This window comes from Litoreibacter ascidiaceicola (assembly GCF_900129235.1).
In the GTDB taxonomy this organism is placed as follows: Bacteria; Pseudomonadota; Alphaproteobacteria; order Rhodobacterales; family Rhodobacteraceae; genus Litoreibacter; species Litoreibacter ascidiaceicola.
Map to the genome: position 1 here is coordinate 1 of NZ_FQUV01000013.1, position 55,739 is coordinate 55,739.

Below are 55,739 nucleotides of genomic sequence, written 5' to 3' on the forward strand. Positions count from 1 at the left end.
TCAATTCGCTATCATGTTTGACGAACGCTTCAATGCGTGACCGTATCTGAAACCCGCATGGACCGGACCAGATACACAGAGTTCAGGACACTCCCAAGGCCGCCGATGCCCAACTCCAGAATCTTTGCATTGTCCACAGCCATCTGAACACCACGGCGCACGTCTTTGTTGTCATAAGGCGCGTCAAGCTGATTGAACCGCACTGCCAATGTGCTGGCGGTGACTACCTCGCTCGACGTCCAGCCGATGCCGTCGAAGACCGAAACAAAGTCACTGTCGGTCCGGTAGGTCAGGTCGATCTCGTCGCTTTCCGCCGAGGCGGCCCATGCGGATTGATCGGTGCCAAGGTCGATGAATTCGATCCGGTCAAGCCAGCCGCCATCGCGCCAATAGTCATGGTCGGGGTTGCGAACCAGAACAGCCCCGGTTCCGACATCGTAGCTTTCTGGCAGATAGGCACCTGTCCCGATCGGGTTCTCGACCGGATCGCTGCCGCCGACAAAGCTGCGGTGCACAACGGCTGCAGGGTAATCAGACAGCGCGGCCATTATGCTGATGTCTGACGAGTTGAGGTTCAATTGAACCGTGTTGTCATCGACTGCAACAACCGCACCGTCGCGCAGCATCTTGGTTTCCTCGTCCTGAAGCGCCGCGACACGGGACGCCATTGAGTTGCCTTCCACCGTGCCGTCCGCCCAAAGTTCAAAGTTGTGCAACACGTCTTCGGCGGTGAAATCGTCGCCATTGTTCCACTTGACGCCTTTGCGCAAGTTCAACGTGTACTGCGTTGCCGTCTCGTTCGCTTCCCAGGATTCGACCAAAGAGCCGGTCACACTGCCGTCACGGTTGAACAGGGTCAGGTAATCCAGCCAGCCGCGGCAGAAGTTGGAATATTCGGTCCAGTCCCAGAGCCGCGGTTCCTTCATCGCCTTGGTTTCCAGGTTCACACGCAACGTGCCACCCTTTGTTGGTGCAGCCTGCGCTGGGGTTGGCATGGTCAGTCCGATCAGCCCGTAGGCGGCCGTCGCGGAAACGCCAAGCATCGTCGCGCGCGACAGGAATTCGCGCCGCGACAATTTTCCTTCTTCGACCTCTTTTGCGTACATCAGCGCGGTTGGGTGCAGTGTCTTCGTTTCCATCAAGTCTCTCCCTTATGTGTTGCCCGGCATTCATGCCGAGGCAGCGATTTATTTGTACTGGACAAGCCTGTCTAATTCGTAGAGAAACTAATGGACATAACTGTCCAATACGCAAGTTTATTAATGCTGGGCACAGGGATTGCTGGGAGAAAACAGATGAAATCGCATTATCGTGCCGTGGTCATCGGGGGCGGTGTTGTCGGCGCTTCGGTGTTGTATCACCTCGCAAAATTCGGCTGGAAGGATGTCTGCCTGATTGAACGCAACATCCTGACTGCAGGGTCAAGCTGGCACGCGGCGGGCGGTTTCCATGCACTGAACGCGGACCCGAATATCGCATCCTTGCAGGCCTATACCATCGACCTGTTGTCCGAAATCGAGCGCGAATCGGGGCAATCTGTTGGCATGCACATGACTGGTGGCATGACCCTTGCGGGTACGCCGGATCGCTGGGAATGGCTGCAATCGGCGTATCGCACGTTCCAGTCCATCGGCATTGACGACGTGCGCCTGATTACGCCGCAAGAAGCGGGCGAGTTGAACCCATTAATGTCCACCCACGGCATTCTGGGCGGCATGTGGGCCGACCGCGAAGGCTATGTCGACACCACCGGCACCGTACATGCCTATGCAGGCGCCGCCAAAAAACATGGTGCGGAGGTGATCGAGCACAACCGTGTACTGGAGCTGATCCAGACCGCCGAAGGCTGGGATGTGGTTACGGAAAAAGGCACCATCCACACTGAAAACGTTATCAACGCAGCGGGCCTCTGGGCCAAACAGGTGGGGCGCATGGCGGGGATCGAATTGCCAGTCTCGCCGCTGAACCACCACTACCTGATCTCTGACACGATCCCCGAGTTAGAGGCGTTGGATAAAGAGGTGCCGCTGACCGTCGATCTGGAAGGCTTTACTTATACGCGGCAGGACCAGAAAGGCATGCTTCTGGGTATTTACGAGATCGACCACGAACACTGGATGATGGATGGCGCGCCGTGGGAGTACGGCTTTGAGTTGCAACAGGAAGACACTGACCGGATCGAGCGCGAGCTTACCCTTGGTTTTGAGCGCTATCCCGCGCTGCAAAACGTCGGCGTCAAGACATGGGTCAACGGTGCGTTTACATTTGCCCCCGATGGCAATCCGCTGGTGGGGCCGGTGCGCGGCAAGCCCGGCTATTGGTGCGCTTGCGGCGTGATGGCCGGCTTCCTTCAGGGCGGTGGCGTCGGCAAGAGCCTTGCGGAATGGATCATCCACGGTGAGCCGGAGGCCGACGTGTTCGGCATGGACGTGGCGCGCTTCGGCGATTACGCGGGTAACAAGCGGTTCATCAAGGAAACCACCGGCCAGTTCTATACCCGCCGCTTTGTGATGACCTACCCCAACGAACAGCTGCCCGCAGGCCGTCCGCTGAAAAAGGCAGCGGCCTATTCCGACATGACCGCGGCGGGATGCCAGTGGGGCGCAAGCTGGGGGCTGGAAGTGCCGCTCTACTTTGCACCGGACCCGGAGTTCACCGAAACGCCCACCCTAAAAAGGTCAAATGCGTTCAATCTGGTGGCGGGCGAAAGCAAGGCGGTGCGCGAGGCGGTGGGCCTACTCGACATTTCCGGCTTCTCGCGCTTCGAAGTGTCGGGATCGGGGGCCGAAGGCTGGCTTGACCGGATCATGGCGTCGAAATTGCCCGAACCGGGTCGCGCCAAACTGGCCCCTATGCTGAGCCCCGAAGGCAAGCTGAAAGGTGATTTGACCGTGTTCAACTGGGGCGATGGCACGTGGTGGATCATGGGCAGTTACTACCTGCGCGAATGGCACATGCGTTGGTTCACCGATCACATGGACGACCACGTCATCCTGCGCGACATTGCGGATGCAACCGTGGGGTTCAGCCTGTCCGGCCCTAATAGCCTGAAAGTGCTTGAGAAACTGACCGACGGTCCGATCGCAGATTTGCCTTTCATGGGCTGCGGTACTTTCGATGTCGGGATGATCCGGGCAAAGGTCGGGCGGTTGTCGGTCTCGGGCGAGTTGGGGTACGAGATCCACTGCTCTGCCGCCGAACACATCACCCTGCGCGAAACGCTTTTGACTGCGGGGGCCGATCTGGGGATGAAGGAGATTGGTTTCAACGCGATGCTAAGCCTGCGCCTTGAAAAAAGCTTTGGCATCTGGAACGCGGAATTCACTCAAGGGTACACACCCAGCGAGACCGGCATGGATCGCTGGATCGACTGGGACAAGGATTTTGTCGGCAAGAAAGCGGCCTTGGCCGAAAGGGAGGGCAACGGACCGGAGCGGACCGTTGTCACCCTTGAAATTGACGCAACCGATGCCGATGCCAGCGGGTTTGAGCCGATCTGGAAGGGTGGTAATTTGGCCGGGTTCGTGACCTCGGGCGGTTATGGGCACTCGGTCGGGAAATCTCTGGCCATGGCCATGATCGACAAGGGTGCGGCCGAGGTCGGCACGGAACTGAGCGTGCATATCGTCGGTGCGGAATGTGCGGCGCGGGTGATTGAGCCGTCCCCCTACGATCCCGAGGGCAAGGCTATGCGAGGTATATCATGACAATCGAAAACAACGCGCCCGAACGTATCCGGCGCAGGCGCGGCAGGGGCGACGGAACGCCGCCTGCATCCAAACGCAGCCCCAATTACCGCCAGTTGCGCAACCCGTTTCCGGTCATGTCTGTCTTTTCCGACGACGAGGCCGCAAACATGAACGAAACCGCGCTGACCATGCTCGAAGAGCTGGGGATGCGGGTGCTTTTGCCCGAGGCGATCAAGATCTATGCCGCCGCCGGTGCGCGCGTCGAGGGTGACATGGTCTATCTGGGCCGCGAGATCGTGGAGGCCGCCATTGCCAGTGCCCCACGGTCCATTCATTGCCAAGCAGGTGCGCGCGAACGGGACGTTGTGCTGGAGCTGGGCGCACTCGCCTTTCAGCCGGGGGCGGGCGCGCCACATGCCACCGATCTCAAACGCGGGCGTCGACCCGGATCGGCTCAGGACTTTACCGAATATACCCGCATCACGCATCACTACGACGTGTTCCAGATGATGTCGCCGTCGGTCGAGCCTCAGGACGTGCCGACCAATCTACGGCATTATTTTACCCTGCTGACACAGGCGGAGCGGACGGATAAGTTTCCGTTTCTGTTTGCGCGTGGAACACCGCAGACGCTGGACAACTTCGAGATGCTGCGCATCGCGCGGGGCCTGTCGGAGGAAGAGTTCCGTACCGGCGCTCACGCCTACACGATCATCAACACCAATTCGCCGCGCACACTGGACATTCCAATGGCGCAAGGGCTGATCGACTTTGCCCGCCATGGGCAGATGTGCATCGTCACGCCGTTCACGCTGATGGGGGCGATGGCGCCAATCACCGTCGCAGGCGCAATCACCCTGTCCCATGCCGAATGCATGGCCGCGATCACGCTTACGCAATTGGTCAACCCCGGCGCGCCGGTGTGTTATGGCACTTTCACCTCGAACGTGGATATGAAATCGGGTGCGCCTGCTTTTGGCACACCGGGGCATTTTCAGGCGTCATTGGCGGCGGGTCAGATGGCGCGGATGCTGGGGCTTCCATGGCGGTCGGCGGCAGGGTCCGCGTCGAACATCAACGACGTCCAGGCTGCCAACGAAAACCAGATGGGGCTGTGGGGGTGTCTGCTTGGTGGTGCAACCGTTATCATTCACTCGGCGGGCTGGCTCGAAGGGGGGCTGACGGTGTCCTACGAAAAGATCGTCACGGATGTCGAAGTGCTGAACATGGTGGCTGAGCTTTGCGCAGGCAAAAAGGCTGGCACCGACGAGATCGGCTTTGCCAACGCGCTGTCGCAGGTGGCCCCCTCTGGTCATTTCTTTGCCGCACCGCAGACGATGGACCGCTACAACACGGAGTTTTATGAACCCCTTGTGCACGATTACGCAAACTTCGGCACGTGGACGGAGCGTGGCGCGCGCGATGCCAATGCGCGGGCGACTGACGTTTGGGAAGCCATCCTGTCCAAACCAGACCAGATGATGACTTCACCCGACCGGCTCGAGACGCTGCGCGCGTTCATTGAAAAGCGAACCGCAGAGGGCGGCGCGCCGCCGGAGAGTTGACATGACAGCACGTATCACACCGCTTCTGCACCGCGATGACCCGGATAAAGATCCGCTTGTCGGCCATGTGAAAGTCACGCGTGAGGACTGGCTCAACGTGGCGCGCGATGTGCTGGTCAGCGACGGCGTGGCCGAGGTCAAGGTGCTGGCCCTCGGCACCCGCCTCGACGTGTCCCGGTCCAGCTTCTACGGCTATTTCAAGAGCCGCAAACACCTGCTCGAAGTACTGCTGGACGATTGGGAGAACCGCAACACCCGCACGATACTGGAGAATACGCAATTACCCGCCGCCTCCATCACCGAAAGCGTCTGCAACTTCTTTCGCTGCTTTCTCGATCCTGACCTCTTTGATCGCGGGCTTGATTTTGCGGTCCGGGAATGGTCGCGCCGGGAAGGCAGGGTACGCCAGCGTATCGACGCCGCCGATGCCACGCGGCTGCGCGGTATCAGCGCGATGTACGAGCGACACGGATATTCCGACTATGACGCCGACACCCGCGCGCGCATTCTCTACTTCATGCAGCTTGGATATCACGCCCTCGAAGTGCTTGAACCAATAGACGCGCGGATGGCCCGAATCGAAGGCTACCTGCGCGGCTTTACCGGGGTTGAGCCGGACATTGACACCGTCACCGCGTTTCGCAGCTTTGTCGACGGCCTGAACCTGAAATGACCCGCTATTCCGCCTTCACCGTCTTTCGCGAAGGGTTGCGCGGGCAGAAAGGCTGGGACAAGGCGTGGCGTTCGCCCGTGCCGAAACCCGCATATGATGTAGTGATCATTGGCGCGGGCGGACACGGACTAGCAACGGCATATTATCTGGCCAAGAACCACGGCATTAAGGACGTCGCCGTGATTGAAAAAGGCTGGCTGGGCGGCGGCAACACGGGGCGCAATACGACCGTGATCCGGTCCAACTATTTCTATCCTGAAAGTGCGGCGCTATACGACTTTTCGGTAAGACTGTACGAAAACCTGTCGCGCGAATTGAACTACAATGTGATGTTTTCCCAACGCGGTATGGTGGTCACCGCCCATTCAGAGCCCGAGATGGAGATGGCCGCGCGGCAGGTCAACGCAATGCGCCTGAACGGCGTGGATGCCGAGTTTCTGGACCGCGATCAGGTGCGCAAGCTGGCGCCTCTTCTAAACTATGGCCCCGATATGCGCTACCCGATCCACGGCGGGGTGTTTCAGCCGCGCGCGGGCACCGGACGTCACGATGCGGTCGCCTGGGGCTTCGCGCGGGCGGCAGATGCGCAGGGTGTGGACATCATCCAGAATTGCCAGGTTCTGGAGCTACTGACCGAAGGCGGGCGTTGCGTCGGTGTGAGAACTTCTCAGGGCGAGATCCGGGCCAGTGCCATCGGGGCCACCGTTGCGGGTCATTCCTCGGTAATCGCGGACATGGCGCAGGTTGATCTCCCGATAACCTCTTATGCCTTGCAGGCCTTCGTGTCGGAACCGCTGAAACCAGTTCTTGATACGGTCGTACTTTGCCCCCCTTTCGGCACGTATATCAGCCAATCGGACAAGGGCGGGCTGGTCATCGGCGGCGGGCTGGACCGCGTCCCGTCCTACGGGCAGCGCGGCAATCTGCCGATGCAGGAGGCGGTGCTGGCGGGGCTGGTCGAGATGATGCCTGCGCTCGCCTCGGTCAAACTGCTGCGGCACTGGGCGGGAATCGTGGACGTGACGCCCGACAGCTCGCCCATCATCGGGCCGTCGGGGCTGGAGGGGCTGTACCTCAATTGCGGCTGGGGCACCGGCGGGTTCAAGGCGATCCCTGCGGGCGGCTACCTTTTTGCGCATCTTCTGGCGACAGGGCATCACCACGACCTCAGCCGCCCCTTTGACCCCGTCCGGTTCACGACGGGACACCTTATCGACGAGGGTGCCGCCTCCGGCATCGCGCATTAGGAACGGCCCATGCAGATTTTTCCATGCCCCTTTTGCGGCCCCCGAAACGAGACCGAATTTCACTTCGCAGGCGAGCTTGGCAAGGTCCGGCCCGACACTGGCAAAGAGGTCAACGCGCGTGACTGGGCTACCTATCTCTATGCGCAGCGCAACGAAAAAGGGCTGGTCAGGGAAGTCTGGTTGCATCTGACTTGTTCGGAGCTGTTCGTGATGGAACGCGATAGCTTGACCATGGATGTGCGGGCAAGCAAGTCTCTGCGGGGGGACGCGTTATGACTTCGCATCGCACGGACCGCGCAGGATTGATCGACCGCACACAGCCCCGCAATTTCACCTTCGACGGCAAGGCCTATCGCGGCTTTGAGGGCGATACGCTGGCCTCCGCACTGCTGGCAAACGGCGTGCGGGTCATGGGCCGTAGTTTCAAATACCACCGCCCGCGCGGGCCGTGGGGTGCCTGGGTCGATGATCCCAACGCCATCATGACCGTCACGCTGGACGGACGCAGCTTTCCCAACTGTCCCGCGGCCACGACGCCGCTGGTGGAGGACATGCAGGCCCGCGCGGTCAACGCCTGGCCCTCGGCGGCCTTTGATATCAAAGCCGGGCTCGATCTGTTCCACCGCTGGCTGGGGGCGGGATTTTACTACAAGACGTTCATGTGGCCCGACTGGCACCTGTTCGAGCCGATGATCCGCAAGATGGCGGGTCTGGGCGATATCAGCCGGGACGCGCCAAAGAATTACACTGCTGATCAGGTGCATGACCATTGCGAGGTGCTGGTGATCGGCGGCGGTGCCGCAGGTCTTGCATGCGCGCGCGCGGCTGCCGAGGCGGGGCGCGGCGTTGTTCTGGTGGATGACCATCCCATATTCGGCGGTGGCCTGCACCAGAGCGTGCAGATTGAGGACCGCACACCGTCCGAATGGATCGCGGATCAGCTTGCCGCCATCATGGGTGCAGGCGGGCGCGTGCTGCCCACAACAACAGCTTTTGGCGTCTACGATCATGGTTTGGTGGGCTTGGCCGAGTACGGCGCATTTGGCACGGCCCCGCACCTGCACCGGATGCGTGCGGACCGGATCGTACTGGCCACCGGCGCGCTTGACCGGCCAGTCACCTTTGCGGGCAATGATCGCCCCGGCGTGATGGCGGTCGATGCAGCTTGTGAATATCTGGCGCGCTACGGTGTCCTGGTGGGGCGCAGGATTGCGCTGGCCTCCAACAACTCCCTGGCTGATGCGGCCGAAGCGATGCTCACGCAGGCCGGTGCCAAGATAACCCGTATTTCACCGCAAGACGGGGCGATACGGGCCTTGGGCGGCAAACAACTGAAAGGGCTGGCGCAGGGATTGCGTCGCCATGAAGTCGATACGGTGCTGGCATCCGGTGGGCTGACGCCGCTAGTGCATCTATGGCGCCACGCGGGCGGGAAGCTCGACTGGTGCGCGGCGCGCCAGGCGTTCTTGCCGGGCGCGGCACCCGACGGCATGGTCGCCATCGGTGCGGCAAACGGGACATTCGATCTGGATCAGGCACTGTCCGAAGCGCGGGCCATCGGTGCGGGCAATGCATCCGATGCCGCCGCAAGGACATATTCACTTACCCCACTCTGGCCCGAACCGGGGGACAAGGGGCGGCAATGGATCGACTTCCAGCATGATGTGACCCTCAAGGATGTCGAACTGGCGGCGCGGGAAAATTACGTGTCTGTCGAACACCTCAAACGCTATACCACGCTTGGCATGGCCTCTGATCAGGGCAAGACGTCGAACATGGCGGGGCTGGCGGCGATGGCCGCCATTCAGGACCGTCCCTTGCCAGAGGTGGGCACCACTACCTTCCGCCCGCCCTTCGTGCCGGTCCCGTTCGAAATGTATCATGGGCATCACGGCAAACAGCTGTGGCACCCCCTCAAACGCTTGGCGCTGGAACCGCAGCATCGCGCCGCAGGGGCTGCATTGGGTGAATACGGCGGCTGGCTGCGCCCCGGCTGGTATGGGACGGGAAATAGGGGCGATCTGATCCGCCGCGAGGTGCTGAGCGCGCGCAACGCCGCGGGCATCTTTGATGCCTCGCCATTGGGTAAGATCGAAGTGATGGGCCCTGATGCGGAGGATTTCGTCAATTTCATTTACTACAACACCATCCGCACCCTGAAACCCGGCAACATCCGCTATGGGTTCATGCTGACCGAAGGCGGAATCGTCATGGATGACGGGGTCATCGCGCGGCTTACTGAAAACCGCTTCGTGATCTCCTGCTCGTCTGGCCACGTCGATAGTGTGCGTGAGCATCTTGAGGCCTGGCGGCAGGATGGCAATAATCCTGACCGTATCTTCATCCACGACCTGACACAGCAATGGTCGACCGTGACCATCACGGGCCCCAAAGCGCGCGACATTCTTGCAAAGCTGCCGCTGGGTCTGGACCTCTCTGCGCAGGCATTCCCGCACATGACGGTTCAGGAAACGCAGCGGGAAGAGACCCCGATCCGCATCGCGCGTGTCAGTTTCACCGGCGATATCAGTTATGAGATCTCCATCAGGTCCTCGAGGGCAAGCGATCTGTGGGATAAGGTCGTGGCCGCAGGCGAGCCGCATGGTGCCACACCGATCGGGATCGAGGCGCTGTCGATCCTGCGTGCTGAAAAGGGTTACATCATGGTGGGCAAGGACACCGATGGTGAGACCATGCCCCACGATTTGGGCATCACAATCCCGCGCCTGAAGAAAAAGCCCGCCTACATTGGTGATCGAAGCCTGCATTCCGATAAGGCCAACCTGCCCGACCGCAAGGCATTGGTGGGGCTTGCCGTCGGCGATGGCGACAAGGTGCTGCCCACGGGTGCGCACATTGTCGACGGAACGCTTTCGCGTTCACTCGGCTATGTGACGTCCAGCTACGACAGTCCGACGCTGGGCCATCCTGTTGCCTTGGGGTTATTGGAAAACGGTAGCGCGAGGACAGGCGAGATCGTCAGCGTCTGGCACATGGGCGAAACGCGGCAGGCCACTGTGTGCGCAGCGTGCTTTTTCGACCCTGAGGGTGAGCGGCTGCATGCGTGATGACAGCAAAAAATGGGATGCACCCGGCGCTCCTACGACACTTGAGATGTCAGACGGCCTCACGATCACGCCTGTCCAATTGGCGCGGCAAACGCTGCTCTCGGGCGTCGATGTTCTTGGCCGGACACAGCATCCGATCGCGGCCTGGTCCGGTGTTGTGACCGCACAAACCTACGCCCTTTCCTTGCGCCGCGATCGCGTGTTGTTGGTGAACGGTCCAGCTCTCGCGGACGGATGGCACGGGGATATCGCCCAAGCTGTCTCGGACGTGAGCGATTGCTATTCTGTCTTCGACATTCGAGGAGACCGCGCATTTTCCGTCCTGAAACGCGGTGCGGAACTGCGCCTTGATGTTCCGTCCAAATCCGTTGCGAGACTTCTGTTCGGGCTCGGCGTCTTTCTCTACCGGTTCGAGGCGACAGATACGTTTCGCGTCCACGTGTTCCGTGGCCAAGCCGAAACATTTTTCAAAAGCCTGAAATTTGCATTCCCGTCCCTCTAACGGGACTTTTACATTCGTCTGGTCAGGGCACACCTAAAACCAACTTACGGCCCGCCAGACGGATCGTTTTACAAGCTTTTTTCAGAGCAAAGGAAGATGCTGCAAGTTGGCTGACGGCCTCGATTCAGATTAGGCGGATCACTTCAAGTTTGCGGACAAAATTTCTCTTCCGTCTGAAAGCTCTGATCAACGGCCACGCGATGACAAGTAAGGTGGCTATCGCCAGCGTCTCCGAGATGGGTCGAGTCAACAGCTCTGTCGCGTCCCCTCGGCTGATGAGCAACGCACGGCGCACGCTTTGTTCAACCATAGAGCAATACCCCCGCTATGACGCACTGCCTCCTATTAACCGACTTTGAAAGGCATTGCGTGAATGGCCGCTGAGTCCTTTGACCTGTAAACTGGCTGTTTGAGAATTGCTGCGCGGATGACGAATGGCCGATTTCCCCGCCGCACGGCGGCACAGAATTTTGCGCCTCTGCGGCATTTATGGCGCTGCGAGGGCGCGCAGCGCAAAAATCAAATTCACAGTGTGGGCTCAAAGCGGACATCTGACCGAAGCGGTCTCCCAAATCTAATGTTGAGAAATGCCAGAGACGTGTGGCGGGGTGAACCCCGCCCTACTCCGCCGGTTCGCCGACTGTTTTGCGGCGCATCCAGCGGCCTAGGTAGCGGACGGGCCAGCGGAGGAGCGAGACACCTGCGGCGAGGCAGATCAGGCCGATCAGGGGGCCGTTCTCGTAGGTGACCCAGCCGAGCAGCGGCACGCCGACGGCGATCAGAGCGTAAGCCCTGCGCCACAGATTATCGTTCGAGGGAAGCATTGCCGCCACGTTCGCCGCAATAACCCAGATGAAGGCTGCTACCAGTGAAATGCTCATGCCAACCCCGCCAAACTTTTAAGAAAACACGTCTCGACTGACTCTATAGTGACGCTACGGCATCCAAGATGAAAGTCAGTCATTTCCCACCTTTTTCGGCCAATCGCGCGGGAAGGGCGTTGGCCCAGGCGCTGATCGTGCCTGCGCCCAAGAGCACCACCATGTCGCCTTCGCGGGCCTGTTCGCGGACGAGGCGCAGCAGATCGTCTTCATCAATCACGGCGCGGGCGTGGCGGTGGCCGTGGCGCAGGAGGCCCGCGACCAGATCGTCGCGGGAGGCGCCTTCGATGGGCTCCTCGCCTGCGGCGAAGATATCGGCGATGCCAACGACGTCGGCGTCGTTGAAACAGGAGCAGAAATCGTCGAACAGCGAGTGCAGGCGCGAGTAGCGGTGGGGCTGGTGGATGGCGATAACGCGGCCCTCAGTGGCTTGGCGGGCGGCCTTCAGGACGGCGGCGATTTCCACGGGGTGGTGGCCGTAATCGTCGATGATGGTGACGCCGTCGACTTCACCCACCTTGGTGAAGCGGCGGTTTACACCGCCGAAACTGGCCAGCGCCTCTTTGATTTCGTCGGCCTTCATACCCAGATGGCGAGCGACGGCCACGGCGGAAAGCGCGTTGGAGACGTTGTGATCGCCGGGCATGGGCAAGCTACAGCCTTTGATTACGATCCCGTCGTTTTGCAGCGCGATGTCGAAATGCGCGACGCCTGCCTTATAGCTCAGGTTGACCGCGCGGACATCGGCCTGCGCGTTAAAGCCAAAGGTGACGACGCGGCGGTCGGTGATTTTGCCGACCAGCGTTTGCACCTCGGGGTGGTCGGTGCAGCAGACGGCGAGACCGTAGAACGGGATGTTGGAGACGAAGTCGAGGAAGCCTTGGCGAAGTTTGTCGAAGTCGCCCCAGTGCTCCATATGCTCGGGGTCGATATTGGTGACGATGCCGATGGTGGCGGGGAGGCGATTGAAGGTGCCGTCAGACTCGTCGGCCTCGACCACCATCCATTCGCCCTGCCCGACGCGCGCGTTGGAGCCGTAGGCGTGAATGATGCCGCCGTTGATCACGGTCGGGTCGATGCCGCCTGCGTCCAGCAGGGCCGCGACCATGGTGGTGGTGGTGGTTTTGCCGTGGGTGCCTGCGACGGCGATGTTCGATTTCAGGCGCATCAGCTCGGCCAGCATCTCGGCGCGGCGGACGACGGGCAGGCCTTTGAGGCGGGCCTCGTCCAGCTCGGCATTGCCGGGTTTGATGGCCGACGAGATGACGACGACGTCGGCGTTTTCGAGGTTTTCGGCGCGCTGGCCCTCGAAGATCGTGGCCCCCAACTCGGCCAGCCGGTCGGTGATCTTGGAGGTTTTGGCGTCGGAGCCCTGCACGGTATAGCCCAAGTTCAACAGCACCTCGGCGATGCCGGACATGCCGATACCGCCGATGCCGACGAAGTGGATGGCCCCGAGTTCAAGGGGAAGTTTTGTTGCTGCTGCGTTCATGGGCTCTTCTTTGCGAGAGTTTCTACAATATCTACCAGCCGTTCCGTCGCGTCAGGGCGGGAGACGGACAGCGCCGCGAGTACCATTTGCAGCGCCCCTTCGGGATAGGTGAGAACGGTTTCGATGCTGGCGGCCAAAGCGTCGGCTGTCAGCTGGCTTTCGGGGATCATGATCGCCGCGCCTGCGTCGACCAGCCCGCGCGCGTTCGCGGTTTGGTGGTCGGCGGTTGCTGCGGCGAAGGGGATCAGGATGGACGGTCGGCCGATGACCGAGATATCGGCGACGGAGGATGCACCGGCGCGGGAGATGACCAGCTGCGCCTCGGCGAAACGGGCGGGGACGTCTTGGAAAAACGGCTGCACGTCAGCGTCGATACCGGCTTCGGCGTAGGTTTGCAGGGCGGTCGCGGCGTCCTCGTCGCGGGCTTGGTGGGAGATGCGCAGGTTCGCCTTGAGCCCGTCGGGAAGCTGCGCGATGGCGGTCGGCACCACATCGGACAGGATGCGCGCACCTTGGGAGCCGCCGACGACGACAATGCTCATCGGGTAGTCACCGGGGGAAATATAGGGGGCTTCGGCCCGGTCCAGCACGGCCCCGCGCACAGGGTTGCCGGTGAAGATGCCGTCGACGCCTTCAGGCAACTCGGTTGGCCAAGTGCCACAGGCCACCGCGTCGACGCGGGTTGCAAAGACCTGATTGACGCGGCCCAACACGCCATTTTGCTCGTGGATGGCGCGCGGCAACCGCATGAGGTAGGCGGCTGAAATGGCAGGAAAGCTGGGATAGCCGCCAAAGCCTATGACGACCGTGGGGCGGTCGCGGCGGAACCCCATCATCGCGGAGAGAACACCAGAGGCCAGCTTGAACGGGGCGGTGAGTTTTCCGGCGAGGCCGCCACGTGCGAAGGTGGCAGATTTGACCTGCTCGATCTGGACAGAGTGAGGAAAGCCGCCCGTGTAGCGCGCGCCGCGTGCATCGGTGGACAGCTTCACGCGCCAGCCCTTTGCCAGCATCGCCTCGGCCAGCGCCTGAGCCGGGAACATATGCCCGCCCGTGCCGCCCGCAGCGATGACCAGAAGTGGCGCGTCAGACATTATTGCCCCCTGCGGCGCAAAAGGATGTCGCGCATCTCGTCTTGGGGGCGCTGGCGCGTGAAGGCCAGAAGCATGCCAAGAGCGATGCCCCCTGCGATCAGCGACGAGCCACCGTTGGAAACGAAGGGCAGCGTCATACCCTTGGCGGGCAGCAGACGCACGGCGACGCCCATGTTGATCACCGCCTGCATGGCGAACATGGCGACGAGGCCGGTGCCTGCGAGACGGATGAACGGATCACGCTCTTTCATCAAACGGTGCAAGCAGCGCACGGAGAAGATCGCATAGAGCGCGATGATCGCCAGCACCATGACGAGGCCGTATTCCTCGGCGGCGACGGCGATGATGAAGTCGGTATGCGCATCCGGCAGAGACCATTTCACCGAGCCTTCACCCACGCCCACACCGAAAAAACCGCCTTCGCGGATGGCGTTGGTGGCATAGCCCAGCTGGGTGGTCGGATCGACCTCGGCACTCAGGAAGCCGTCAATGCGGCGGGCGAAGTGTTCGGACAGCGAATAGGCGGTGACACCTGCGAAAGTGACTGCCCCCGCCATACCGATCAACAGGATCATCGGCGCACCGGCCACGAAGTAGACAACACCCCAGCCGAACAGCACCAAGCAGGCCTGGCCAAAATCGGGCTGCATCGCGAGGAAGCCCACGACGATCAGCGTCAGGATCAGCGAATAGAGCTTGCCGGGGGGGCCGTTGATTTCCTGACTTCCGGCAATCAGCCATGCGGAGGTGACGATGAATACCGGCTTGAGGAACTCTGACGGCTGGAACGAGCCGAAGCCCATCGAATACCAGCGCGTGGCGCCCTTGCCAAAATCGGTACCGAAGACCGGCAACAGCATCAGCGCGACCAATGTGACCATGAAGAACAGCGTGGCGAGGCGACGGACCATATGGGTCGACATCATCGACACCGCGATCATCACGCACATGGCCACGCAGCCGAAGAAGGCCTGACGGGAAACGTAGTGGAACGGGTCGAGCCCGTTCTTTTCGGCCAAGGGCGGCGACGCCGCGAGGCCCAACAAAAGTCCGATGCCAAACAGCGCGAAAACGCAGGTCATCGACCAACGGTCCAAAGTCCGCCACCATTTTGGTAAAATTGGCTCGCCCGGATGTACCAGAGCGGTGCCATACACCATCTCAGTCATGAGAATTACCGCCTTAACTGCCTCAATCGCCCGATTGTTCGGGTCTATGCGCAGACTCTAACGGGAAATTGCCGTGCAATCCAGTCTCTAGTTGGTGCTAAGGTCGGCATAAATCGGCTTGGAGGGCGGGAAATGAGCGAAGATGTGACGGTGAGATGCCAATGCGGCGCGTTTCAGGCGCGATTGCGCGGCGCGGATGCGACGAATGGCAACCACGGGTTGTGCTATTGCACCGACTGTCAGGCCTTCGCGCGCCACCTTGGGCAGTTTGGCGTGGCGACGGATGCAAAGGGCGGGACGGAGATTTACCAGACCCAGCCCGCACGGGTGGAAATTCTGGCGGGCAAGGACCAGCTGGCGCTGCTGCAACTTGCGCCGAAAGGGCTATATCGCTGGTATGCCAAATGCTGCAACACGCCGATTTGCAACATGGTGGGCAATCCGAAATTCAGCTTTGCGGGCTTTCTGGTGGCTAATATTGCCGAGCCGGAGGCACTTGGGCCGATCCGGTTCCGCTACAAATCCGAGCAGGCGTTGGAGCCTGTGTCGGAGCCGTCCGGCAGCATGATCGGCTTCATCGCCCGCACGGTTCGCGCGATTGCAGCGGAGCGGTTTTCCGGGCGGTGGAAGCAAACGCCGTTCTTTGGTGAGGACGGACGGGCGATTGTGAAGCCGTATGTGTTGAGCGAGGCGGAGCGGGAGAAGGCTTATTCGCAGCCATCCTAAATCGCCCCACTTTTCAGCGAGAATTGGACCTCGACAAAAAACCATGCGAAATTCAGATCTTAGGCAGCGCAGATTAAGGAGACGACAATGAGCTATATTCAAGGACTTCTCATTCCTGTTCCAACCAAGAACAAAGACGCTTACAAAAAACTGGCGGAACTCGCCGCGCCGATTTTTCAGGACTACGGTGCCCTCAGAATTGTCGAGGCTTGGGGCGACGCTGTGCCAGACGGCAAAGTGACCGACTTCAAACGCGCGGTTAAGGCCGAGGACGGTGAAACGGTTGTGTTTTCGTGGATCGAATGGCCGGACAAGCAAACCTACGAGTCGGCGGCTGAAAAGATGGAAACCGACCCGCGGTGGGGCGAAATGCCCGAGATGCCTTTTGATGGAAAGCGTATGATGTGGGCCGGATTTGCGCCGATACTGGACACGACGGGCTAGACTGTCGTTAGGGTTTCTACCTGCGCGATGAAGTCCTCGCCGCGGCGCTCGAAGCTGTCGTATTGATCGAAGCTCGCGGCGGCGGGGGCGAGCAGGACGGTGTCGCCCTTGACCGCATCAGCAGCAGCGCGGGCGACGGCGGTGGCCATGTCGGTGCAGACCTCGTGGGGCAGATCGCCCAGTTGCATGGCGAAACTCGCGGCCTCGCGACCGATCACATAGGCTTTGGTGACGCCGCCCAAGTGGGGCAACAGACCGCCCAAGCCGCCCTCTTTCTCCAGCCCGCCGCAGATCCAGCGGATGTTTGTGAAGGCCTGCAACGCCTTGGCGGCGCTGTCGACATTGGTGGCTTTACTGTCATTGACGAATTTCACCCCGTCCTTCTCGCCCACCAGTTGTGAGCGGTGCGGCAGTCCGCCGAAGCTGTGGAACGCGGCCTCGATGACGCGCGGGGCAAGGCCCACCGTCCGGCAGGCGGCATAGGCGGCGCAGGCGTTTTGGTGGTTGTGGGCGCCGGGCAATCCGGGGACCGCGCGCAGGTCGATGGAGGCCATCTGCTTGCCCTTGCGCCATTCGGCAAGGAAGCCCTTCTTGGCGAAGACGTTCCAGCCGTCGCCCGCCAGCTTGCGCCCGCTGGAGACGCGGATGACGCGGTCGTCGGTGACGCCTCCGGCCATTTGGTTGGCGAGATATTGCCCCTCGTCCTCATCCACTCCGATGATGCAACGGTCGGGGCCGCCTTCCGAGAACAAGCGGCGTTTGGCGGTGAAGTAGCCGCCCATGCCGTGGTGGCGGTCCAGATGGTCGGGGGAGAGGTTGGTGAAGACTGCGACGTCCGGCGTGAGCGCACGGGCGAGGTCGGTTTGGTAGCTGGAAAGCTCCAGCACCACGACTTCGCCGTCTATGGCGGGGTCCATGTCCAGCACCCCGCGCCCGATATTGCCCGCAAGCTGGGTGGGGCGTTGGGCGTGTTCAAGGATGTGATGGATCAGCGCGGAAGTGGTCGATTTGCCGTTCGATCCGGTGACGGCGATGATCTTGGGGATGCGCTCGAAATTGTCCCACTCGGAGGTGGCGAAGGAGCGGAAGAACAGGGAGATGTCGTTGTCGACGGGCACGCCCGCGTCCCATGCGGCACGCACGACTTTGTTGGGTTCGGGGTAGAGATGCGGGATGCCGGGGGAGACGATGAGCGTGGCGACGCCGTCAAACGCACCCTGCTTGGAGAGGTCACGGATGGTGAACCCTTCCGCCTGCGCCGCGTCGCGGGCCTTTTCGTTATCGTCCCAAGCGGCCACGTTTGCCCCGCCTTCGCGCAGGGCGCGTGCGGCGGACAAACCGGAGCGGCCAAGTCCCAGAACGGCGACAGTTGCGCCGGAGTATCCTTGAACGGGGATCATGCGGCAGCCCCTTGCAGGTTGTCGGTGTGGTAATAGGGGCCGTTGAAGTCCAATTCGAGCGAGAAGGCGCAAGGCTGGTCAACGATGGCTTTCAGCCCTGCCGACAAATCCCCCAGCAACGCGGTCATGAAATCCGCGTCGCGATGCGCCTTGGGCAGCATCGTGATGTTGATGATCACATGGGTGTGGAGGAAGTCGCTGATTTGAAAGGCGCGGGATTTGACCGCCCCTGCCCCGCTGTCATGGTTGGCAATTGTGGCCTCGATCAGCGCCATCATGGCTTGCGTATCAAGGGTCATGTCGGCGGAGTATTTGATCTCGGCATGGGGCATGGGGCTACCAGTCTATCTGTTTGCGGTCGCGAAAGATGCCGCCTGTGGGGCCGGTGTCCGGCAAGGTGGCGAGCCAGATTGCGGTCTCCGCCCCCTCCTCCGGCGAGCGGGTCGCGCTGGCGCCGCCCATGCGGGTTTTCACCCAACCGGGACACATGGCGTTGATCTTGACGGTCGCAGGCAGGTCTTGTGCCGCGCGCAGCGTCAGGGCGTTCAGACCCGCCTTGGCGACAGCATAGGCCCCGCCACCGCCGAGCCCTTCGGCAAAGCTGCCCCAGCCTGAAGACACGTTGACGACGCGCCCGTAGCTGCGGAGCTTCATGCCCGGCAGGGCGGTGCGGATCAACTCGTAGGGGGCTTGCAGCATGGTTTGCATGCTCCGTTCGAAATTGGTGCCGTCGTCGAACAGCGGCACATCTTCGAGAATGCCTGCGTTGTTCACCAGCACGTCGACATGGCTGACCCAAGGACGCGCCTCGTTGATGGATGTCGGGTCGGCGAGGTCCAAGCGTTTGAACTCGACCCCCAGCTCCGCCGCTGCGGCTTGGCCGTGATCCGGATCGCGGGCGCCGATGATGACGCGCAGGCCTGCATCGCGCAGACCGGCGGCAATCGCCTTGCCGATGCCGCGGTTTCCGCCGGTGACGAGCGCGCGCTTCACCGGACTTTCAGGGTCGCGAGGCCGATCATCGCGAGGATCAGAGAGATGATCCAGAAGCGGATGACGATCTGCGGCTCGGCCCAGCCCTTTTTCTCGAAGTGGTGGTGGATCGGGGCCATCAGGAAGACCCGCTTGCCGGTTTTCTTGAAGTAGAGAACTTGGATAATGACCGAGAGGGTTTCGACCACGAAGAGACCGCCGACGATGCCCATGACCAGCTCGTGCTTGGTCAGAACTGCGATAGTCCCAAGCGCGCCGCCCAAGGCGAGGCTGCCGGTGTCGCCCATGAACACGGCTGCTGGAGGCGCGTTGTACCACAGGAAGCCGAGGCCACCACCGATGAGACCGGCCATGAAGATCAGCAACTCGCCAGTGCCGGGGACATAGTGCAAGCCCAGATATTCGGTGAAGTCGACGCGGCCAACAGCATAGGCGATCACGCCCAAGGTGGCGGCGGCGATCATCACCGGCATAATGGCGAGCCCGTCGAGGCCGTCGGTCAGGTTAACGGAATTGGCCGCCCCTACGATCACGAACATCGCGAAGGGGATGAACATGAACCCGAGATTGACGAGTGTATCCTTGAATACAGGGAGCGCCAGTTGGTTGACCAGTTGGTCAGGATGCATGATCGTCGCGAAATAACCCGCGATGCCCGCAATAATGAATCCGATAATCAGGCGAATACGGGCGGACAGCCCCGCATGGGAATTTGAGGTAACCTTGGCGTAATCGTCGACAAAACCGATTGCGCCGAAGCCGACGGTCACCGCGAGCACGATCCACACGAAGCCGTTGTCGAGCCGCGCCCAGAGCAGGGTCGAAAAGATCAACGCGCCGAGGATCAGCACCCCGCCCATGGTGGGGGTGCCTTGCTTGGTCAGAATGTGGCTTTCGGGGCCATCATCGCGGATCGGCTGGCCGTTGCGCTGCTTGCGTTTGAGCAGATTGATCAGAGGACGGCCAAACAGGAAGCCGAAAATCAGCGCTGTGAAGAACGCCCCACCCGCACGAAAAGTGATGTAGCGAAATAGGTTAAAGAAATCGCCGCCATCTGAAAATGCGGTGAGCCAATACAACATGTAGCGGTGTCCCTCTTAGTTATCTGCTACGGATTGGCCCAAATTTGTGATGGCGTCAACGATCAGTGCCATTTTCATCGACAAAGATCCCTTCGCCATGACCACATCACCTGCTTTCACCAAGGCCAGCGGGCTGTCGGCCAGCTCGGCGCTGGTGGCGGCCCACAGACCTTGCTTTGAGGTCGGCAGCGCCTCGTAGAGATGCTTCATCAGCGGACCGATGCAATGAACCTGCTGGATTTCGGCCATAGCCGGGTGGGTGGCGAAGCCCGCGTGAAGCGCGGTCTCGGTCGGGCCGAGTTCTTTCATGTCACCCAGAATGGCAACGCGGCGTCCGGCCGGTGCGGGCGGCATCGCGGCAGCCAGCACGTCGAGCGCGGCCCCGACAGAAGCAGGGTTTGCGTTATAGGCGTCATCGAACAGATCAATCCCCTGCTCGGGCATTTGCGCATCCAGATGGATGAAGCGGCGCTGACCGCGACCGGAGGGCGGCGCCCAGTCCCCAAGTGCCACGGCCGCGCGACCCAAATCGGCCCCCGCCGCGGAAGCCGCTGCGAGACAGGCCAAACCGTTCATCGCAAAATGCCGACCGGGGGCGCCGAGCTTGAACAGCAATGCGTCGCCGTTATGGCTGGCGCGGCAGACGGTGGAGGCATCGCCGGAGGTTGCCTCAAGAAGATGCCAGTCCGCGCCGTCGGTTTCGCCGAAGGTTTGGCGATTGGAGGGCGCAAGCGAGAGGAGCAGGCCGCTTGTGGGCAAGTCCGCGTTGATGATGGCGGTGCCACCGTCTTCCAAGCCGTCGAAGATCGCGGCCTTCTCGCGGGCGATGTCTTCGACGGAAGCGAAGGCCTCTAGATGCGCGGGGGCGACGATTGTGATCACCGCCACATGCGGGCGGGCCATTTTGGCGAGAGGCGCGATTTCACCTGCGTGGTTCATGCCGATCTCGATCACCGCGAAGTCGGTATTTTTCGGCATCCGCGCCAAGGTCAGCGGCACGCCCCAGTGGTTGTTGTAGCTTTTCTCGGCGGCGTGGATTTTGCCCTGCCCCGTTAATGCGGTGCGCAGCATTTCCTTGGTGGAGGTCTTGCCGACGGAGCCGGTGACGCCGATCACGCGGGCGGAGGTGCGGGCGCGGGCGGCGCGGCCAAGGGCTTCGAGACCGGTTAAGACATCGTCAACGACGAGCAGGGGAGCGTCCGCAGGCACGCCTTCGGGGATACGGGAGACCAGCGCGCAGGCGGCCCCGTTCGCCAAGGCTTGCGCCACGAAGTCATGCCCGTCGCGCACGTCCTTGAGGGCGACGAACATGTCACCGGCTTGCAGCGTGCGCGTGTCGATGGACACCCCTGTGGCTTTCCAAGGGGTGGCGGAGGTGCCGCCTGTTGCCGCGATGGCTTCGCTTGACGTCCAGAGTGTCATAGCTGCCCCTCCAACGCGGCGACGGCCACGCTTGCTTGTTCCACATCGTCAAAGGGCAGCACGTCGTCGCCCACCGTTTGGCCTGTCTCGTGGCCTTTGCCCGCAATCAGCAGCGTGTCGCCGGGCCCGAGCGCGTCGACGCCGCGCAGGATCGCCTCGGCGCGGTCGCCCACTTCGGTGGCGCTTGGGACGGCGACCATAATGGCCGCACGGATCGAGGCCGGATCTTCGGTGCGCGGGTTATCGTCGGTGACGAACACCACGTCGGCATTGTCGCGCGCGGCGGCCCCCATCAGCGGGCGTTTGCTTTTGTCGCGGTCGCCGCCTGCGCCAAAGACCACCACCAAACGGCCCATGACATGCGGGCGCATTGCTTTGAGCGCGGTCGCAAGCGCGTCAGGTGTGTGGGCGTAGTCGACGAAAACCGCAGCCCCGTTGGCGCGGGTCGCGGCCTTTTGCATACGGCCCCGCACCGTGGTGAGCATCGGCAGGGTTTGGAACACTTCGGCGGGCTTTGCCCCTGCCCCGATCGCCAAGCCAGCGGCGACCATGACGTTGGACGCTTGGAAGCCGCCGATCAGATCGAGGCGGGCTTGATGGACCTCGCCACCGAAGGAGAAGCGCAGGTCCTGACCGGTTGCATCGAAGCGTTGGCCAAGCAGTTGCAGATCGCAATTGCCGGACGCACCGACCCGCAGCAGACGGTGGCCCCGTTCGTTTGCGATGGCGGCCATTTCCGCGCCTTTGGGGTCGTCCATATTGATCACCGCCACGCCGTCCTGCGCCAGAACGCGGCGGAACAGGCCTGCTTTGGCGTTGAAGTAGTCTTGGAAGGTGGCGTGGTAGTCGAGGTGATCTTGGGTGAAGTTAGTGAATGCGGCGGCCACCAGATGCACCCCGTCAAGGCGGCGTTGCTCCAGCCCGTGCGACGAGGCCTCCATCGCGGCGTGGGTCACACCTTGGCCTGCCATCTCGGACAGCAGTTTGTGCAGTGTAATCGGCTCCGGCGTGGTGTGGGTCATGGGTGCAGTGAACACGCCTTCGACGCCAGCGGTGCCGAAATTGACCGCCTCCAGCCCTAGTTCCAGCCAGATTTGGCGGGTGAAGCTGGCGACGGAGGTTTTGCCGTTGGTGCCTGTCACCGCGACCATGGTGCCGGGCTGCGCGCCGAACCAAAGCGCTGCGGCATAGGCGAGCGCTTGGCGGGGGTCTTCGGTGACGATCAAGGCGGCGTTCGAGGCGGCGATCTCGTCCTCGGCGATTGAAGCGCCCTCGGGATCGGTCAGGATTGCGGCGGCATCCATGCGCAAGGCGTATTGGATAAACTCCGCGCCGTGCATATTGGAGCCGGGCAAGGCCGCGAACAGATGGCCCGGCTTGACCAAGCGGCTGTCCACCGACAGGCCTGTCACTTCGGCCTCGGCCCCACCTTGGGCTGTGAGCCCCAATTCATTCAGGCTTGCGCGAGTGCGTGCCATACTGCCCCCCGGGTTGTCGTCCCAGTTTGGCCTTCGGGCTACTCGGACGCCGTGTTTACGACTTTGCTCAATTCACCGCGATCAAGCTCTGGCCGCAAGCCCAAAAGGGGTGCAGTGCGCCGGATCATTTCAGCGGCGACCGGAACAGCGGTCCAACCAGCGGTGCGGCGCGGCTTTTTGCCGGAGTTTTCCGACGGCTCGTCTAGGGTGACGATCAGCACGTATTTCGGGTCACTCATCGGGAAAGCGGAGGCGAATGTCGCGATGACCTTGTCCTTGTAGTAGCCACCTTTTGGCTTGGGCTTGTCTGCGGTGCCGGTTTTGCCGCCGACCTCATAGCCCGGAACGCGCGCAAACGAGGCGGTGCCGCGTTTCACGACTTCACGCAGCATGGTGCGGGCTTGGGCCGACGTGCGTTCGGAGATCACGCGCGGGCCTTTTTCGACAGTTTGCTGTTTGAGGAGCGTCGGCTTCACCAAGGTGCCACCGTTGACGATTGACGAATATGCGGCGGCCAGATGCAGCGGGCTTGCGGCCATGCCGTGCCCGTAAGACACTGTCATGGTATGAATATCCGCCCATTTTTTGGGTAAGAGCGGCTTTGCACCATGCGCCTCAACCAGCTCCACCGGAGTGGAGTCAAAGAAGCCGAGCGATTTCAGAAACTCTTTCTGGCGCTTCGCGCCAATGTCGAGCGCCATGCGTGCGGTGCCGATATTCGAGGACTTCACGATGATGTCGGTGACGCTGAGTTGCGCGCCATAATTGTGGAAGTCGCGAATTCTGAAGCGGCCCTTTTGCATCGGGCCTTTGGTGTTGATCATGGTGTTCGGATTGACCAAGCCGATATCCAGCGCCTGCGCTGCGGCGAAGATTTTGAAGGTGGAGCCAAGCTCATACACGCCTTGAACGGCACGGTTGAACAGCGGGCTGTCGGACGGATCACCCTTGATCAGCCCGTTGGGGCGGGTGTTGGGGTCGAAGTCCGGCAGGGAAATCATCGAAATGACCTCGCCCGTGTGGACGTCCATCAGGATGCTTGTGGCACCTTTGGCGTTCATCAGCTTCATGCCGCCTTCCAGCACCTGACGCGACGCGGCCTGAATGGTCATGTCGAGCGACAGGCGCAGGGGCGCGCCATCCATGGCAGGGTCGCGCAGAAAATTGTCGAACGCCTTTTCCACGCCAGCGGTGCCGATGACTTCGGCGGAATGGACACCCTCGCGCCCGAAACTTGCACCACCCAGCACATGTGCTGCGAGTTTGCCGTTTGGATAGAGGCGCATTTCGCGCGGGCCAAACAACAAGCCGGGGTCGCCGATATCGTGCACGGCCTGCATCTGTTCGGGGCTGAGTTTCTTTTTGATCCACAGGAACTTGCGGCTGCCGCTGAAATCCTTGTTCAACCGCTCCAAATTCAAATCGGGGAAAATCGCGACCAGCTCTTTGGCGGCGCGTTCAGGCTCGATCATCAGATGCGGCTGGGCGTAGAGCGAATTGGTGATCAGGTTGGTCGCCAGAACGCGGCCATTTCTATCCACAATATCAGAGCGTTGCGCGACGATGTTCGCGCCCGAGGTGGAGGCGCGTGGCTCCGCCGCCTCGGTCGAGGCCAGCACGGTCATCCGCGCGCCAATCATCAAGAAAGCGAGGACGAAAAAGACGCCCGTGAACAGCAGACGGCTTTCAGCGCGCTGGCGCATCTTGTCGCGCATTTCCTCGTGCCGCAGGCGGATGTTTTCACGCTCGATGCGGTCGGGGTTTTCGCCCTTCTGTCTTGCTTGCAGAATTCGCGCCAAAGGGCGCAGCGGGGTGCGGATCATGGGTATTGTTCTCCGTCCTCGGCCAGATAGTTGCCGCGCACATCGACGGCGCCGTTGATCTCGTTGATGTCCAACTCGACTTCAGGGGCCGGGAAGGTGACCTGCGCCACATCGCCGAACTGGTCGGGGGTGATGGGCAGCAATTCGAGATCGGGGAAGTTCAGGTCTGCCAGATCGCGCAGGCGTTCGGGGCGGTTCAGATAGGCCCATTCGGCGGCCAGCACCGAGAGCGTTTCACGAGACGAGCCGATTTCGCGTTGCAGACCGGATGCCGTGCGCAGCGCATCCTGCGTTTCGTAGTTTTCGTAGTAAGCCCAATAGCCAAGGCCCATGACCGCGAGGGCCGATACGGTGTAAAATAGCCCACGCATTACAATAGCTCCTGTCCTGTCAGTTTGGGCAGGCCCAAGCCCGCCCTCCCCTTATCTGCTGCGGGGGCGTCGGTGCGCCGCCCTACTCTTAGTTTGGCCGAGCGCGAGCGCGGGTTGCGCGCCAGCTCGTCCTTATCCGCCGTCACCGCTTTGCGGGTGATCAGCTCGAATGTCGGGGCGTCGGCCAGCTGCTCTGGGGCGTGGCGCGAGCCGCCGCCGGTGCGACCTGCGCGGGCTTGGAGGTATTTTTTAACGATGCGGTCTTCGAGCGAGTGGAAGGTCACGACGGCTAGTTCTCCACCGGGCTTAAGCGCACGCTCTGCGGCCTCCAAGCCGCTGATAAGTTGGCCGAATTCGTCGTTCACCGCGATGCGGATCGCTTGAAAGCTGCGGGTCGCGGGGTGGCTTTTGCTTGGGTTGCCTTTGGGCAAAACGCTTTCTATGACCTCGACCAGTTTGGCCGTGGTGGTAATGGGTCGTGCCGCGATGATCGCCTTGGCGATGCGGCGCGAGGCGCGTTCTTCGCCGTATTGGAACAGGATGTCGGCCAGCAGCGCCTCGGAGCCTTCGTTGACCAGATCGGCGGCGCTGAGGCCGTCTTGTCCCATGCGCATGTCCAGCGGTCCGTCGCGCAGGAAGGAAAAGCCGCGCTCGGCCTGATCAAGCTGCATGGAGGAGACGCCGAGGTCCAGCACCACACCGTCGACCAACTCGCCCGCGAGGATGTCGAGTTCGGAGAATGTGCCGCGTTTGAGGATGAGGCCGGGGTAGTCGCCTGCCCATGTGGCGGCCATCTCGAAGACCAAAGGATCGCGGTCGATTGCGATGACCTTCGCGCCCTTGTCGAGGAATGCTTTCGTGTAGCCGCCCGCGCCGAAGGTGCCGTCGACCCAGACGCCTTGTGGGGTTACCGTATCAAGGATTGCATCAATGAGGACCGGCAGGTGCGGCGCATCAGGGTTTGTCTCACGCGGCACTTTAGCAGACATGGGCCTACTCCGCAGCGGATGGCTCTGGAGCCATCTCCAACAATTCTAGAGGGTCAAAGTCGTCACCCTGCTCGTCGAGCCAGTCTTCGATGTCGGAGTTCCGCGCCTCGAATGCGTCTGGCGCCCAGATCTGGAACGTATCGCCCATCGCAACGAACTTCGCTTCGCCTTTGAGGCCGATTTTCTCACGCAGTTTTGCGGGCAGCACAAGGCGGCCTGTGTCGTCGGTTTGCGTAGGTAGGGATTGTGCGTTGAACAGATGCTCCAGCGCGCGACGCGGCTTGGAGCCACGTGGCAGGCGAGCGATCTTCTCGTCGACTTCCTTGATGGCCTCTTGCGTATAGGCTTCAAGATAATTTTGGGATTTGCCACCATAAACGATGACGACATTGGGGCTTAGACCTTCGGTCCAATCGGGGTCGGAGGCTTCCAGAACACGGCGAAACAGGGCCGGGATAGACACCCTGCCCTTGCTGTCCACCTTGTGGACGCCTTCACCTCTGAACCGTTGTGCCACTGTCCGCGCCACCCTTTCTCAAACTCGGGCCCTTAAACGGAAAACGGCAAGTTGATCTGCTGCCACTGATCAACCTGCCGCCCTCGTTCCCGTCTAGGGAGATGTTTGACCCGCGCCACCTGGGGGGATGTCTGCTCGCGCAGGGCCAAACGTAGTTAGATAAAGTCGGTGCCTGTATGAAACCATTTGGTCGCCTTGGGGTTCTTAGTCGCCCCTTGTTTTTAGTTGCCGTCTTTATCGTGAGAACTTTGTGCCATGGGACCATATGGTAATCAATGGGTTTTTACGGGAACTGATGGGATCAAGGACTAATGCGATCCACACAACCAGTAGATTTTCTGCAAATTTTAGCTTCACTGGTGAGTGAGTCGAGCAGCACCACTAGATGTAGTGCTCAAATTTTTTGAAACTTTTTCCCACAATTTCCCATGAATTCGCGATTTTTAGGCGAATTCCCATGCGCATCCCATGAAATCCCATCCGAATCACCGCCTTTTGAGCCGATTTTGATTCGCAAAGCAAGTTATCCACAGGCAATACGCGAAAACCCGCGCGATATTGCTAACGCGCGGGTCTATAGGGTCTCAAAGCGGGCTGTTTAGGGCTTTAGCACCAGATGCGGCACACCGTCGGATCGCTTGCCGGTACTTATCCCGTGAGAGTCGACCGTCGCGTTGATCCTTTGACGGAACGACGAGAAGCTGTCGAACGTCACCACATCCACCGCCTCGTCCAGATGGAGGGTCATGCGGTAGCGTCCGCCCGTCACGGCAGATAGCGACAGGATGCGCCCCGAACAGGGTTGGTCCAGATAACGCCCGCGCACGAAGTCGCCCACAGCCCAAGGCGGACGGTGGTTGGAGAACGCGGAGGCGCGGGCTTGAAGTGTGTTCCAGTCGCGCAAACCCATTTGCTGGGCCAGAAGCTCCAGCGATTGGGAGTGAGAGACGGGAGTATTCAAAACAGCCATTTGCGTTCGTAAGCGCTTGGCTTGGGCCTTCAGGTCTTCGACCGAAGGTATTGGATCAGGAGTAGTCATTTGATCACCTTATACAAGATGACGCGGTTTCGGCTTGATGGAGCCCGCATTGCCATCACCCTGCGCGTCAGTTGCAGATGTGATCTTGGTCGGTACAGGATTTCACCAAAGGCCAAGCCTTGCGGGCGGCGGGCATCCTGCTGCCCTGCCGCTTCCTACGCCGCCCTGCCCGCTTTGGTCAAGCCATACCGCCTTTGACCAGCCCCTCGGCCAGCTTGGCGTAGGCCTGTGCCACGGGGCCGTCGCCTGCTGCAATCGGCGTGCCGCTGTCGCCAGACAGGCGCACGTCTATATCAAGGGGGATTTCACCAAGGAACGGCAGGCCCATCTTCTCGGCCTCGGCCCGCACGCCGCCATGACCGAAGATATGCGCCTCGGTCCCGCAGGTGGGACATATATACATAGACATGTTTTCCACGAGCCCCAGCACTGGGGTTTTGAGCGTGTTGAACATATCAATGGCCTTCTTCGCATCCAGCAGCGCGACATCCTGCGGGGTGGAGACGACGATAGCGCCGGTCAGCTCCGACTTGGTGCAGAGCGTTAGCTGCACGTCGCCGGTGCCGGGGGGAAGGTCGACGATGAGCACGTCCAGCTCGCCCCACTCCACTTGGCCCAGCATCTGCTGCAACGCGCCCATCAACATGGGGCCGCGCCAGACGATGGCTTTGTCCGGGTCCATCATTAGACCAATCGACATCATTGTGACGCCGTGGGCCTTCAGCGGGATGATGGTTTTACCGTCGGGGGACGCAGGGCGTTTGCTGACGCCCATCATGCGCGGCTGGGAGGGGCCGTATATGTCGGCATCCAGCAGGCCCACTTTGCGGCCCTGTTTGGCCAGTGCCACAGCGAGGTTTGACGACAAGGTGGATTTGCCCACGCCGCCCTTGCCCGATGCAATCGCCAGAATACGCGCCACGCCTTTGGGCTTTGTGGGGCCGGCTTGTGGTTCGGGGTGTTTGCCGACTTTCAATGCTGGGGGCTTCTTGTCGGAATGCGCGGTGAGCAAGACCGATGCGTTTTGGACCCCGTCCATACGTTCCACGATCTGTTGAGCCGCCGCGCGCAGAGGCTCCAAGTGTTTGGCCACCTCTGGGGCGGCTTCGATCACGAAACGCACGGTGCCGTTGTCGACCGCCAAAGCGCGGATCATGTCTTTGGCGACGACATCCTCGCCGTCCGGAAGCTTCAACACACGGAGGGCGTCAAGAATTGAGTCGCGGGTCACGGTCATGGAGGCTTCCTGTCTTCAATCAATTTCGTCCCTGCTTAAGTGAGCGCACAGACCCCGAAGGGCAACCCCGCATGCTAATCCGTCGCAACAGTTTTCGATCTGCACGTTCTTTGAGCAATTCGCCAAATACTATGGCAGCGCTAACAGGGCTTCACAAAAATGTCATAATTAAGCTGACGTAAGGTAATAAAAACAATGCGTTAAGCCATGCATTTGCTGCATAGCAGCATTGTAAATCTATCTCTTGTTGCAGCGCAGCATTTCCCTAAATTGAAGTCAACAGAGACGAGGGCGTCAGACCGCTGACAGAGAAACCCTCGGACGAAAGGAAAAGTAAAATGGCATACGCAACGAGCATCCGCACCGCACCGACCCTGATTGAACGTCTGGTCGCATTCAAAAACGATTTGGCCGAACGCCACGCGAAAAACCGCCTGTACCGCCAGACTCTGGATGAGCTGCAAGTGCTGAGCAATCGCGAACTGGCCGACCTTGGCATGAACCGCGCCAACTTGAAGTCGATCGCACATGAGGCGGCATACGGAAATTAAGTTTGCGGTCCCGGCTTTCCTCCTCCCTTAAGCCGGGTTCGCTTTAGTGGCGGCACCTTCCTCCTCCCTTAGGTGCCGCTACTAACCAGATCGGAGCAACTTCACCTCCTCCCGAGGTTGCCCGAAATACGGCGATGATCTTCCTCCTCCCTGATCGGAGCCGCACATAAGAACGGTGATGCACCTCCTCCCGCATCACCGTTTTTTTGTGTCTGCGGCGGTGGTCTTCGGAGGGCGTGGCCTTCTTCGCAGCCTTCTTCGCAGCCTAATTCGCTCGCCATTCACGAAAACATGGCCCACAAAGCGAGTGAACCGACCTTTCCGCTGGGCCAACCGCTTCAAGCTTATTCGCCATGACTTATGAACTTCTCACTGCGCTGATCGTTTTCGCCTTCGTCTCCTCGGCCACGCCGGGGCCGAACAACCTGATGCTGATGGCGTCAGGCGCGAATTTCGGCTTCCGGCGGAGTGTTCCCCATATGCTGGGAATCAGCGTTGGATTCATGCTGATGGTGTTTCTTGTCGGCATCGGGTTGGTGCAGGTGTTCGACCATTATCCGGTCAGCCATACGATTCTGAAGTTCGCCTCGGTCGCCTATATGTCTTGGCTTGCGTGGAAGATCGCCAACGCCGCGCCGCCAAAAGGGGGCGAGGCTGGGGGAACACCGATGACATTCCTTCAGGCCGCTGCGTTCCAGTGGGTGAATCCGAAAGCATGGGCGATGGCGTTGACGGCTGTCACTGTCTACGCCCCGACTCAGTCGGTGGCTGCGGTCGCCCTGGTTGCGGCAATCTTTGGCGCTGTCAACGCGCCGTCGGTGTCGGCATGGACGGTCATGGGGCAACAACTGCGCCGTATTTTGACAAACCCGATGCGTTTGCGCGTCTTCAACTGGGTGATGGCGGCCTTATTGATGGCGTCGCTCTATCCGCTGCTAAACCAAACTGCCGTCTAGAACGGTACATCACCGGCACTGTCAGCGGAGACGAGGAACTTGCCGACCACCTTCTTGTCGCCTGCTTTATCGAACGACACGTCGAGCTTGTCGCCCTCTACGGCCATGATCTCGCCATAGCCGAACTTCTGGTGGAACACCCGTTCGCCCACGGTGAAGGACGACACAGCTTGCGCGTCAATCACCATGTTCTTGCTTTCGCGGGGCTGGGACATGCCGCGACTGGCTTGTCGTTCTTGCAACCGTCGCCAGCCGGGGGAGTTGTAGACATTGGCCTTGGCCGCCGCCTCGTGCAGGTCACTGCCGCCCAGCGCATCCATCATATCGCCAACAGTGCTTGCCTGATGACCATAGAGACCGGGTGGCGTTAGGATTTCAACATGGCGTTCGGGCAGCTCGTCCACGAAGCGGGACGGCAAAGCACTTTGCCATTGCCCATAGACGCGGCGGTTGCCTGCGAAGGAAATTGTGCACAGCTCTTCTGCCCGCGTGATGCCGACATAGGCAAGGCGGCGCTCCTCCTCCAAGCCTTTGAGGCCGGATTCGTCCATGGAGCGTTGTGACGGGAACAACCCGTCCTCCCAGCCCGGCAGGAACACGGCGGGGAATTCCAAGCCTTTGGCCGCGTGCAAGGTCATGATCGAGACCTTCTCGGTCGCGTCTTCGCTGTCATTATCCATGACCAGCGCAATGTGTTCCAAGAAGCCTTGCAGGTTCTCGAACTGCTCCAACGCCTTGACCAGTTCCTTGAGGTTGTCGAGGCGACCGGGGGCTTCGGGGGTTTTGTCGTTTTGCCACATCTCGGTGTAGCCGGATTCCTCAAGCGCCATTTCGGCGATCTCGATATGGGACATGTCCCCGATCCGCGCAGCGGAACCCCAGCGGTCCAGCCCGTCGACCAGCTTGGCCAGCTCAACCGCACCTTTGCCGCCGAGGCCTTTGGCCTCCAGCAGCAAACGTGCGCCGTCGAGCAAGGACACGCCATTGCTGCGCGCCATGATCTGGATTTTCTGCACGGCTTTGTCGCCAAGGCCGCGCTTGGGGGTGTTCACGATCCGCTCGAAGGCGAGGTCGTCGGCGGGGCTGGTGATCAGCCGGAAATAGGCCATGGCATCGCGGATTTCCAAACGCTCGTAGAAGCGTGGGCCGCCGATGACGCGGTACGGCAGACCAATCGTCAGGAACCGGTCCTCGAAGCTGCGCATCTGGTGCGAGGCGCGCACGAGTATCGCCATTTGGTTGAGGCCGATGGGCTTCATTCCACGGGTGCCGCTTTGCATGGCCTCGATCTCGTCACCGATCCAGCGGGCCTCCTCCTCACCGTCCCAATGGCCGATCAGGCGGACCTTTTCGCCGCCCTTGGCTTCGGTAAACAGGGTCTTACCCAGCCGTCCCTTGTTGCCAGCGATGATACCGGAAGCGGCCCCAAGGATATGCTCGGTTGAGCGGTAGTTTTGTTCGAGTTTGACAATTTTCGCGCCTTCGAAGTCCTTTTCGAAGCGCAAAATGTTGCCCACCTCGGCCCCGCGCCAGCCGTAGATTGACTGGTCGTCGTCGCCCACACAGCAGATATTCTTGTGCGATGCGGCCAGCAAACGCAGCCACATGTATTGGGCGACGTTGGTATCCTGATATTCGTCCACCAAAATATAGCGGAACCAGCGTTGGTATTGATCAAGCACATCAGGGTGCTTTTGAAAGATCGTCACCATGTGCAGCAGCAAGTCGCCGAAATCGCAGGCGTTCAGCGTGCGCAGACGCTCCTGATACTGGGCGTAGATCTTGCCGCCCAGATTGTTGTAGGCCCCTGCCTCCGATGCGGGCAAAGCATCCGGCGTCCACGCACGGTTTTTCCAGCTGTCGATCAGTCCTGCCAGCATCCGTGCGGGCCAGCGTTTGTCATCGACGCCCTCAGCAACGATCAACTGCTTGAGCAACCTGATTTGATCGTCGGTATCGAGGATGGTGAAGTTTGATTTCAATCCGACCAGTTCGGCATGGCGGCGCAATTGCTTCACGCAGATCGAGTGGAAAGTGCCGAGCCATGGCACGCCTTCTACCGCCTCGCCCAACAACGCGCCAACGCGGTTCTTCATCTCCCGCGCGGCTTTGTTGGTGAAGGTCACTGCCAGCACTTCGTTGGGTCGCGCACGGCCTGTTGTCAGCAGATGCGCGATGCGGGCTGTCAAAGCCTTGGTTTTGCCAGTGCCAGCGCCCGCAAGCATGAGGACGGGGCCGTCCAGCGTCTCGACCGCTTCGCGTTGTGCGGGGTTCAACCCATCCAGATATGGGGCCGCGCGCGCACCCATCGCAGCCCCCATCGCGCGTTGGGACAGGGGCAAGCTGGCGGCCTCGAAGGCGTCTTCGTCGTTAAAACTGCTCATGGCGCGCAAGATAGCGCGAACCCAACTATAGGGAAAGAGGTGTTCTTATTTCGTTCTGGGTTTTGTTGAAAGCACCTGTGACGGCTCAAGCTGCTTCGGGCTTAAAGTCCAAAGACGCGCCATTGATACAATGCAGCATTGCGCCCTCAATGATGAGCAAGTGCCCCAGGTGGCTGCCGCAACGGCGGCAATGAACCTCAGTAAATGCCGCGTCTTCGGCCATGGCCCCGTATTCCGGCACTGGTCCATCGATTGCGGTGAGAACGGAATCCGACTGTGAGTGTTCGAAGAAGACCCAGCCCTTGTCCAGGATCACCTTGAAGCTAGCGTCATAGTTGTGCAGATCGCAGCCTTTGCAGTGATACGTGCCAGCGCGTGTTTCCTCCCATAGCGGGCTGGATTTGCGCGCTTCGGTGAAGCCTTCGCGCATGATGGCGTAGCTCTGCTCCCCCAGTTGAGTGTACCATTCGTCGATGGTGCGTGTGACTTCGTACTTGAAGTCCGACGCGCTGCCTGCTGCGACGCTGGCCGATGCGGGTGAGCTTGCCACAGTGAGTGCCGCAGCACCGGTGCTGGCGAAAAAACCGCGGCGGGTGAGGTGATGGTCTGCGTGTTGTGTCATGGGGAAGCCTTTCGGGATTGTCAGCGGTACACGCGCCTTTAGGCGGCACCTCAGAATGAATTCGGGCGGGCCACGTTTCCGAAGCCCGCCCGAAATGGTCATCGCGTGATGCGGTGTTAGTTTCCGGCGGACGCTTCAATTTCGGCGGACATCTCTGCTGCGCTGTTGCTATCGCCGAACAGTTGGATGTTCTTGAGAATGCGTTGGCGAGTAACCGTGTCGGAATCAAAGAACGTCTGGCGTTCAGCAGCGCTCATATTCCCAAGCGCCAAACGCACACGAGCGGCTGTTGTGTCGCCCATCGAGGTTTCGCGAACGATGGTCTCGGCTGCTGAGGCGTTGCTCATTGCGAACAACTCGGCAGGAGATGTATCTGCGAAGGATGGGGCCGCGAGGGCCAAAGTGACAGCAGTCGTTGCTAAAAAGAGTTTCATGGTGTCGTCTCCGGTTTTTACTTAAAGTTTCGTCCAGAGTAACTCTGGACACGTGCGGCTCGCCTTTCCCGTTGTCAAACAGGGACTTGACGCTAATCCGTCCCGTCAAGGTTACCCGTTGGCCGCTGTTTCAGTAGCGCCAATCGTCCGGATTTTCTTGCAGGTCGTCCTAAATCACGGCCTCGTGTTTCAAATCGCACCAACGTGTGTAGCCTGTGATCGGCGTGTACTTGATCATAGGGCATGACCAAAATGACATTAGAATTCTGTGAGATGATACGTGTGCGCAGCACGGCCTATGTCGGAAAAAATGTCACGGCCCCCTGGAGCGTTTTCATTGAAGAAGCTCCAGCCTTGGCGCGGTTCCACCTTGTCCTAGCCGGAAGCACTTGGGTCAGCCTTGATGGCACCTCAGATGGGGTATTCCTGAAAGCCGGGGAAATGGTGATAGTCCCTCATGGAAAAGCGCATTTCTACTTTGATGAGCCAGGGCGAGGCATCACGATGGTGGGCCGGATCCCCTCGGAGAAGGCCCCCTACTTCCACCAACTCGACGAAAACAGCTCCTCCACAAATCTATTTTGCGGCTACTTCAACTTTTCCGATAGCACGGACCCGGCACTTCGCTCCAATCTCCCTGAAATGCTGGTTGTGCGCGCGGGCGAAGGTGCGCGGGCTCACAAAATCAACCTTTATGTCCAACTGATCAGCGCCGAAGTCGCGAAGAAGTCAAAACCATCACAGTCTATTCTCAACCGCCTCACAGAGATATTGTGCATTTATGCGATCCAAGATTGGCTGGAACAAGCGCCTTTGAACGGCGAGCCACCGGACGCCTTGATCAATCCCCGCATCAGACTAGTGATTGACGCCATTCACTCAAACCCAAGCAAACAATGGACGGTCAGTAGTCTGGCGCGCATTTCCGGCCAATCGCGCACGACGTTCGCAGCTGAATTCAAATCTGTCACCGGACAATCCCCGATCAGCTATGTTCGGAAGTGGCGTATCCAAGTTGCGTGCAAGATATTAGAGGAGACGAGCGTCTCGATCGACGAAGTCGCCTATAAAACCGGATATGCAGACACGAATGCTTTCAGCCGCGCATTCCGACAGCAAACTGGACGGCCTCCAGGCGCGTATAGACGGCAATAGAGCCGATCATCTTTGCTGCGTGCGCCAGTTCGGGTGAATCCACGGCTCGGAATTGTCTGCTGGAAGTGGATCACGGCTAAGGATGTGATCAGCGGCCTTCTCTCCCACCATGATCGACGGCGCGTTCAGATTGCCATTGGTGATCCGTGGGAAGATCGAGCTGTCTGCGAGGCGCAAACCGTCGACACCAATTACCCGACAGTCCGGATCGACCACCGCCATCGCGTCGTTACTGCGGCCCATGCGGGCGGTGCCGCAAGGGTGATACGCGCTTTCGGCATGCTCCGCGATGAAGGCGTCGATTTGCGCGTCTGACCGGACATCCTCACCGGGCTGGATTTCATGACGGGTGAACTCGGCGAATGCGTCTTGCCCGAAAATTTCGCGCGTCAGGCGGATGCAGGTGCGGAAATCCTCCCAGTCATCGGGATGGGACATGTAGTTGAATTCGATTTTCGGCGCGTCCGCCGGATCGGCAGAGCGCAGCGTCACTTGCCCGCGCGATTTGGACCGCATGGGGCCGACATGGGCCTGATAGCCATGACCCTCCGCCGCCGCCTGCCCGTCATAGCGCACGGCAATGGGCAGGAAGTGGAACTGGATGTCGGGATAGCGCACGCCCGCCTTGGAGCGAATAAAGCCGCCAGATTCGAACTGGTTGGAGGCCCCGAGGCCCAGCTTTGCCAACAGCCATTGTGTACCGACCCAGCCTTTGCCGGGAATGTTCCAGTAGCGATACAAGCTGACCGGCTTGGAGGCCGCCATTTGCAGGTAGATTTCCAGATGGTCTTGCAAGTTTTGCCCAACGCCCGGACGATCCGCGACGACTTCGATCCCGTGGTCACGCAAGTGTTGCGCGGGGCCGATACCGGACAACATGAGCAGTTTCGGGCTGTTGATGGATGACGCGGCAAGGATGACTTCTTTGCCTGCTGATATGATTTCCGTTTTGCCACCACGAAGGACCTCGACGCCCGTCGCGCGGCCGTCCTTGATGATCACTTTCTGGGCCAAGGCCTGAACAAGTGTGCAATTCTCACGCTTCAGGGCGGGTCGCAAATAGGCGTTCGCCGCCGACCAGCGCCGCCCGTTCTTGATCGTGGCATCGAACGGTCCGACGCCCTCTTGCTGCTTGCCGTTGTAGTCAGGCGTGACTTGGTATCCGGCCTGCTGCCCTGCCTCGATGAAAGCCTTGGTCAACGGGTTCTTGCCCGGACCGCGTGTCACATTCAACGGGCCTTCCCTGCCGCGCCAGTCGCGATCACCGCCGCGCCCGCCATCCGACCAGCTTTCCATACGTTTGTAGTAGGGCAGCACATGAGCGTAGGACCAACCGTCCGCCCCCTGCTCTGCCCAATGGTCGAAATCGCCCGCGTGACCGCGCACGTAAACCATTCCGTTGATTGAAGACGACCCGCCAACGACCTTGCCGCGTGGTGTTACCAGTTCGCGGTTATTCAGGTGCGGCTCGGGTTCGGAATGGTAGCCCCAATCATAGCGCGACATGTTCATCGGGTAGCTGAGCGCGCCTGGCATCTGAATGAACGGCCCCCAATCGGTGCCGCCATGCTCGATCACCAGCACGGACTTCCCTGCTTCCGCCAAACGGTAAGCCATGGCACAGCCCGCAGAGCCGGCGCCGACGATGACGTATTCGGCTTGCATTAGAACTGCGCCTCGACCGGAGTCATGGCGACGTAGACGGTTTTGACTTCCGTATAGTGATTGATTGCCTCTTTGGAGTTTTCCCGTCCAACGCCCGATGCCTTGGAGCCCCCGAACGGGGCCTCCACGGGTGCAAGATTGTAAGTATTGATGTAGCAGGTGCCCGCCTCGAACCCCGCAACCACGCGGTGTGCGCGGGTCAGGTCGTTAGTGAAAACGCCGGCTGCGAGACCGAACTCGGTGTCATTGGCACGCGCCATCACCTCCTCTTCGGTGTCAAAATCAAACACCGCCATAACGGGGCCGAAGATTTCTTCGCGCGCGATGGTCATATCGTCGGTGACATCTGCAAATACGGTTGGTTCGATGAAGAAGCCGTCACGTTCAGCCATCTTGCCACCCGCGACCAGAGTTGCGCCTTCATCTGTGCCTTTGTTGATGTATCCCAACACGATATTCATCTGGTCGGCGGACACCATGGGGCCGAAATTCGTGGCCTCGTCCAGCGGGTCCCCCATCACCGCCCCTTGCAGCCGTTCTTTGAGACGTTTCAGGAAAGCCGCCTTGATGTCCTTTTGAACGAACACGCGCGTGCCGTTGGAGCAGACCTGCCCTGACGAATAGAAGTTGCCGAGGATCGCGCCGGATACCGCGTTGTCGATGTCAGCATCCTCGAACACGATCAGGGGAGACTTGCCGCCCAATTCCATCGTGACATGCTTCATCCGTTCTGCGGCTGCGGCGTAGACTTTGCGGCCTGTCGGGACCGAGCCCGTCAGCGACACCTTGGCGACCCGCGGGTCAGTGACCAGCGACGCCCCGACGGCTCCGCGACCTTGGACGACGTTATAGACGCCAGCTGGCAAGCCCGCTTCGTGCAGGATTTCGGCGACTTTCAAGGCGCATAGCGGGGTCGTCTCGGACGGTTTAAACACCATGGAGTTGCCGCAGGCCAGCGCAGGCGCACCCTTCCAACACGCGATTTGCGTGGGGTAGTTCCATGCTCCGATGCCCACGCACACGCCCAAGGGTTCGCGGATGGTGTAGACCCAGTCTTGACCCAATTGGATATGCTCCCCCGTCAAGGTTGCGGCCAGACCGCCGAAATATTCCAGCGCATCCGCACCGGAGGTTGCATCAGCGACCAGCGTTTCTTGCAGAGGTTTGCCCGTATCGAGGGTTTCCAGAATAGACAGCTCGCAGTTGCGGTCGCGGATGATGTCGGCGGCGCGGCGCAGGATGCGGCCCCGTTCGGTACCGGTCATTGCGGCCCAGATTTTCTGACCTGCATGCGCGGCACTCAGCGCTTGGTCGATGATCGCGGGCGTCGCCTCGTGCAGGGTTGCGATTACCTTCCCCGTTGCGGGATAGATGCATTCGATTGGCGCACCTTCGGCGTCTTCGACATAAGCGCCGTTGATGAAGTGGCTGGAAGTGGGTTGTGCGTTTTGCATGGGGTCAGGCTCCTGCAGAGTTATCTTTAAAACGGGTTTATTCGCCCCGAGGAAAGCGCTGGCTTTCCTCGAGAATGTTGAGGTCCATGTGGTTGCGCATGTACCGCTCGGACGCTTTTTGCAGGGGTTGGTAGTCCCAAGGATAGTAGCCGCCTTTGCGCAACGCTTCGTAGACCACCCAGCGGCCCGCTTGGCTGTGGCGCACGGCGGCGTCATAGGCATCCAGATCCCAGCGGGCCTCGGCCTTGGCTTGCAGGGACGCGAGCGTGCCAGCATGTGCGGGGTCGGCGGCAAGGTCCGTCAACTCGTGCGGGTCCGCCTCAAGGTCGAATAACTGGTCGGGGTCCAGAGCGCAGCGGTTGTATTTCCATTTGCCGTATCTCAACGACACTAGCGGCGCGTAGCTGGCCTCGGCGGCATATTCCATCGCGACGGGTTCGTCGCGGCGCTCTCCTTTGCCCAAAGGGGCTATGGATTGGCCGTCGGTCCAAGGCATGACCTCGGACATATCCACGCCCGCGAGGTCACAAAGGGTTGGGCAGAAGTCGATATTCGAGACGGGCGCTGTCACCAGGCCCGCCTTCATTTCCGGCGAGGACACCATGAACGGCACGCGCGACGAGCCTTCATAGAAGCTCATCTTGAACCACAACCCACGCTCTCCCAGCATATCGCCATGGTCCGAGACGAACAGGATTGTCGCCTCCTGACGTGTGGCTTCCAGCGCCTCCATCACCTCGCCGATTTTGTCGTCGAGATAGGAGATGTTGGCAAAATGCGCACGGCGGGCGCGACGAATGTGGTCTTCTGTGATGTTGAAGTTATCGCGATCATTGGCGTCGAGGATGCGCTTGGAATGGGCGTCCTGTTCCTCGTAGGGGATCGGACCGACGTCGGGCATCAGATGCTCGCAATCTTCGTAGAGGTCCCAGTATTTCTTGCGGGCCACGTAAGGGTCATGCGGGTGGGTGAAGCTGGCCATCAGGCACCAAGGGCGCGCATCCTTACCGCGCGCCAGATCGTAAATTTTGCGCGTCGCATGGTAGGCAACCTCGTCATCGTATTCCATCTGGTTGGAAATTTCCGCAACACCAGCCCCTGTGACCGAGCCCATGTTGTGATACCACCACTCTATCCGCTCACCCGGTTTGCGGTAGTCCGGCGTCCAGCCGAAATCAGCGGGATAGATGTCGGTGGTCAGGCGTTCTTCGAACCCGTGCAACTGGTCGGGGCCAACAAAGTGCATCTTGCCCGACAGGCAGGTTTGATAGCCTGCACGGCGCAGGTGGTGCGCGAATGTTGGAATGGCCGAGGAGAACTCCGCCGCGTTGTCATAGACCCCTGTGCGTGATGGCAATTGGCCAGACATAAAGCTTGCCCGCCCCGGCGCGCACAAAGGCGATGCTGTATAGGCGTTTTTGAAACGGGTGGACTTGGCGGCCAGCTTCTTGAGGTTTGGCGCATGCAGCCAATCGGCAGGGCCGTCGGGAAAGAATGTACCGTTAAGTTGATCAACCATGAGGATCAGGAAATTGGGCTGGTTCATTGATCGTCCTCAAGATGGGGGGCGGTGAACGCAAGGATCGTGGCGGCGGGATCGCGGGAGATCGGCGCGCCAAGGGCCGCGCGAATATAGAGCCCGTCGATCAGCGCCGCGATGGCGTCAGCAAGCTCTTCCGGTTTGCGGGAAATCGGGCGCAGGGCATGGATCAGGTTGGAGCGCAGACGGCGCTGGTACACCCGCAAAAGGCGCATCGCATCTGGGCTGCTATGGGCTTTGACGTAGAAGTTCAGCCAAGCACTGATGACTTCGGGGTCGAAACAGGACCGCGCGAAGCTCGCCTCGACCAGCGCCTTGAGCCGATCGCGCGGCGTATTGGCCAAACTCAGACGGCTATGCACTTCAACAGCAAAGCCCGCAAGGATATGGCGCATGGCGGCAAGAAATATCTGGTCCTTGTTGCCGAAGTAATGATGCGCCAAAGCCGACGACATTCCCGCCCGCTTCGAGATTGCGCTGACAGTTACGTCAAGCGATCCTGCCGCCCCGATTTCGGCAATCGCGGCGGTGACAAGAGCCTCGCGACGTATAGGTTCCATTCCAAGCTTGGGCATACATCCACGCTTGCTGGTTTTTTATTGACTCGTCAATCAATAAAAACTTCGCAGATCAGGACTAGACCTTCGTCGCCGGAACAGGCGGCGTGGTTGCACGCTTCAGCATGGCCTCTCGCCAAGTTATGAAACTGACCGCGGCAAGGATGATAAGCCCGCCAAAGATTACCCAGCCGTCAATTGCCTCATCGAACACCAGCGCCCCGAGCAAAACCGCCCAGAACAGCTGTAAGAATGTCACCGGTTGCGTCACCGTTACCGGAGCGGCCTGAAACGCCAATGTCATCGAGTAATGTCCGGCAGTGGCAAAGCAGGCCAGCAGGAACATCCAGCCCAACTGCTCCAATGTAGGGGTTACCCAGACCATCGCGGCCAACGGGGCCAAGCCGATGGTTACAGTGATCGAAAGCATACCGACGACGACGGCAGGGCTGACCTCGTCGGCCATAACCTTGGCCGTCAGGTAGGAGCCCGCAAACATCACCGCGGTGATGAGCATTGCGAAGTGGCCGGGAGACAGCTCCCGAAACCCCGGACGCAGGATGACCATGGCGCCCACGAGCGCTGCGACGACCGCGAGTATCCGGCGCAAGGCCAGCTTTTCACCCAAGAAAAACGCAGCACCAATGGTGACATAGACCGGTGCCAAGTAGTTCATCGCGGTCACCTCGGCGATGGAGATTTGTGTCATGGCGTAAAACCACAATGTCACGCCAAGCGTGTGCACCACCCCGCGAAAGCCGAACAGTTTCAATGCACGCGGGGTCAGTTTCGCTCTGCGGATCGGGCCAATCATCGGGATCAGGAAGACCAGCCCTAGAAGGTATCGCAGGAATGCGGCCTCGGCCGCAGGAAGCTCGGAGCCCACGTATTTCACGATCGCCGTCACCGCCACGAACATCACGCCCGTGACCAGCATCCAGATAACGCCCGCAACGGGCCTGTTTTGAGTTTGTGCCATTGCGCCACCTGAAACCCGTGCGCAGGTGAGCGCAAGCCCTATCCGTTGAAGATCAGGCTGATCGCAATCGCCCACATGGTGGCCCCAACCAGCCCGTCGAGAACCCGCCACGCCTTGGGACGGGCGAAGAGCGGTGCAAGCAGGCGTGCCCCGAAGCCCAGCAAAATAAAGAACACGAAGGACCCGACTATTGCCCCTGCCCCGAACACCGTGCGCTGCTCGCCGTATTGCGCAGCAATGGAGCCGAGCAGGATCACCGTATCAAGATAAACATGCGGGTTGAGCCATGTCAGCGCCAACAAGGTTGCGGCCACCTTGCGCCAGTCGCTGCGGGCGCGGCCCTCTACGTTGAGGGCCTCTGTGCTGGTGAGAGCGGACCGGAACGCCATCGCGCCGTAGGCCAGCAAAAACAGGGCCCCGCCATATCGCATGATCGGGCCAAGCCACGGCATTTGCGCATTCAGGACGCCGAAGCTGGTCACCCCGATGGCAATGAGCAGCGCGTCCGACGTTGCACAGATGAAGACACACAAGGCGACATGTTCGCGCCGCAAGCCTTGGCGCAGCACAAACGCGTTTTGTGCACCTATTGCCATGATCAGCGAAAAGCTAAGGAGGAAACCGGAGAAAAAGATGCTCATATTCAAGACCTTGCGAAGGGACTGTGCGCTCTGCCTAGCGGCAACCCGAAAAAGAAACTAGCTAATCTTCCTAAACAATGATTAGAATTTCTAATGCACGACTATAATCAACTTGAAGCCTTATGTGCCGTCATCAGAACTGGCAGCTTTGACGCCGCCGCTGCGCAATTGGGTGTGACGCAATCTGCGGTTTCGCAACGCATTAAGCTGCTGGAGGAACGGGTCGGCACCGTTCTGGTAAAGCGCGGACAGCCGTGCACAGGGACAAATGCGGGCAGGCAGCTGGCGACCCACACCGATCAGGTGCGGCTTATGGAAAAAGCGCTGGAGTTCGGATTGCCGTCCTCCGAGTCGCGGACCCCGCTGCGCATCGCGGTTAACGCCGACAGCCTTGCAACATGGTTGCTGCCGGCCTTGGCGGAGCATGACGACTACCTTTTCGACTTGATCGTCGATGACCAAGATCACAGCGCGGACTGGTTGCGCGCGGGCGAGGTCGCGGCGGCAGTCACCGGCCATCCTGGCCCCGTGCAAGGTTGCGACAGCCATGCCCTTGGTGCGATGCGCTATTTTGCGACGGCTTCGCCGGATTATATGGCCCGCCACATGCCCGACGGCCCGACCCCTGAGGCTTTGGAGCGCGCACCGGCGATGACCTTCAATGACAAGGACCGACTTCAATCAGATTGGGCGAACATCATCGCCGGACGCACGGTAATCTTGCCAAAACACCGTCTTGCCTCGTCGCACGGGTTTGTCGTTGCCGCCTGTCTGGGCTTGGGCTGGGGGATGAACCCCGATAGTCTGAGCCGCTCTCAACTCGACGCTGGAACGCTGGTCGAGGTTGCACCGAACGCACCTATGGACGTCCCGCTCTTCTGGCAGGTATCCCGATTGACGGCCGAGCCGTTGCGCCAGTTGAGCCGCTCTGTGATGCGGCACGCACGGCAAGCGCTGATCCAATCCTGACCCACGAAAAAGGGCGCAACCATTGGCCACGCCCCAATCAATAATCGTGCCGCGCCGCAGGCGCGTCCGTTAGGTCAGAGCTGCGACATGACCTCGTCACTGGCCTCGAAATTGGCAGTGACGTTCTGGATGTCGTCATCATCCTCCAACGCGTCGATCAGCTTCATCAGCTTGGTCATGCCTTCCAGATCCAGCTCGGTGGTGGTGGTCGGCTGCCAGATCAGCTTGGTCGAGTCACTCTCGCCCAACTCGGCCTCCAGCGCCGTGGATACCGTGTTCAGATCCGTGTCCGCACAGATAATCACGTGACCGTCTTCGGAAGAATCTACATCCTCGGCACCAGCCTCGATCGCGGCCATCATAACTGTATCTGCGTCACCCACGGAGGCCGGATAGATCACCTGCCCCTTGCGGTCGAACATAAAGCCCACGGAGCCCGTCTCGCCCAGATTTCCACCGTTCTTAGTAAAGGTCGAGCGCACCGTCGACGCGGTGCGGTTTTTGTTATCTGTCATCGTCTCGACAATGACGGCCACGCCACCGGGGCCGTAGCCCTCGTAGCGGATTTCGTCATAGTTTTCAGCGTCGCCGCCTTGCGACTTCTTGATCGCGCGGTCGATCACGTCCTTGGGAACAGATTGCGACTTGGCCTCTTTTACCGCCAGACGCAGGCGCGGGTTCTTGTCGGGGTCGGGATCGCCCATCTTGGCTGCCACGGTAATTTCCTTGGCGAGTTTCGAGAACAGCTTCGAGCGCAACTTATCCTGACGCCCTTTGCGGTGCTGGATGTTTGCCCATTTTGAGTGGCCGGCCATGGGTCTCTCCCCTTACATGCGGTATCGGGCTGCTTTTATGCAAGCGGCTTGCAATCTGCAAGATGTCGCCGTCCATTCCCGCTTCCGGCCCGCGTGAAAGGCCGATAACATGGTCCTATGACACAGGATCAAATTACGCTTTTCGCCCTTTTCGGACTTGTTTTCGCGCTGCTTCTCTGGGGCCGCTGGCGTTATGACGTGATTGCGTTCTCTGCCCTTATGGCGGGCGTCGTGCTTGGTGTCGTCGAGACCAAGAACGCCTTCGACGGGTTCGGCCATCCGGCGACACTGGTGGTCGCGCTGGTGCTGGTCGTCTCGGCTGGCTTGGTGCGATCCGGCGCGGTCTTCCTGATCACTCGTACCTTGGTAGATAGCGCCCGCTCGCTCGGCGCACATATTGCGCTGATGGGGCTTATCGGAGGAGTGCTCTCAGCCTTTATGAACAACGTGGCGGCCTTGGCCTTGCTGATGCCCGTGGACATACAAACCGCACGCAAAGCAGGGCGCGGCCCGGGGCTGTCTTTGATGCCACTGTCTTTTGCCACGATCCTTGGCGGCATGGCGACACTGATCGGCACCCCGCCCAATATCATTATCGCCTCTATCCGCGAGGACATGTTGGGGGAGCCGTTCAAGATGTTCGATTTCGCCCCTGTGGGCAGCGTGACGGCGATTGCCGGCCTGATTTTCGTCGCGCTGATCGGTTGGCGGTTAATCCCGCAGGGCGACGACGAGGGGCGTCGCGGCAACCCGATGGACGACTACGCGGCGTATATTGCGGAACTGACCGTGCCCGAGGACTCGAAACTGATCGGCAAGCGACTGGGCGAATTGCTCGAAGACGCGGAGAAAGCGGACGTCGCGATCCTTGGCCTCGTGCGCGACGGGAAGCGGCGTTACGGCACTGCGCAAAACGCGGGCCTGCGGGCTGGCGACGCGTTGGTGCTGGAAGCCACCCCCGACGCGCTGGACGAATTCCGCTCGGCCCTGTCGCTGGACTTCGCCGACGCCAAGCGCGAGGAACATCTGCGCGCGGATGGCGACGGTCTGAAAGTCATCGAGGTTGTCGTCACAGAACAAAGTCGCATCAACGGCAAGACCGCGCAAAGCATTGGGTTGGCATGGCGGCAACGCTCTGTCCTGCTGGGCATTTCGCGCCGCGGTAAAAACATCAAAAAAGAGGTTCGCAAAACGGTGGTGGAGACCGGCGATATCCTCCTTGTTCTCGTTCCGCAGGACAACGCCAATGACGTCACCGAGTGGCTTGGATGCCTGCCACTTGCCGCTCGCGGACTGGCAGTGACCGAAGACAAAAAGACGTGGTTGGCAATTGGACTTTTCGCGGCAGCAGTCGCCGCCGCATCAGTCGGAATTATCTACCTGCCAGTGGCTTTGGGTATCGTTGTGGTGGCCTATGTTCTGGCGCGCATCGTGCCTTTATCTGAGCTTTACACCCATATCGAATGGCCCGTCGTGGTGCTGCTTGGGTCAATGATCCCGTTGGGCGCGGCGTTGGAAAGTTCCGGCGGGACGGAGCTTATCGCCGGGGCGCTTGTCAACCTGACCGAAGGAATGCCTGCATGGGCCGTTCTGACGATCTTGATGGTGGTGACGATGACCCTGTCGGACGTATTGAATAACACTGCCACCGCAATCGTGGCCGCCCCCATCGGGATCACCATGGCGCAGACGATGGGCGTTAATCCCGACCCCTTCCTGATGGCCGTAGCCGTGGCCGCATCTTGTGCGTTCCTGACCCCGATCGGCCATAAGAACAACACGTTGATCCTAGGTCCGGGTGGCTATAGCTTCGGGGATTACTGGCGCATGGGGCTACCATTGGAGATACTGGTGGTCGCGGTGTCGATTCCCGCAATCCTGACATTTTGGCCGCTGTAAAGTCGCGAGCGGCGCTTTAGAAGCCAGCGCTGCTCTCAAAACGGTAAGACTGACCAATCGCGTCTGTAACTGTAACGACGGCCAAAGGTCTGAACGGCACGACCGTCTCGTCAATGATCGTCGGGCCTATCACTTCTTGCAGAACGACCCGTCCGGGCAACGTGCCAGCCGCCAACACCACTTCGTAGGTGTAGGGGTATGGGCATTCTGCGAGCGTTCCCGTCCAGCCATTGGCACGACCGGCAGCGCCTGCGGCCCCCAGACATTGCGTGGTGTCATCCATGCCGACCAGCACCGCATCTGCTTCCAGCGCAACCAGCACGGGCCGCGTTTGACGTTCGGGCTGCGGGGCTGGAGTCTCGAAAGGTTGGCCGCGATCAAAGAACATATCGCGCAGGAATTCGCACCCGGACACGGAGAACGCCATGACGGCAATCAGACTACAGGTTGTGGCGCGCATAGGTCCTCCGCAAGAGTTACTTATCCACAGCTTACACTGCTCTCCGTGGGCATGGAATGCCGAAAGCTGGTGTTGGGCAAAATGAGTGGTTCAGAGCGGCCAGATCATCGGGATCACAAATGATGCCAGCAGCCCGATTGACAGGTTAAGCGGAATACCCACCCGCATGAAATCTGTGAACCGGTACCCGCCGGGGCCATAAACCAGCATGTTGGTCTGGTACCCAATCGGCGTGGCAAAACTTGCCGATGCCGCAACCATAACTGCCACAACCAGTGGCCGTGCATCCAGCCCCATCGCAGCGGCCAGCCCGATTGCGATGGGCGTCACGACCACGGCGACGGCGTTGTTGGACACCAGCTCGGTGAGCACAGACGTGAGAAGGTAAATCCCCCACACCACAAAGAACGGCGGCAGGTTCATCATCCAAGGTGCGAGCGCCTCCACGATCAGAGAAACCGCGCCTGAGGCCTCGAGAGCTGCGCCAATGGCGAGCATAGAAAAGATCAACGCCAGCAGACGCCCATCCACATGGGAAAAAGCTTCATCCGCGTCGATGCAGCGTGTCAGCAGGACGATGGCGACCGCGAGGATGGACAACAGGAAGATCGGGGCAACGCCGAAACCTGCCAGCGCCACCAGCGCCAGTAACGCCACAATGGCAATCGGAGCGTGAGAACGGCGGAACGCGCGGGCGGACGGGTGAGAGACGTCGACCAGCTCCATATCATTTGCAAGCCGCGAGATGTCTTCCTGCGCGCCCTCAAGAAGCAGGGTGTCCCCGACCCTGACGATCAGATCATCCAGCTGGCGCCCGATGTTCTGGTTCCTGCGATGCACGGCCAGCGGATACACTCCGTAGCGGCGGCGCAGACGCATGGAGCCGAGCGACCGGCCGACCATTTTACAACCCGGAGTGATCAGCACCTCGACAGTCGAGGTTTCGACTGCGGACAGCTGGTCCACGCGCTTCAGTTCTTTGTTGTTTTGCAGGGACAGCAGCTCCGTCATTTCTGTGCGCAAAACCACGCGGTCACCCGTTTGCAGGGTCACGTCTTTCAGATTGCGGCGCAAAGAGGTGTCCCCGCGCACAACGTCGACCAGCCGCACACCCTCACGCTTGAACAGCTGGACATCCAGAACTTCGCGCCCGAGCAGGTTGCTCTCTGGTGGGATGGCGGCCTCGGTGAAGAACTTCATCTTGGAGCGATCAGAAAGCATCATCGCCATGCTGTCACGGTCGGGCAAGAGCCGTGGGGCGATAAAGCGCAGATAGAACATCCCCCATGCCACCAGCACGATGCCAAGGGGTGTCACTTCGAAAATCGTGAACGCGGCAAGACCGTTCGCCCGCGCCACACCGTCCACAAGCAGGTTGGTCGATGTCCCGATAAGCGTGAGCGTGCCGCCCAAGATGGCGGCATAGGACAAAGGGATCAGCAATTTGGACGCGGAGACCCCGAGGGTGCGCGACAGTTGCACAAAAACTGGGATCATCACGACCACAACAGGCGTGTTTGATACAATCGCAGAGGAGATCACCACAAAGGCAAACATCCCCGCCAGGGCGAAGGCAGGTCGCTTTGCGGCGTTCCGGTCCGCGATCCGTGTGAACCAGTCGAGCGCCCCTGTCCGCACCAGCGACCCCATGATAATAAACATCGCTGCGATGGTCCATGGCGCGGGGTTGGACAGGACTGATAGGGCCGCTTGATACGGCAGCACACCCGTCGCAAGCAGGACGGACGCTCCACCGATGGCGACAACTTCCGTCGGATATGTTTCGCGCACGAACAGTGCAAACATGCCGACGACGACCAGCAAGGCCAGAACGGCACGTGCATTTTGGGACAAATCTAGAAGTTCCATCAGGACTCCGTTGGTTCAATATCCAAGGGTGGGCGTGGTTGAACCAGCGCCAGCCCAACGAGGAGTATAGCGAAGGCAGCCCAGACCCAAAGCGAATACCGCTCGCCCAAGAGCCACATGGCCCAAACAACACCGAAAGCCGTTACCAGATAGCTGACCTGCACCGCAAAAACAGGGCCCGCGCGCCCGACAAGCCAAACATAGGACGAATAGACTCCCGCATGGATCACTGCCGACCCGATCAGCGCCCACTCTGCCACGCCATAGGGGCGGCCAAACGGGTTGATGAACTGCCCTTGCAACACGGCCAATGGCCCCGAGATAAGCGCTGCAATCGCGCTTGCGCCGAACAGAAGCTGCAACGGGTCCAGCCCCGCAATGCCCCAACGGGCGACGTAATTGCCCTCCATCGCGTAGAACAGCGGCGCGATAAGGGCGATGGGGATGTAGACGACCATTGCGCGGTCGGGCAAACTTGCCTCGGGCAAGACGATCAACAACACGCCACAAAGGCCCAGCGCCAAGCCCGTCAGCCGAGACCACGCGAAGTTTTCATTTCCCAACAAAACCGCGACCGGAAAAGCCATCATTGGCACTAGAGACAGCAAAATCGAAACCAAGCCTGACGGCAAGTAAACCAGCGCAGTGTATGACGCGGCACCGGGCAGCACGGTACCGACCAAGGCAATCACCAAGCACGCCCAAAGCTGCGCCCTGTTCAAGCGCAGCGGTTTGCCGCGTAGCAGGCACAGCAGCCCCAAAATCGCGCCGGAGATTACGGCTTGCCAGAATACCAAACCAAACAGGCGATACCCGCCTTCCACGGCGAGCTTGCCCAGCGGTTGCGTGAGCCCCCAGCCCGCCCCCAGGACGATCAACGCCCCAAAGAGGCTGTTACGCTCGTTCATCAGAGTTGCGTGCTCACGCGGGGCCGGCTTGTGCCAGTCGCCCGCCTTGGCGCACCATCTCAATACGGGTTGCTGCACCGGTACGATCATCGGTTTCCACGTAAAGGCCGGAGAGCGTCGCCTCCTCCATTGCAGGTGTAAACCGCCCCTTCACCATACCGGTCACGAAGCGTCGCATGGGCTCGGCCTTATCCATTCCGATCACCGACCGATAATCACCACACATTCCGGCATCCGACAGATAGGCACAGCCTTCCGGCAGGATCATGGCGTCAGCGGTCGGCACATGGGTATGCGTTCCGACGCAGACACTGGCCCGACCGTCGCACCAATGGCCCATAGCCATTTTCTCGGACGTGGCTTCGCAGTGAACATCCACCAGAGACGCCTGAACCATGCCGCCGCGCGGGTGGGTTTTGAGAACTTGCTCCAGCTTCCCGAAAGGATCCTCGAACGGGCGCTTCATAAACACCTGACCCAGCACCTGCGTCACCAGAATTTTGCGGCCCCGACCGGCTTCGAATATGCCATGCCCGCGCCCCGGGGCATCTTTGGCGAAATTGATCGGGCGAATGATACGCGGCTCTTTTTCGATGAACTGCAACATATCGCGCTGGTCAAAGGCGTGGTCGCCCAAGGTCAGACAGTCTGCACCTGCGTCGAGCAAAATCTTCGCATGGGCCGCAGTCAGCCCAGCGCCGGAACTGGCGTTCTCGCCGTTGACCACGACAAAATCCAACGCCCAATCCGCCCGTAATTTGGGCAAACGATCCACGATAGCTGCGCGCCCGGCGCGCCCCATCACATCCCCGAGAAACAAAATTTTCATGCGAGAGACCTAGGGCCATTGCCTGAGAGGTGCAACACACCCTCGTCCGTCACGATAGCGTCCAGCGGTTGGTCAGTCGGCTCCAGCGGAATGTCTACGGCTTTCTGAGCCGCGAACGCGTAGCCGATGGCGAAAACCTTGCCGCGGGCCCGCAGCCCTTCAAGGGTCCGGTCGTAAAACCCGCCACCATAACCCAGCCGACCACCGTCTTGGCTAAATGCGACGAGTGGAACAATCAGAACTTGCGGCACGACGACTTCCGCCGTGGCCGGAATGAAGGTGCCAAACCCGCCGTCTTTCATGGCACAACCGGGCTCCCAGCGGTGAAATTCCAGCGGATGACCTTTGGACTTGATTACAGGTACGCAAACCGGCCCCCACGCAGCCATTGCCGCCATAACGGGAACAGGGTCCACTTCGGTGCGGATCGGCAAATAGCCGGACAGCGCGCTGCCCTTGTGGGGCAAAACTGTCTCCAGAAGGTTGGTTATCGCAGCGGCGTCGCGCTCCGGCGATTTTGCCGCACTGCGGCGTGCGAAGGCGGCTTTGCGTGCGGCGGCTTTGGCTTGGCTTAGATCATCCATAGCCGTGTTGTTGCCTGACGCTGCCCTCTTGGCAAGTCCCTGTCGACACGCCTATCGTGCTGCCATGAACCTTTTAAGATTAGATCACCTCGCCCTCGCCGCTGAAACTCTGGATGTGGGCCGCATGCATGTCGAAGAGGCGCTTGGCGTTGACCTAGCGACGCGCGGCGAGCATCCGCAGATGGGAACGCATAACCATCTGCTCTCGCTGGGGCCGGAGATCTATTTCGAGGCGATTGCCATCAATCCGGATGCCGAAGCGCCGAACCGACCACGGTGGTTTAACCTCGATAACTTCCAAGGCCCGCCGCGTCTGACAAACTGGATATTGGCCACCGACGACCTTGATGCGGCCTTGGCCGCGCTTCCAGACGGGTTCGGGCAGCCAATCTCGCTGCAACGTGGGGATTTTCGCTGGTCCATGGCTGTTCCAGACGACGGCATCTTGCCGTGGGGTGGTTGGGGACCTGCACTGATCCAATGGCATGGCGATATGCATCCGGCACCATTGTTGCCCGATCAGGGTATCCGGTTGGGTGGTTTTGTAATGCATCATCCAGACGCTTTGGAGATGGCAGAAACTCTCGCCCCGCTTTTGCCGCGCGATACTGTGCTGTTTCAAACGGCGGAGTCACCAAGCCTTTCTGCCAGTTTCGACACGCCACAGGGACGGCGCGTTTTGACATGACCTTGATCCGCACGGCGCGGCCGGAGGATGCCAAGGGTATATTGTCCGTTCTCAATCCGATCATTGCTGAAACCACGATTACGTTCTCCCCCACCCAAGTGACGGAAGCCGAATTATGCGCCGCGTTGGCGGACCATCAACGGCGGGGTGATCCTTATCTTGTGGCGGACATGGATGGGGTTATCGCCGGTTATGCGAAATACGGCCCGTTTCGCGCGGGCGACGGGTATGCGCGCACAGCCGAGCTCACGATTCACCTCTCCCCGACTGCGCGCGGGCATGGACTTGGGCGACGCCTGTTCAACGCATTGCACGAGCACGCAGGTAACGCGGGCATTCACAGCCTGATCGCAGGCATCTCGGCTGAGAACGCGCCGGCGATCGCATTTCATGGCAGGTTGGGGTTTGCGCAGGTGGGGCTGATCCCTCAGGCGGGCTACAAATTCGGGCGGTTCATCGACCTTGTGCTGATGCAGAAATTTGTCTGACAAGCTGAACCGAATAGTTTAGCCTATTGCCCATGTCAGTTTGGACCCGCATATCGAACGCGCTCTCGGCGTTAGCCGCTGGTGAAAGCCTCTCGGATGTTTTCGCGCATCTTCGCACCCCGCCCGAACGGCGCGTGGGATTTACCATTGCGGTGATTGCACTTGGGGCCAAGATGGCAAAGGCCGACGGGCGCGTGACCCGCGACGAAGTGACTGCATTTCGCGAAGTATTCACAATTGCACCTGAGGACGAAACACAGGCCGCCAAGCTGTTCAATCTGGCGCGCCAAGATGTGGCTGGGTTTGACGATTACGCCCGCAAGATTGCGACGATGTTCGAGGACAATCACTCGACCTTGTATGATTTGATGGAAGGTCTGTTCCACATTGCTGTCGCCGACGGCAGCTACCACCCGTTGGAAGACGAGTTTTTGCTAAGTGTGGCGGCCATATTCAAGATTACCGAGCCGGAATTCCGCTGCTTACGGGCGCGGTTCGTGGACGATGCGTCTCCTGATCCCTACGCGGTGCTGGAGGCGACGCCTGAGATGGCCTTGGAAGACGTCCGCAAGCGCTGGCGGCAATTGGTTAAGGACACCCACCCTGATGTGATGGCCGCACGCGGGGTTCCCCATGAAGCGGTCAAGATGGCGGAAAAACGCCTTATCCGCATCAACGCCGCGTGGGCCGAAATTCTGGCAGAGCGCGAGCCTGTTGCATGAGGATTGCAACCTATAACGTCGAATGGTTCACCTATCTGTTCGACGACGCAAATAACCTGATCCAGGACGGCACATGGTCGTCGCGCTACAACGTCACCAAAGCCATGCAAGCACAGGCGCTAGGGCTTGTGTTTCACTCCATCGACGCCGACGCCATTATGGTGATCGAAGCACCTGACACGTCCCCCAATCGCTCGGGGCGTGTTGCGTTGGAAAACTTTGCGGAGCATTTTGGCCTGCGGACTACGAATGCGCTGATCGGCTACGACAATGACACCCAGCAGGAAATCGCCCTGCTCTATGATCCGAACGTCGTAACCGCGGTCCATGATCCGCGGCAAAGCGCGACTGCTCCGCATTTTGACAACACGTTCCGGATGGATCTCGATATTGATGCAAAAATGGATGACGTGGTGTTCTCCAAACCGCCGCTGGAAGTCGCACTAACCACCAAGACTGGCATCGAGCTTCGGTTGATCGGCGCGCATTTGAAGTCAAAGGCGCCGCACGGGGCACGAAATGAAGCAGATGCTATGCGCATATCCATCGCGAACCGGCGCAAGCAACTGGCGCAATGTATCTGGCTGCGCAGGCGGGTGACCGAGCATCTGACGGCTGGCGACTCGATGATTGTTCTGGGCGACTTCAACGACGGCCCCGGATTGGACGGCTACGAAAAGCTGTTTGGACGCTCGGGTGTGGAGATTGTGTTGGGTCAGTCCGACGACCCCGCGCAAACGCTGTTTGACCCGCACGCACAACAGATCATGACCCACCCTTTCGGAGCGCGCCCGACCACATCGCGTTTCTATGTGCGGCCAGAGAAGCGCTATCTGAATGCCATGCTGGATTACATAATGGTCTCGGCTGATTTGGCCGCTAGATCGCCAAAATGGCATATCTGGCACCCGTTTGATGACCCCGACTGCTGGAACGCGCCGGAACTGCGCGAGGCGTTGCTTATCGCCTCAGACCATTTTCCGGTCACGCTGGACATTGATCTCTAGGGTTTGAATTGTTGCGGGATTGCCCCCATATTCGGGGGATGAAACAGCTTTTACTGATATGCAGTCTGGCACTGTCCTCGCTTCCCGCGGCGGCCCAAGAGAAGTCGCCACCATTCGGGTTGGGTGATCTCGCGCCGTTGGCCGAGAACTTTAGAGAGCTGTTTGAGGGTTTTGCAGACGACATGATGCCCTTGATGGAGCAATTGGCCGACAAAATGTCTGACCTGAATGCCTATGAAGCCCCAGAGGTCTTACCGAACGGCGATATACTCATCCGTAAAAAGCCTAAGGCAGACGACGGTCCTGACGCCGAACCCAAGGTCAATCCGGATGGCAGCATCGATCTATGATGATATTTTTTGCGCTTGGTCTGAATTTCTCTCTTGCAGCCCACGCGCACCGTCGCTAAATCACGGCTCACCAACGGATGCGGGCGTAGCTCAGGGGTAGAGCATAACCTTGCCAAGGTTAGGGTCGAGAGTTCGAATCTCTTCGCCCGCTCCAATTGGTCACAAGAAAAAGCCTTGGCTCACGCCGAGGCTTTTCTGCTTTCTGGGGTATGTTGTGATCCGGTGGCGATCAAACATCAAAGGATAATAGCCCGCCCACCCGCAGCCGTTGGTTTGTGTGATTGCCGGAAATTGCAAAATCGGATCAGTATCATTCGCCAAGATATCGGCTGTCTTTGGATTGCAGCCCCATGTCGCGATTCCGGTTTAAATCGGAGCAGTTGCATCCGGGTCGGTGACATCAAGCCCTTCGCCACGGCTGCGACGCCCCATTCATTGGCAGCAGCAGCACAGCATTTTCGCGACACCTGCCCGCTCAGACCCTGCGCACCCCCTTGGCCTGCTCGACAGCCCTGCGTATAAGGCAGCCAATTGCCTGAAGGAGAGCCCCATGCGGTCCGCTAAAATTACACGCAGCACGGCTGAGACGAATATCTCTGTCGAGATCAATCTTGATGGCTCTGGTGTTTATGACAATCAGACCGGTGTGGGTTTCTTTGACCATATGCTGGACCAGCTGGCGCGCCACGCCTTGATCGACATGAAAATCCGCGCCAAGGGGGATCTGCATATCGACGACCACCACACGGTCGAAGACACGGGCATTGCTCTGGGTCAGGCGCTGGCAGAGGCATTGGGCGACAAGCGTGGTATCCGCCGATATGGCGAATGCCACCTTGCGATGGACGATGCTCAGGTGCGGTGCGCACTGGATTTATCCGCACGTCCCTACCTGATCTGCAATCTGGAGATTCCGACCCAGAAGATCGGCGCTTTCGATACCGAACTGGTGCGCGAGTTCTTTCAGGCGTTTTCAACCCATGGTGGCATTACGCTCCATATTGACCGGCTGCACGGCTTCAACAGCCACCACATTGTGGAGGCCGCATTCAAGGCCGTGGCACGTGCCTTGCGCGATGCGGTCGAGACTGACCCGCGCAAATCTGATGCGATCCCGTCGACCAAAGGCACGCTTTGATGATGTTTAAATTTGATGGTCGGGTGGCTGTCACATGCTGACCGTCCTCGTCGACTACGACAGCGGCAATCTGCACTCTGCCGAAAAGTCCTTTCAGCGCATGTCGGCAGAGGTTGACGGTGGCGATGTTATCGTGTCGTCCAAGCCCGAAGATGTTGCGCGGGCGGATCGGGTCGTGTTGCCCGGTGATGGAGCTTTCCCGGCCTGCCGGAATGCCCTCACCCGTGACCGCGCGGCCTTGTTCGAGGCCATCGTTGCGTCGGTCATAAACAAGGGCCGCCCGTTCATGGGGATCTGCGTCGGCATGCAAATGATGGCCAGCTGGGGTCGCGAATATGAAGACACCAAGGGGTTTGACTGGATCGAAGGTGAAATCGCCAAAATCACCCCGGCCGACCCGTCGCTGAAGGTCCCGCATATGGGATGGAATGACTTGGTTTTAGATAGCTCCAACCCCAAGCATCCCGTACTGGACGGCATAAATACCGGCGACCACGCCTATTTCGTCCACTCTTACAGCTTTCGGGTCACTAATCCGGCCCATCGGTTGGCGCATGTGGATTACGGGGGAGATATTACCGCCGTTGTTGGCCGCGACAACATGATTGGAATGCAGTTCCACCCTGAAAAGAGCCAGCAGACAGGCCTTCGGATGATTGCGAACTTCCTGAACTGGAAACCGTAAGCGACTACCAGTTCATCGACAGCAGCGGGACACCTTTGGCGTTGCTGTCTGATAGCATTTGCATCCATCCGTCCGGCCCAGCCAGAGGTATCGCAACCGCAACCGGCGAACAGCCAGTCGCAAGGAACCCGACACATATCAATGTAAAACGCAGCTTCATCGAAATCTCCTGACATCAGGCCGAATGTTGACCTGTTGGAGACAATCAGGTGCAGAAGATAACAACTCCTGAATCCAGCACGAAAAAAGGCCGGGGAATCCTCCCCGACCTTTGGCAACTTTTATAAAAAATCGACTTACTTGATACGTGTCCAAGTTTGCTTGGAACACAGCAGACCACCAGCGATACAGCCTGCGAGTTTCAGACTGCTTCCACCAAGGTCGATCTTGCCGTAGTAGATTTTGTTATTGGACGGACGCCAAACCTTGCCTTCATACTTGCCACCACCAAGTGGCTTCATCGAGCGCACGATTTGCTTGCCGAGATTT

Annotated in this window: 55 protein-coding genes and 1 tRNA gene (1 of these 56 running past the window's edge); 22 read left to right on the top strand and 34 right to left on the bottom strand. The window is 60.0% G+C overall.

Annotation, left to right across the window (positions count from 1 at the left end):
• Nucleotides 1–29: 29 nt before the first annotated feature.
• On the bottom strand, nucleotides 30–1,139 hold the full coding sequence (locus tag BUB72_RS17780; RefSeq protein ID WP_073146207.1) for an ABC transporter substrate-binding protein: 1,110 nt from the start codon (nucleotides 1,137–1,139) through the stop codon (nucleotides 30–32).
• Between the two features lie 156 nt (nucleotides 1,140–1,295).
• On the opposite strand from BUB72_RS17780, the gene BUB72_RS17785 reads away from it, so the two are divergent.
• The 7 genes from BUB72_RS17785 to BUB72_RS17815 are packed head-to-tail and all read left to right on the top strand — an operon-like array spanning nucleotide 1,296 to nucleotide 10,744.
• Nucleotides 1,296–3,707: a GcvT family protein gene (locus BUB72_RS17785; protein ID WP_073146208.1), complete on the top strand. Its 2,412-nt coding sequence runs from the start codon at nucleotides 1,296–1,298 to the stop codon at nucleotides 3,705–3,707.
• Complete coding sequence (locus BUB72_RS17790) at nucleotides 3,704–5,254, top strand: trimethylamine methyltransferase family protein (protein WP_073146209.1); 1,551 nt, start codon at nucleotides 3,704–3,706, stop codon at nucleotides 5,252–5,254. The genes BUB72_RS17785 and BUB72_RS17790 overlap by 4 nt, the downstream gene beginning before the upstream one ends.
• A gap of 1 nt (nucleotide 5,255) precedes the next feature.
• Nucleotides 5,256–5,927 carry a TetR/AcrR family transcriptional regulator gene (locus BUB72_RS17795; protein WP_073146210.1) on the top strand — a complete coding sequence of 224 codons (672 nt, stop codon included), beginning with the start codon at nucleotides 5,256–5,258 and terminating at the stop codon, nucleotides 5,925–5,927.
• Nucleotides 5,924–7,174 carry a sarcosine oxidase subunit beta family protein gene (locus BUB72_RS17800; RefSeq protein WP_073146211.1) on the top strand — a complete coding sequence of 417 codons (1,251 nt, stop codon included), beginning with the start codon at nucleotides 5,924–5,926 and terminating at the stop codon, nucleotides 7,172–7,174. The genes BUB72_RS17795 and BUB72_RS17800 overlap by 4 nt, the downstream gene beginning before the upstream one ends.
• Nucleotides 7,175–7,183: 9 nt before the next feature.
• On the top strand, nucleotides 7,184–7,450 hold the full coding sequence (locus BUB72_RS17805; protein ID WP_073146212.1) for a sarcosine oxidase subunit delta: 267 nt from the start codon (nucleotides 7,184–7,186) through the stop codon (nucleotides 7,448–7,450).
• Entirely contained in the window at nucleotides 7,447–10,242 is a 2,796-nt protein-coding gene (locus BUB72_RS17810) for a 2Fe-2S iron-sulfur cluster-binding protein (RefSeq protein ID WP_073146213.1), read from the top strand. Before BUB72_RS17805 ends, BUB72_RS17810 begins: the two co-directional genes overlap by 4 nt.
• On the top strand, nucleotides 10,235–10,744 hold the full coding sequence (locus tag BUB72_RS17815; RefSeq protein ID WP_073146214.1) for a hypothetical protein: 510 nt from the start codon (nucleotides 10,235–10,237) through the stop codon (nucleotides 10,742–10,744). The genes BUB72_RS17810 and BUB72_RS17815 overlap by 8 nt, the downstream gene beginning before the upstream one ends.
• A gap of 620 nt (nucleotides 10,745–11,364) precedes the next feature.
• Here BUB72_RS17815 and BUB72_RS17825 read toward each other — a convergent pair.
• From BUB72_RS17825 to BUB72_RS17840, 4 genes are all read right to left on the bottom strand, one after another.
• Nucleotides 11,365–11,625 (bottom strand): DUF2484 family protein, encoded by a 261-nt coding sequence (locus tag BUB72_RS17825; RefSeq protein ID WP_073146215.1) that lies wholly within the window; start codon nucleotides 11,623–11,625, stop codon nucleotides 11,365–11,367.
• 79 nt (nucleotides 11,626–11,704) lie between these two features.
• Entirely contained in the window at nucleotides 11,705–13,117 is a 1,413-nt protein-coding gene (gene murC / locus BUB72_RS17830; protein WP_073146216.1) for a UDP-N-acetylmuramate--L-alanine ligase, read from the bottom strand.
• Nucleotides 13,114–14,211, bottom strand: coding sequence for a UDP-N-acetylglucosamine--N-acetylmuramyl-(pentapeptide) pyrophosphoryl-undecaprenol N-acetylglucosamine transferase (locus BUB72_RS17835; RefSeq protein ID WP_073146217.1), 1,098 nt, complete (start codon nucleotides 14,209–14,211; stop codon nucleotides 13,114–13,116). The genes murC and BUB72_RS17835 overlap by 4 nt, the downstream gene beginning before the upstream one ends.
• Nucleotides 14,211–15,380, bottom strand: a complete 1,170-nt coding sequence (locus BUB72_RS17840; RefSeq protein ID WP_073146219.1) for an FtsW/RodA/SpoVE family cell cycle protein — start codon at nucleotides 15,378–15,380, stop codon at nucleotides 14,211–14,213. Before BUB72_RS17840 ends, BUB72_RS17835 begins: the two co-directional genes overlap by 1 nt.
• A 132-nt stretch (nucleotides 15,381–15,512) precedes the next feature.
• Here BUB72_RS17840 and BUB72_RS17845 point away from each other — a divergent pair, with 132 nt between their 5' ends.
• Both BUB72_RS17845 and BUB72_RS17850 read left to right on the top strand, forming a co-directional pair.
• Complete coding sequence (locus BUB72_RS17845; RefSeq protein WP_073146221.1) at nucleotides 15,513–16,106, top strand: DUF6151 family protein; 594 nt, start codon at nucleotides 15,513–15,515, stop codon at nucleotides 16,104–16,106.
• An 87-nt stretch (nucleotides 16,107–16,193) separates the two neighbouring features.
• Complete coding sequence (locus tag BUB72_RS17850; RefSeq protein ID WP_073146223.1) at nucleotides 16,194–16,550, top strand: DUF1428 domain-containing protein; 357 nt, start codon at nucleotides 16,194–16,196, stop codon at nucleotides 16,548–16,550.
• Here BUB72_RS17850 and murD read toward each other — a convergent pair.
• From murD to BUB72_RS17910, 12 genes are all read right to left on the bottom strand, one after another.
• Nucleotides 16,547–17,950 carry a UDP-N-acetylmuramoyl-L-alanine--D-glutamate ligase gene (gene murD / locus BUB72_RS17855; protein WP_073146225.1) on the bottom strand — a complete coding sequence of 468 codons (1,404 nt, stop codon included), beginning with the start codon at nucleotides 17,948–17,950 and terminating at the stop codon, nucleotides 16,547–16,549. The two genes, BUB72_RS17850 and murD, sit on opposite strands and share 4 nt — an antisense overlap.
• On the bottom strand, nucleotides 17,947–18,282 hold the full coding sequence (locus BUB72_RS17860; RefSeq protein ID WP_073146228.1) for a hypothetical protein: 336 nt from the start codon (nucleotides 18,280–18,282) through the stop codon (nucleotides 17,947–17,949). The genes murD and BUB72_RS17860 overlap by 4 nt, the downstream gene beginning before the upstream one ends.
• Nucleotides 18,283–18,286: 4 nt before the next feature.
• Complete coding sequence (locus BUB72_RS17865) at nucleotides 18,287–18,943, bottom strand: SDR family NAD(P)-dependent oxidoreductase (protein WP_073146231.1); 657 nt, start codon at nucleotides 18,941–18,943, stop codon at nucleotides 18,287–18,289.
• A complete protein-coding gene (gene mraY / locus BUB72_RS17870; protein ID WP_073146233.1) occupies nucleotides 18,940–20,025 on the bottom strand; it encodes a phospho-N-acetylmuramoyl-pentapeptide-transferase in 1,086 nt (361 codons plus the stop codon). The genes BUB72_RS17865 and mraY overlap by 4 nt, the downstream gene beginning before the upstream one ends.
• Before the next feature lie 15 nt (nucleotides 20,026–20,040).
• On the bottom strand, nucleotides 20,041–21,447 hold the full coding sequence (locus tag BUB72_RS17875) for a UDP-N-acetylmuramoyl-tripeptide--D-alanyl-D-alanine ligase (protein WP_073146235.1): 1,407 nt from the start codon (nucleotides 21,445–21,447) through the stop codon (nucleotides 20,041–20,043).
• A complete protein-coding gene (locus BUB72_RS17880) occupies nucleotides 21,444–22,925 on the bottom strand; it encodes a UDP-N-acetylmuramoyl-L-alanyl-D-glutamate--2,6-diaminopimelate ligase (protein ID WP_073146238.1) in 1,482 nt (493 codons plus the stop codon). Before BUB72_RS17880 ends, BUB72_RS17875 begins: the two co-directional genes overlap by 4 nt.
• 38 nt (nucleotides 22,926–22,963) lie before the next feature.
• On the bottom strand, nucleotides 22,964–24,748 hold the full coding sequence (locus tag BUB72_RS17885) for a peptidoglycan D,D-transpeptidase FtsI family protein (RefSeq protein WP_073146241.1): 1,785 nt from the start codon (nucleotides 24,746–24,748) through the stop codon (nucleotides 22,964–22,966).
• Nucleotides 24,745–25,119 carry a cell division protein FtsL gene (gene ftsL, locus BUB72_RS17890; RefSeq protein WP_073146243.1) on the bottom strand — a complete coding sequence of 125 codons (375 nt, stop codon included), beginning with the start codon at nucleotides 25,117–25,119 and terminating at the stop codon, nucleotides 24,745–24,747. The genes BUB72_RS17885 and ftsL overlap by 4 nt, the downstream gene beginning before the upstream one ends.
• A complete protein-coding gene (gene rsmH / locus BUB72_RS17895; RefSeq protein WP_073146246.1) occupies nucleotides 25,119–26,108 on the bottom strand; it encodes a 16S rRNA (cytosine(1402)-N(4))-methyltransferase RsmH in 990 nt (329 codons plus the stop codon). Before rsmH ends, ftsL begins: the two co-directional genes overlap by 1 nt.
• A gap of 4 nt (nucleotides 26,109–26,112) precedes the next feature.
• Nucleotides 26,113–26,625: a division/cell wall cluster transcriptional repressor MraZ gene (gene mraZ, locus BUB72_RS17900; protein WP_073146321.1), complete on the bottom strand. Its 513-nt coding sequence runs from the start codon at nucleotides 26,623–26,625 to the stop codon at nucleotides 26,113–26,115.
• A gap of 598 nt (nucleotides 26,626–27,223) precedes the next feature.
• Nucleotides 27,224–27,664, bottom strand: coding sequence for a glyoxalase superfamily protein (locus BUB72_RS17905; RefSeq protein ID WP_073146248.1), 441 nt, complete (start codon nucleotides 27,662–27,664; stop codon nucleotides 27,224–27,226).
• Between the two features lie 178 nt (nucleotides 27,665–27,842).
• Entirely contained in the window at nucleotides 27,843–28,901 is a 1,059-nt protein-coding gene (locus BUB72_RS17910) for an Mrp/NBP35 family ATP-binding protein (RefSeq protein ID WP_073146250.1), read from the bottom strand.
• Nucleotides 28,902–29,239: 338 nt separating this feature from the next.
• Between BUB72_RS17910 and BUB72_RS17915 the strand changes: the two genes are divergently transcribed.
• Nucleotides 29,240–29,452, top strand: a complete 213-nt coding sequence (locus tag BUB72_RS17915; protein WP_073146252.1) for a DUF1127 domain-containing protein — start codon at nucleotides 29,240–29,242, stop codon at nucleotides 29,450–29,452.
• A gap of 353 nt (nucleotides 29,453–29,805) precedes the next feature.
• Entirely contained in the window at nucleotides 29,806–30,408 is a 603-nt protein-coding gene (locus BUB72_RS17920; RefSeq protein ID WP_073146255.1) for a LysE family translocator, read from the top strand.
• On the opposite strand, the gene BUB72_RS17925 is transcribed toward BUB72_RS17920, so the two are convergent.
• From BUB72_RS17925 to BUB72_RS17935, 3 genes are all read right to left on the bottom strand, one after another.
• Nucleotides 30,405–32,792, bottom strand: coding sequence for an ATP-dependent helicase (locus tag BUB72_RS17925; protein WP_073146257.1), 2,388 nt, complete (start codon nucleotides 32,790–32,792; stop codon nucleotides 30,405–30,407). The genes BUB72_RS17920 and BUB72_RS17925 overlap by 4 nt on opposite strands.
• Nucleotides 32,793–32,877: 85 nt before the next feature.
• Complete coding sequence (locus tag BUB72_RS17930; RefSeq protein ID WP_175549204.1) at nucleotides 32,878–33,414, bottom strand: peptide-methionine (R)-S-oxide reductase; 537 nt, start codon at nucleotides 33,412–33,414, stop codon at nucleotides 32,878–32,880.
• Nucleotides 33,415–33,530: 116 nt separating this feature from the next.
• Nucleotides 33,531–33,848: a hypothetical protein gene (locus BUB72_RS17935; RefSeq protein WP_073146260.1), complete on the bottom strand. Its 318-nt coding sequence runs from the start codon at nucleotides 33,846–33,848 to the stop codon at nucleotides 33,531–33,533.
• Between the two features lie 252 nt (nucleotides 33,849–34,100).
• Here BUB72_RS17935 and BUB72_RS17940 point away from each other — a divergent pair, with 252 nt between their 5' ends.
• A complete protein-coding gene (locus BUB72_RS17940; protein ID WP_217653873.1) occupies nucleotides 34,101–35,003 on the top strand; it encodes an AraC family transcriptional regulator in 903 nt (300 codons plus the stop codon).
• Nucleotides 35,004–35,009: 6 nt separating this feature from the next.
• On the opposite strand, the gene betA is transcribed toward BUB72_RS17940, so the two are convergent.
• The 6 genes from betA to BUB72_RS17970 form a co-directional block, all read right to left on the bottom strand.
• Nucleotides 35,010–36,668 carry a choline dehydrogenase gene (betA, locus tag BUB72_RS17945; protein WP_073146265.1) on the bottom strand — a complete coding sequence of 553 codons (1,659 nt, stop codon included), beginning with the start codon at nucleotides 36,666–36,668 and terminating at the stop codon, nucleotides 35,010–35,012.
• Nucleotides 36,668–38,122 carry a betaine-aldehyde dehydrogenase gene (gene betB, locus BUB72_RS17950; RefSeq protein WP_073146267.1) on the bottom strand — a complete coding sequence of 485 codons (1,455 nt, stop codon included), beginning with the start codon at nucleotides 38,120–38,122 and terminating at the stop codon, nucleotides 36,668–36,670. Before betB ends, betA begins: the two co-directional genes overlap by 1 nt.
• A gap of 37 nt (nucleotides 38,123–38,159) precedes the next feature.
• Nucleotides 38,160–39,668, bottom strand: coding sequence for a choline-sulfatase (betC, locus tag BUB72_RS17955; protein ID WP_073146269.1), 1,509 nt, complete (start codon nucleotides 39,666–39,668; stop codon nucleotides 38,160–38,162).
• Nucleotides 39,665–40,237 carry a choline-binding transcriptional repressor BetI gene (gene betI, locus BUB72_RS17960; protein WP_073146271.1) on the bottom strand — a complete coding sequence of 191 codons (573 nt, stop codon included), beginning with the start codon at nucleotides 40,235–40,237 and terminating at the stop codon, nucleotides 39,665–39,667. Before betI ends, betC begins: the two co-directional genes overlap by 4 nt.
• A 61-nt stretch (nucleotides 40,238–40,298) precedes the next feature.
• Nucleotides 40,299–41,198, bottom strand: coding sequence for a DMT family transporter (locus BUB72_RS17965; RefSeq protein WP_073146273.1), 900 nt, complete (start codon nucleotides 41,196–41,198; stop codon nucleotides 40,299–40,301).
• Between the two features lie 38 nt (nucleotides 41,199–41,236).
• Nucleotides 41,237–41,839 carry a LysE/ArgO family amino acid transporter gene (locus BUB72_RS17970; protein ID WP_073146276.1) on the bottom strand — a complete coding sequence of 201 codons (603 nt, stop codon included), beginning with the start codon at nucleotides 41,837–41,839 and terminating at the stop codon, nucleotides 41,237–41,239.
• A 93-nt stretch (nucleotides 41,840–41,932) separates the two neighbouring features.
• Here BUB72_RS17970 and BUB72_RS17975 point away from each other — a divergent pair, with 93 nt between their 5' ends.
• Nucleotides 41,933–42,808, top strand: coding sequence for a LysR family transcriptional regulator ArgP (locus tag BUB72_RS17975; RefSeq protein WP_073146278.1), 876 nt, complete (start codon nucleotides 41,933–41,935; stop codon nucleotides 42,806–42,808).
• Nucleotides 42,809–42,882: 74 nt separating this feature from the next.
• On the opposite strand, the gene BUB72_RS17980 is transcribed toward BUB72_RS17975, so the two are convergent.
• Nucleotides 42,883–43,623: a YebC/PmpR family DNA-binding transcriptional regulator gene (locus BUB72_RS17980; protein ID WP_073146280.1), complete on the bottom strand. Its 741-nt coding sequence runs from the start codon at nucleotides 43,621–43,623 to the stop codon at nucleotides 42,883–42,885.
• Between the two features lie 117 nt (nucleotides 43,624–43,740).
• Here BUB72_RS17980 and BUB72_RS17985 point away from each other — a divergent pair, with 117 nt between their 5' ends.
• Nucleotides 43,741–45,522, top strand: coding sequence for an SLC13 family permease (locus BUB72_RS17985; protein WP_073146282.1), 1,782 nt, complete (start codon nucleotides 43,741–43,743; stop codon nucleotides 45,520–45,522).
• Nucleotides 45,523–45,538: 16 nt separating this feature from the next.
• On the opposite strand, the gene BUB72_RS17990 is transcribed toward BUB72_RS17985, so the two are convergent.
• The 5 genes from BUB72_RS17990 to BUB72_RS18010 all read right to left on the bottom strand — a co-directional run bounded on the left by BUB72_RS17990 (nucleotide 45,539) and on the right by BUB72_RS18010 (nucleotide 50,172).
• Nucleotides 45,539–45,982 (bottom strand): hypothetical protein, encoded by a 444-nt coding sequence (locus BUB72_RS17990; RefSeq protein ID WP_073146285.1) that lies wholly within the window; start codon nucleotides 45,980–45,982, stop codon nucleotides 45,539–45,541.
• A gap of 90 nt (nucleotides 45,983–46,072) precedes the next feature.
• Nucleotides 46,073–47,851, bottom strand: coding sequence for an SLC13 family permease (locus BUB72_RS17995; protein ID WP_073146287.1), 1,779 nt, complete (start codon nucleotides 47,849–47,851; stop codon nucleotides 46,073–46,075).
• Nucleotides 47,851–48,759, bottom strand: a complete 909-nt coding sequence (locus BUB72_RS18000) for a DMT family transporter (RefSeq protein WP_073146289.1) — start codon at nucleotides 48,757–48,759, stop codon at nucleotides 47,851–47,853. Before BUB72_RS18000 ends, BUB72_RS17995 begins: the two co-directional genes overlap by 1 nt.
• A gap of 13 nt (nucleotides 48,760–48,772) precedes the next feature.
• Entirely contained in the window at nucleotides 48,773–49,588 is an 816-nt protein-coding gene (locus BUB72_RS18005) for a TIGR00282 family metallophosphoesterase (RefSeq protein WP_073146292.1), read from the bottom strand.
• On the bottom strand, nucleotides 49,585–50,172 hold the full coding sequence (locus BUB72_RS18010) for a 5-formyltetrahydrofolate cyclo-ligase (RefSeq protein WP_073146294.1): 588 nt from the start codon (nucleotides 50,170–50,172) through the stop codon (nucleotides 49,585–49,587). Before BUB72_RS18010 ends, BUB72_RS18005 begins: the two co-directional genes overlap by 4 nt.
• Before the next feature lie 64 nt (nucleotides 50,173–50,236).
• Here BUB72_RS18010 and BUB72_RS18015 point away from each other — a divergent pair, with 64 nt between their 5' ends.
• The 8 genes from BUB72_RS18015 to hisH all read left to right on the top strand — a co-directional run bounded on the left by BUB72_RS18015 (nucleotide 50,237) and on the right by hisH (nucleotide 55,250).
• Nucleotides 50,237–50,860 carry a VOC family protein gene (locus BUB72_RS18015; protein WP_073146296.1) on the top strand — a complete coding sequence of 208 codons (624 nt, stop codon included), beginning with the start codon at nucleotides 50,237–50,239 and terminating at the stop codon, nucleotides 50,858–50,860.
• Nucleotides 50,857–51,348, top strand: a complete 492-nt coding sequence (locus tag BUB72_RS18020) for a GNAT family N-acetyltransferase (RefSeq protein ID WP_073146299.1) — start codon at nucleotides 50,857–50,859, stop codon at nucleotides 51,346–51,348. The genes BUB72_RS18015 and BUB72_RS18020 overlap by 4 nt, the downstream gene beginning before the upstream one ends.
• Before the next feature lie 32 nt (nucleotides 51,349–51,380).
• Complete coding sequence (locus BUB72_RS18025; RefSeq protein ID WP_073146301.1) at nucleotides 51,381–52,070, top strand: molecular chaperone DjiA; 690 nt, start codon at nucleotides 51,381–51,383, stop codon at nucleotides 52,068–52,070.
• Nucleotides 52,067–53,077 (top strand): endonuclease/exonuclease/phosphatase family protein, encoded by a 1,011-nt coding sequence (locus tag BUB72_RS18030; RefSeq protein ID WP_073146303.1) that lies wholly within the window; start codon nucleotides 52,067–52,069, stop codon nucleotides 53,075–53,077. Before BUB72_RS18025 ends, BUB72_RS18030 begins: the two co-directional genes overlap by 4 nt.
• A 38-nt stretch (nucleotides 53,078–53,115) precedes the next feature.
• Nucleotides 53,116–53,427, top strand: a complete 312-nt coding sequence (locus BUB72_RS18035) for a hypothetical protein (RefSeq protein WP_073146305.1) — start codon at nucleotides 53,116–53,118, stop codon at nucleotides 53,425–53,427.
• A 79-nt stretch (nucleotides 53,428–53,506) separates the two neighbouring features.
• Nucleotides 53,507–53,581: transfer RNA gene (locus BUB72_RS18040), tRNA-Gly, on the top strand.
• A 396-nt stretch (nucleotides 53,582–53,977) separates the two neighbouring features.
• Nucleotides 53,978–54,565 carry an imidazoleglycerol-phosphate dehydratase HisB gene (gene hisB, locus BUB72_RS18045; RefSeq protein WP_073146307.1) on the top strand — a complete coding sequence of 196 codons (588 nt, stop codon included), beginning with the start codon at nucleotides 53,978–53,980 and terminating at the stop codon, nucleotides 54,563–54,565.
• A 34-nt stretch (nucleotides 54,566–54,599) separates the two neighbouring features.
• Complete coding sequence (gene hisH, locus BUB72_RS18050) at nucleotides 54,600–55,250, top strand: imidazole glycerol phosphate synthase subunit HisH (protein ID WP_073146309.1); 651 nt, start codon at nucleotides 54,600–54,602, stop codon at nucleotides 55,248–55,250.
• A gap of 4 nt (nucleotides 55,251–55,254) precedes the next feature.
• On the opposite strand, the gene BUB72_RS18920 is transcribed toward hisH, so the two are convergent.
• Nucleotides 55,255–55,410, bottom strand: a complete 156-nt coding sequence (locus BUB72_RS18920) for a hypothetical protein (protein ID WP_175549205.1) — start codon at nucleotides 55,408–55,410, stop codon at nucleotides 55,255–55,257.
• A gap of 136 nt (nucleotides 55,411–55,546) precedes the next feature.
• Nucleotides 55,547–55,739 carry the final stretch of a DUF2147 domain-containing protein gene (locus tag BUB72_RS18055; protein ID WP_073146311.1) on the bottom strand. The gene runs 194 nt beyond the window's last position, so the window shows 193 of its 387 coding nt (coding positions 195–387); its start codon lies off the right edge, out of view; the stop codon is at nucleotides 55,547–55,549.

Bases quoted from the DNA above. Each gene is read 5' to 3' on its own strand.
- BUB72_RS18035 (WP_073146305.1), top strand. From the start codon at position 53,116: ATGAAACAGCTTTTACTGATATGCAGTCTGGCACTGTCCTCGCTTCCC.
- BUB72_RS17780 (WP_073146207.1), bottom strand. From the start codon at position 1,139: ATGGAAACGAAGACACTGCACCCAACCGCGCTGATGTACGCAAAAGAG.
- BUB72_RS17925 (WP_073146257.1), bottom strand. From the start codon at position 32,792: ATGAGCAGTTTTAACGACGAAGACGCCTTCGAGGCCGCCAGCTTGCCC.
- BUB72_RS18020 (WP_073146299.1), top strand. From the start codon at position 50,857: ATGACCTTGATCCGCACGGCGCGGCCGGAGGATGCCAAGGGTATATTG.
- BUB72_RS17910 (WP_073146250.1), bottom strand. From the start codon at position 28,901: ATGACCGTGACCCGCGACTCAATTCTTGACGCCCTCCGTGTGTTGAAG.
- murD (WP_073146225.1), bottom strand. From the start codon at position 17,950: ATGATCCCCGTTCAAGGATACTCCGGCGCAACTGTCGCCGTTCTGGGA.
- BUB72_RS17800 (WP_073146211.1), top strand. From the start codon at position 5,924: ATGACCCGCTATTCCGCCTTCACCGTCTTTCGCGAAGGGTTGCGCGGG.
- BUB72_RS17795 (WP_073146210.1), top strand. From the start codon at position 5,256: ATGACAGCACGTATCACACCGCTTCTGCACCGCGATGACCCGGATAAA.
- BUB72_RS17935 (WP_073146260.1), bottom strand. From the start codon at position 33,848: ATGAAACTCTTTTTAGCAACGACTGCTGTCACTTTGGCCCTCGCGGCC.
- hisB (WP_073146307.1), top strand. From the start codon at position 53,978: ATGCGGTCCGCTAAAATTACACGCAGCACGGCTGAGACGAATATCTCT.
- BUB72_RS17845 (WP_073146221.1), top strand. From the start codon at position 15,513: ATGAGCGAAGATGTGACGGTGAGATGCCAATGCGGCGCGTTTCAGGCG.
- betA (WP_073146265.1), bottom strand. From the start codon at position 36,668: ATGCAAGCCGAATACGTCATCGTCGGCGCCGGCTCTGCGGGCTGTGCC.
- BUB72_RS18025 (WP_073146301.1), top strand. From the start codon at position 51,381: ATGTCAGTTTGGACCCGCATATCGAACGCGCTCTCGGCGTTAGCCGCT.
- hisH (WP_073146309.1), top strand. From the start codon at position 54,600: ATGCTGACCGTCCTCGTCGACTACGACAGCGGCAATCTGCACTCTGCC.
- BUB72_RS17805 (WP_073146212.1), top strand. From the start codon at position 7,184: ATGCAGATTTTTCCATGCCCCTTTTGCGGCCCCCGAAACGAGACCGAA.
- BUB72_RS17815 (WP_073146214.1), top strand. From the start codon at position 10,235: ATGCGTGATGACAGCAAAAAATGGGATGCACCCGGCGCTCCTACGACA.
- BUB72_RS17835 (WP_073146217.1), bottom strand. From the start codon at position 14,211: ATGTCTGACGCGCCACTTCTGGTCATCGCTGCGGGCGGCACGGGCGGG.
- BUB72_RS18920 (WP_175549205.1), bottom strand. From the start codon at position 55,410: ATGAAGCTGCGTTTTACATTGATATGTGTCGGGTTCCTTGCGACTGGC.
- BUB72_RS17930 (WP_175549204.1), bottom strand. From the start codon at position 33,414: ATGACACAACACGCAGACCATCACCTCACCCGCCGCGGTTTTTTCGCC.
- BUB72_RS17970 (WP_073146276.1), bottom strand. From the start codon at position 41,839: ATGAGCATCTTTTTCTCCGGTTTCCTCCTTAGCTTTTCGCTGATCATG.
- BUB72_RS17995 (WP_073146287.1), bottom strand. From the start codon at position 47,851: ATGGAACTTCTAGATTTGTCCCAAAATGCACGTGCCGTTCTGGCCTTG.
- BUB72_RS17885 (WP_073146241.1), bottom strand. From the start codon at position 24,748: ATGATCCGCACCCCGCTGCGCCCTTTGGCGCGAATTCTGCAAGCAAGA.
- BUB72_RS18000 (WP_073146289.1), bottom strand. From the start codon at position 48,759: ATGAACGAGCGTAACAGCCTCTTTGGGGCGTTGATCGTCCTGGGGGCG.
- BUB72_RS17810 (WP_073146213.1), top strand. From the start codon at position 7,447: ATGACTTCGCATCGCACGGACCGCGCAGGATTGATCGACCGCACACAG.
- BUB72_RS17785 (WP_073146208.1), top strand. From the start codon at position 1,296: ATGAAATCGCATTATCGTGCCGTGGTCATCGGGGGCGGTGTTGTCGGC.
- BUB72_RS17965 (WP_073146273.1), bottom strand. From the start codon at position 41,198: ATGGCACAAACTCAAAACAGGCCCGTTGCGGGCGTTATCTGGATGCTG.
- rsmH (WP_073146246.1), bottom strand. From the start codon at position 26,108: ATGTCTGCTAAAGTGCCGCGTGAGACAAACCCTGATGCGCCGCACCTG.
- BUB72_RS17920 (WP_073146255.1), top strand. From the start codon at position 29,806: ATGACTTATGAACTTCTCACTGCGCTGATCGTTTTCGCCTTCGTCTCC.
- BUB72_RS17790 (WP_073146209.1), top strand. From the start codon at position 3,704: ATGACAATCGAAAACAACGCGCCCGAACGTATCCGGCGCAGGCGCGGC.
- mraY (WP_073146233.1), bottom strand. From the start codon at position 20,025: ATGTTGTATTGGCTCACCGCATTTTCAGATGGCGGCGATTTCTTTAAC.
- BUB72_RS18005 (WP_073146292.1), bottom strand. From the start codon at position 49,588: ATGAAAATTTTGTTTCTCGGGGATGTGATGGGGCGCGCCGGGCGCGCA.
- BUB72_RS17980 (WP_073146280.1), bottom strand. From the start codon at position 43,623: ATGGCCGGCCACTCAAAATGGGCAAACATCCAGCACCGCAAAGGGCGT.
- BUB72_RS17860 (WP_073146228.1), bottom strand. From the start codon at position 18,282: ATGCCCCATGCCGAGATCAAATACTCCGCCGACATGACCCTTGATACG.
- BUB72_RS17905 (WP_073146248.1), bottom strand. From the start codon at position 27,664: ATGACTACTCCTGATCCAATACCTTCGGTCGAAGACCTGAAGGCCCAA.
- BUB72_RS17840 (WP_073146219.1), bottom strand. From the start codon at position 15,380: ATGACTGAGATGGTGTATGGCACCGCTCTGGTACATCCGGGCGAGCCA.
- BUB72_RS17940 (WP_217653873.1), top strand. From the start codon at position 34,101: ATGACATTAGAATTCTGTGAGATGATACGTGTGCGCAGCACGGCCTAT.
- BUB72_RS18015 (WP_073146296.1), top strand. From the start codon at position 50,237: ATGAACCTTTTAAGATTAGATCACCTCGCCCTCGCCGCTGAAACTCTG.
- BUB72_RS17985 (WP_073146282.1), top strand. From the start codon at position 43,741: ATGACACAGGATCAAATTACGCTTTTCGCCCTTTTCGGACTTGTTTTC.
- BUB72_RS17850 (WP_073146223.1), top strand. From the start codon at position 16,194: ATGAGCTATATTCAAGGACTTCTCATTCCTGTTCCAACCAAGAACAAA.
- ftsL (WP_073146243.1), bottom strand. From the start codon at position 25,119: ATGCGTGGGCTATTTTACACCGTATCGGCCCTCGCGGTCATGGGCCTT.
- BUB72_RS17975 (WP_073146278.1), top strand. From the start codon at position 41,933: ATGCACGACTATAATCAACTTGAAGCCTTATGTGCCGTCATCAGAACT.
- BUB72_RS17915 (WP_073146252.1), top strand. From the start codon at position 29,240: ATGGCATACGCAACGAGCATCCGCACCGCACCGACCCTGATTGAACGT.
- BUB72_RS17825 (WP_073146215.1), bottom strand. From the start codon at position 11,625: ATGAGCATTTCACTGGTAGCAGCCTTCATCTGGGTTATTGCGGCGAAC.
- BUB72_RS17875 (WP_073146235.1), bottom strand. From the start codon at position 21,447: ATGACACTCTGGACGTCAAGCGAAGCCATCGCGGCAACAGGCGGCACC.
- murC (WP_073146216.1), bottom strand. From the start codon at position 13,117: ATGAACGCAGCAGCAACAAAACTTCCCCTTGAACTCGGGGCCATCCAC.
- BUB72_RS17990 (WP_073146285.1), bottom strand. From the start codon at position 45,982: ATGCGCGCCACAACCTGTAGTCTGATTGCCGTCATGGCGTTCTCCGTG.
- betB (WP_073146267.1), bottom strand. From the start codon at position 38,122: ATGCAAAACGCACAACCCACTTCCAGCCACTTCATCAACGGCGCTTAT.
- betC (WP_073146269.1), bottom strand. From the start codon at position 39,668: ATGAACCAGCCCAATTTCCTGATCCTCATGGTTGATCAACTTAACGGT.
- BUB72_RS17880 (WP_073146238.1), bottom strand. From the start codon at position 22,925: ATGGCACGCACTCGCGCAAGCCTGAATGAATTGGGGCTCACAGCCCAA.
- BUB72_RS18010 (WP_073146294.1), bottom strand. From the start codon at position 50,172: ATGGATGATCTAAGCCAAGCCAAAGCCGCCGCACGCAAAGCCGCCTTC.
- BUB72_RS18030 (WP_073146303.1), top strand. From the start codon at position 52,067: ATGAGGATTGCAACCTATAACGTCGAATGGTTCACCTATCTGTTCGAC.
- betI (WP_073146271.1), bottom strand. From the start codon at position 40,237: ATGCCCAAGCTTGGAATGGAACCTATACGTCGCGAGGCTCTTGTCACC.